Annotated in this window: 49 protein-coding genes and 3 pseudogenes (1 of these 52 running past the window's edge); 30 read left to right on the top strand and 22 right to left on the bottom strand. The window is 64.9% G+C overall.

What is annotated here, in order from left to right; genetic code table 11:
* From fumC to feoB, 5 genes are all read left to right on the top strand, one after another.
* On the top strand, window position 1 holds a 1-nt sliver of the coding sequence (gene fumC / locus AB4Z51_RS15965) for a class II fumarate hydratase (protein ID WP_441497641.1). The gene continues 1448 nt to the left of window position 1, outside the view; a 1-nt sliver of its 1449-nt coding sequence is all that appears in the window; the start codon falls outside the window, past its left edge; its stop codon straddles the left edge of the window (only 1 of its three bases is visible, at window position 1).
* A gap of 278 nt (window positions 2-279) precedes the next feature.
* Window positions 280-468, top strand: coding sequence for a DUF4169 family protein (locus AB4Z51_RS15960; protein ID WP_063981611.1), 189 nt, complete (start codon window positions 280-282; stop codon window positions 466-468).
* Window positions 465-719 carry a ribbon-helix-helix domain-containing protein gene (locus tag AB4Z51_RS15955; RefSeq protein WP_014493044.1) on the top strand — a complete coding sequence of 85 codons (255 nt, stop codon included), beginning with the start codon at window positions 465-467 and terminating at the stop codon, window positions 717-719. Before AB4Z51_RS15960 ends, AB4Z51_RS15955 begins: the two co-directional genes overlap by 4 nt.
* Before the next feature lie 115 nt (window positions 720-834).
* Window positions 835-1110, top strand: a complete 276-nt coding sequence (locus tag AB4Z51_RS15950; RefSeq protein WP_014493043.1) for a FeoA family protein — start codon at window positions 835-837, stop codon at window positions 1108-1110.
* A 23-nt stretch (window positions 1111-1133) separates the two neighbouring features.
* Complete coding sequence (feoB, locus tag AB4Z51_RS15945; RefSeq protein ID WP_085399734.1) at window positions 1134-3005, top strand: ferrous iron transporter B; 1872 nt, start codon at window positions 1134-1136, stop codon at window positions 3003-3005.
* 197 nt (window positions 3006-3202) lie between these two features.
* Here the strand turns inward: feoB and AB4Z51_RS15940 are convergent, their stop codons facing one another.
* A complete protein-coding gene (locus tag AB4Z51_RS15940) occupies window positions 3203-3490 on the bottom strand; it encodes a DUF3551 domain-containing protein (RefSeq protein ID WP_080586562.1) in 288 nt (95 codons plus the stop codon).
* A gap of 505 nt (window positions 3491-3995) precedes the next feature.
* On the opposite strand from AB4Z51_RS15940, the gene AB4Z51_RS15935 reads away from it, so the two are divergent.
* Entirely contained in the window at window positions 3996-4619 is a 624-nt protein-coding gene (locus AB4Z51_RS15935; protein ID WP_244623079.1) for a helix-turn-helix domain-containing protein, read from the top strand.
* A 94-nt stretch (window positions 4620-4713) separates the two neighbouring features.
* Here the strand turns inward: AB4Z51_RS15935 and AB4Z51_RS15930 are convergent, their stop codons facing one another.
* Together AB4Z51_RS15930 and AB4Z51_RS15925 are read right to left on the bottom strand one after the other, a co-directional pair.
* Entirely contained in the window at window positions 4714-5469 is a 756-nt protein-coding gene (locus tag AB4Z51_RS15930) for an outer membrane protein (RefSeq protein ID WP_441497640.1), read from the bottom strand.
* 162 nt (window positions 5470-5631) lie between these two features.
* Window positions 5632-5898 carry a hypothetical protein gene (locus tag AB4Z51_RS15925; protein ID WP_063981607.1) on the bottom strand — a complete coding sequence of 89 codons (267 nt, stop codon included), beginning with the start codon at window positions 5896-5898 and terminating at the stop codon, window positions 5632-5634.
* A gap of 397 nt (window positions 5899-6295) precedes the next feature.
* On the opposite strand from AB4Z51_RS15925, the gene AB4Z51_RS15920 reads away from it, so the two are divergent.
* The 3 genes from AB4Z51_RS15920 to AB4Z51_RS15910 all read left to right on the top strand — a co-directional run bounded on the left by AB4Z51_RS15920 (window position 6296) and on the right by AB4Z51_RS15910 (window position 10074).
* Window positions 6296-7810 (top strand): ATPase domain-containing protein, encoded by a 1515-nt coding sequence (locus tag AB4Z51_RS15920; RefSeq protein ID WP_063981606.1) that lies wholly within the window; start codon window positions 6296-6298, stop codon window positions 7808-7810.
* Entirely contained in the window at window positions 7807-9513 is a 1707-nt protein-coding gene (locus AB4Z51_RS15915; protein ID WP_085399737.1) for a response regulator, read from the top strand. Before AB4Z51_RS15920 ends, AB4Z51_RS15915 begins: the two co-directional genes overlap by 4 nt.
* A 63-nt stretch (window positions 9514-9576) precedes the next feature.
* Window positions 9577-10074, top strand: coding sequence for a GNAT family N-acetyltransferase (locus AB4Z51_RS15910; protein ID WP_085399738.1), 498 nt, complete (start codon window positions 9577-9579; stop codon window positions 10072-10074).
* Window positions 10075-10196: 122 nt separating this feature from the next.
* Here AB4Z51_RS15910 and AB4Z51_RS15905 read toward each other — a convergent pair whose 3' ends face one another.
* From AB4Z51_RS15905 to AB4Z51_RS15890, 4 genes and pseudogenes are all read right to left on the bottom strand, one after another.
* Window positions 10197-10682, bottom strand: coding sequence for a YkgB family protein (locus AB4Z51_RS15905; protein ID WP_085399739.1), 486 nt, complete (start codon window positions 10680-10682; stop codon window positions 10197-10199).
* Window positions 10683-11081: 399 nt separating this feature from the next.
* Window positions 11082-11309 carry a universal stress protein gene (locus tag AB4Z51_RS15900; RefSeq protein ID WP_441497625.1) on the bottom strand — a complete coding sequence of 76 codons (228 nt, stop codon included), beginning with the start codon at window positions 11307-11309 and terminating at the stop codon, window positions 11082-11084.
* A gap of 77 nt (window positions 11310-11386) precedes the next feature.
* Window positions 11387-11509 (bottom strand): annotated as a pseudogene (locus AB4Z51_RS15895) (universal stress protein); the annotation flags it as partial.
* Between the two features lie 193 nt (window positions 11510-11702).
* A complete protein-coding gene (locus AB4Z51_RS15890; RefSeq protein WP_244623078.1) occupies window positions 11703-12245 on the bottom strand; it encodes a TetR/AcrR family transcriptional regulator in 543 nt (180 codons plus the stop codon).
* A gap of 150 nt (window positions 12246-12395) precedes the next feature.
* Here AB4Z51_RS15890 and AB4Z51_RS15885 point away from each other — a divergent pair, with 150 nt between their 5' ends.
* Together AB4Z51_RS15885 and AB4Z51_RS15880 are read left to right on the top strand one after the other, a co-directional pair.
* Window positions 12396-13133 (top strand): 3-oxoacyl-ACP reductase family protein, encoded by a 738-nt coding sequence (locus AB4Z51_RS15885; protein ID WP_085399741.1) that lies wholly within the window; start codon window positions 12396-12398, stop codon window positions 13131-13133.
* A gap of 301 nt (window positions 13134-13434) precedes the next feature.
* Window positions 13435-14760 carry an MFS transporter gene (locus AB4Z51_RS15880; protein WP_441497624.1) on the top strand — a complete coding sequence of 442 codons (1326 nt, stop codon included), beginning with the start codon at window positions 13435-13437 and terminating at the stop codon, window positions 14758-14760.
* A 16-nt stretch (window positions 14761-14776) separates the two neighbouring features.
* Here the strand turns inward: AB4Z51_RS15880 and AB4Z51_RS15875 are convergent, their stop codons facing one another.
* The 4 genes from AB4Z51_RS15875 to AB4Z51_RS15860 all read right to left on the bottom strand — a co-directional run bounded on the left by AB4Z51_RS15875 (window position 14777) and on the right by AB4Z51_RS15860 (window position 21355).
* The gene (locus tag AB4Z51_RS15875; protein WP_063981598.1) at window positions 14777-15010 is read right to left on the bottom strand and encodes a hypothetical protein; all 234 of its coding nucleotides are present in this window, start codon (window positions 15008-15010) and stop codon (window positions 14777-14779) included.
* A gap of 20 nt (window positions 15011-15030) precedes the next feature.
* On the bottom strand, window positions 15031-16149 hold the full coding sequence (locus tag AB4Z51_RS15870; protein ID WP_085399743.1) for a DUF2336 domain-containing protein: 1119 nt from the start codon (window positions 16147-16149) through the stop codon (window positions 15031-15033).
* 199 nt (window positions 16150-16348) lie between these two features.
* Complete coding sequence (locus tag AB4Z51_RS15865; protein ID WP_441497623.1) at window positions 16349-19993, bottom strand: AsmA family protein; 3645 nt, start codon at window positions 19991-19993, stop codon at window positions 16349-16351.
* Between the two features lie 132 nt (window positions 19994-20125).
* Window positions 20126-21355: a cytochrome P450 gene (locus AB4Z51_RS15860; protein WP_085399745.1), complete on the bottom strand. Its 1230-nt coding sequence runs from the start codon at window positions 21353-21355 to the stop codon at window positions 20126-20128.
* Window positions 21356-21483: 128 nt separating this feature from the next.
* Between AB4Z51_RS15860 and AB4Z51_RS15855 the strand changes: the two genes are divergently transcribed.
* From AB4Z51_RS15855 to AB4Z51_RS15840, 4 genes and pseudogenes are all read left to right on the top strand, one after another.
* Window positions 21484-22095: a TetR/AcrR family transcriptional regulator gene (locus AB4Z51_RS15855; RefSeq protein ID WP_085399746.1), complete on the top strand. Its 612-nt coding sequence runs from the start codon at window positions 21484-21486 to the stop codon at window positions 22093-22095.
* 311 nt (window positions 22096-22406) lie between these two features.
* Window positions 22407-22697 carry a hypothetical protein gene (locus AB4Z51_RS15850; RefSeq protein ID WP_071910478.1) on the top strand — a complete coding sequence of 97 codons (291 nt, stop codon included), beginning with the start codon at window positions 22407-22409 and terminating at the stop codon, window positions 22695-22697.
* A gap of 129 nt (window positions 22698-22826) precedes the next feature.
* Window positions 22827-24032 (top strand): NAD(P)/FAD-dependent oxidoreductase, encoded by a 1206-nt coding sequence (locus AB4Z51_RS15845; RefSeq protein WP_135214118.1) that lies wholly within the window; start codon window positions 22827-22829, stop codon window positions 24030-24032.
* 92 nt (window positions 24033-24124) lie between these two features.
* Window positions 24125-24988: pseudogene (locus tag AB4Z51_RS15840) on the top strand (MBL fold metallo-hydrolase); the annotation flags it as partial.
* A gap of 714 nt (window positions 24989-25702) precedes the next feature.
* On the opposite strand, the gene AB4Z51_RS15835 reads toward AB4Z51_RS15840, so the two are convergent.
* The 3 genes from AB4Z51_RS15835 to AB4Z51_RS15825 all read right to left on the bottom strand — a co-directional run bounded on the left by AB4Z51_RS15835 (window position 25703) and on the right by AB4Z51_RS15825 (window position 32229).
* Complete coding sequence (locus AB4Z51_RS15835) at window positions 25703-28288, bottom strand: EAL domain-containing protein (protein WP_085399753.1); 2586 nt, start codon at window positions 28286-28288, stop codon at window positions 25703-25705.
* 155 nt (window positions 28289-28443) lie between these two features.
* Window positions 28444-29745, bottom strand: coding sequence for an MFS transporter (locus AB4Z51_RS15830; protein ID WP_085399749.1), 1302 nt, complete (start codon window positions 29743-29745; stop codon window positions 28444-28446).
* Between the two features lie 93 nt (window positions 29746-29838).
* Window positions 29839-32229, bottom strand: a complete 2391-nt coding sequence (locus AB4Z51_RS15825) for a bifunctional diguanylate cyclase/phosphodiesterase (RefSeq protein ID WP_085399750.1) — start codon at window positions 32227-32229, stop codon at window positions 29839-29841.
* Between the two features lie 323 nt (window positions 32230-32552).
* Between AB4Z51_RS15825 and AB4Z51_RS15820 the strand changes: the two genes are divergently transcribed.
* Window positions 32553-33527 carry an ABC transporter substrate-binding protein gene (locus tag AB4Z51_RS15820; RefSeq protein ID WP_441497622.1) on the top strand — a complete coding sequence of 325 codons (975 nt, stop codon included), beginning with the start codon at window positions 32553-32555 and terminating at the stop codon, window positions 33525-33527.
* A gap of 214 nt (window positions 33528-33741) precedes the next feature.
* On the opposite strand, the gene AB4Z51_RS15815 is transcribed toward AB4Z51_RS15820, so the two are convergent.
* From AB4Z51_RS15815 to AB4Z51_RS15805, 3 genes are read right to left on the bottom strand one after another with little or no spacing between them, the layout of a single operon-like run.
* A complete protein-coding gene (locus AB4Z51_RS15815; RefSeq protein ID WP_085399490.1) occupies window positions 33742-34719 on the bottom strand; it encodes a hydroxyacid dehydrogenase in 978 nt (325 codons plus the stop codon).
* 12 nt (window positions 34720-34731) lie between these two features.
* A complete protein-coding gene (locus AB4Z51_RS15810; protein WP_441497621.1) occupies window positions 34732-36606 on the bottom strand; it encodes a TRAP transporter large permease in 1875 nt (624 codons plus the stop codon).
* A 1-nt stretch (window position 36607) separates the two neighbouring features.
* Window positions 36608-37639: a TRAP transporter substrate-binding protein gene (locus tag AB4Z51_RS15805; protein ID WP_028147675.1), complete on the bottom strand. Its 1032-nt coding sequence runs from the start codon at window positions 37637-37639 to the stop codon at window positions 36608-36610.
* A gap of 427 nt (window positions 37640-38066) precedes the next feature.
* Between AB4Z51_RS15805 and AB4Z51_RS15800 the strand changes: the two genes are divergently transcribed.
* From AB4Z51_RS15800 to AB4Z51_RS15775, 6 genes are all read left to right on the top strand, one after another.
* Window positions 38067-39557, top strand: a complete 1491-nt coding sequence (locus AB4Z51_RS15800) for a caspase family protein (RefSeq protein ID WP_441497620.1) — start codon at window positions 38067-38069, stop codon at window positions 39555-39557.
* Window positions 39558-39880: 323 nt separating this feature from the next.
* Complete coding sequence (locus tag AB4Z51_RS15795; protein ID WP_085399492.1) at window positions 39881-41548, top strand: SulP family inorganic anion transporter; 1668 nt, start codon at window positions 39881-39883, stop codon at window positions 41546-41548.
* A 528-nt stretch (window positions 41549-42076) separates the two neighbouring features.
* A complete protein-coding gene (locus AB4Z51_RS15790; RefSeq protein ID WP_441497619.1) occupies window positions 42077-43390 on the top strand; it encodes an ABC transporter substrate-binding protein in 1314 nt (437 codons plus the stop codon).
* Window positions 43391-43539: 149 nt separating this feature from the next.
* Window positions 43540-44469, top strand: coding sequence for a carbohydrate ABC transporter permease (locus AB4Z51_RS15785; protein ID WP_063981581.1), 930 nt, complete (start codon window positions 43540-43542; stop codon window positions 44467-44469).
* Between the two features lie 3 nt (window positions 44470-44472).
* Window positions 44473-45324: a carbohydrate ABC transporter permease gene (locus AB4Z51_RS15780; protein WP_085399493.1), complete on the top strand. Its 852-nt coding sequence runs from the start codon at window positions 44473-44475 to the stop codon at window positions 45322-45324.
* 51 nt (window positions 45325-45375) lie between these two features.
* Window positions 45376-46467, top strand: coding sequence for an ABC transporter ATP-binding protein (locus tag AB4Z51_RS15775; protein WP_063981580.1), 1092 nt, complete (start codon window positions 45376-45378; stop codon window positions 46465-46467).
* Window positions 46468-46595: 128 nt separating this feature from the next.
* Here the strand turns inward: AB4Z51_RS15775 and AB4Z51_RS15770 are convergent, their stop codons facing one another.
* From AB4Z51_RS15770 to AB4Z51_RS15760, 3 genes are all read right to left on the bottom strand, one after another.
* Entirely contained in the window at window positions 46596-46955 is a 360-nt protein-coding gene (locus AB4Z51_RS15770; RefSeq protein WP_085399523.1) for a hypothetical protein, read from the bottom strand.
* Window positions 46956-47073: 118 nt separating this feature from the next.
* The gene (locus AB4Z51_RS15765; protein ID WP_085399494.1) at window positions 47074-48405 is read right to left on the bottom strand and encodes a Spy/CpxP family protein refolding chaperone; all 1332 of its coding nucleotides are present in this window, start codon (window positions 48403-48405) and stop codon (window positions 47074-47076) included.
* 104 nt (window positions 48406-48509) lie between these two features.
* Entirely contained in the window at window positions 48510-49934 is a 1425-nt protein-coding gene (locus AB4Z51_RS15760; protein ID WP_085399524.1) for an FAD-binding oxidoreductase, read from the bottom strand.
* Between the two features lie 84 nt (window positions 49935-50018).
* Here AB4Z51_RS15760 and AB4Z51_RS15755 point away from each other — a divergent pair, with 84 nt between their 5' ends.
* Window positions 50019-50513: a thioesterase family protein gene (locus tag AB4Z51_RS15755; RefSeq protein ID WP_028147665.1), complete on the top strand. Its 495-nt coding sequence runs from the start codon at window positions 50019-50021 to the stop codon at window positions 50511-50513.
* A 61-nt stretch (window positions 50514-50574) separates the two neighbouring features.
* On the opposite strand, the gene AB4Z51_RS15750 is transcribed toward AB4Z51_RS15755, so the two are convergent.
* Complete coding sequence (locus AB4Z51_RS15750; RefSeq protein ID WP_008556598.1) at window positions 50575-50748, bottom strand: DUF1328 domain-containing protein; 174 nt, start codon at window positions 50746-50748, stop codon at window positions 50575-50577.
* Window positions 50749-50985: 237 nt separating this feature from the next.
* On the opposite strand from AB4Z51_RS15750, the gene AB4Z51_RS15745 reads away from it, so the two are divergent.
* From AB4Z51_RS15745 to AB4Z51_RS15715, 7 genes are all read left to right on the top strand, one after another.
* Window positions 50986-53598 (top strand): ATP-dependent helicase, encoded by a 2613-nt coding sequence (locus AB4Z51_RS15745; protein ID WP_085399495.1) that lies wholly within the window; start codon window positions 50986-50988, stop codon window positions 53596-53598.
* 8 nt (window positions 53599-53606) lie between these two features.
* Complete coding sequence (locus AB4Z51_RS15740; RefSeq protein ID WP_085399496.1) at window positions 53607-53894, top strand: type II toxin-antitoxin system HicB family antitoxin; 288 nt, start codon at window positions 53607-53609, stop codon at window positions 53892-53894.
* 88 nt (window positions 53895-53982) lie between these two features.
* Window positions 53983-54399 (top strand): hypothetical protein, encoded by a 417-nt coding sequence (locus tag AB4Z51_RS15735; protein WP_085399497.1) that lies wholly within the window; start codon window positions 53983-53985, stop codon window positions 54397-54399.
* Window positions 54399-55067, top strand: coding sequence for an OmpA family protein (locus tag AB4Z51_RS15730; RefSeq protein WP_085399498.1), 669 nt, complete (start codon window positions 54399-54401; stop codon window positions 55065-55067). Before AB4Z51_RS15735 ends, AB4Z51_RS15730 begins: the two co-directional genes overlap by 1 nt.
* Window positions 55068-55218: 151 nt before the next feature.
* Window positions 55219-55755 carry an Mpo1 family 2-hydroxy fatty acid dioxygenase gene (locus AB4Z51_RS15725; RefSeq protein WP_441497618.1) on the top strand — a complete coding sequence of 179 codons (537 nt, stop codon included), beginning with the start codon at window positions 55219-55221 and terminating at the stop codon, window positions 55753-55755.
* A gap of 29 nt (window positions 55756-55784) precedes the next feature.
* On the top strand, window positions 55785-56816 hold the full coding sequence (locus AB4Z51_RS15720) for an NAD-dependent epimerase/dehydratase family protein (RefSeq protein WP_085399500.1): 1032 nt from the start codon (window positions 55785-55787) through the stop codon (window positions 56814-56816).
* Window positions 56817-56844: 28 nt separating this feature from the next.
* Window positions 56845-57471, top strand: coding sequence for a methyltransferase family protein (locus AB4Z51_RS15715; protein ID WP_063981571.1), 627 nt, complete (start codon window positions 56845-56847; stop codon window positions 57469-57471).
* Window positions 57472-57539: 68 nt separating this feature from the next.
* On the opposite strand, the pseudogene AB4Z51_RS15710 reads toward AB4Z51_RS15715, so the two are convergent.
* Window positions 57540-57671: pseudogene (locus AB4Z51_RS15710) on the bottom strand (IS630 family transposase); the annotation flags it as partial.

The following is a 57671-nucleotide window of genomic DNA, read 5'->3' as shown; positions in this document are numbered from 1 at the left end:
AATTCCGAATTCCGATAGTCATCCGTAATGATACGGTGCCCTGGGGCTCATAAATATAAGGCCTAAGGGCCGGGATTTGATTACCGTCAATGTTGTGGCGAGGCGGCGTGCTACGCAGGCCTCTCTGCCCTTTGACGGGGCTAATTCATCGTTTGATGGCCCGAGGGGCCAATTGACGAGGACGAGCGAATGGCGATCAAGTCTCATAGGGCGCAACACGGCACCCAGTTTCTGAATGTTTCATCCTGCCAGAAGAGGAGCGGATGATGGAGACGCGGCATGGGGAACGTCATCAACCTGAATCGTTTCAGGAAGCGCGCCGAGCGGGAAGCCACGGCGAAGCAGGCGGACGTCAACCGGGCGAAGTTCGGCCGCACGAAGGCGGAGCGGTCGGCGGAGGAGACGCGCGCGGACCAGGCGAAGGCGCATCTGGACCAGCATCAGATCGATCGCGAGGATCAGTCATGAAGTCGCCCGTGGTGAAACGGTCGATCGTGGTCGCCGGCCACAAGACCAGCGTCAGCCTGGAAGAGGCGTTCTGGAACGGCATGAAGGAGATCTCGGGCCTGCGCAACATGACGCTGTCCGAGCTGGTCGGCGAGATCGACGGCAACCGCCAGCAGGGCAATCTGTCCTCGGCGATCCGCCTGTTCGTCCTCGACTACTTCAAGAGCCGCGCCATGGCCGCCATCCAGCCGGAAAAGGTCCCGGCCCAGTAGCCGTTGGGCGTCCTCCAACGGCGCCTCACGGTTCTGCACTTTAAAATCACTCTAAGGTGCAGTTTCAGCCGACCCGCGCGCTTGACCTCACTGCCCTGCGTTGAAAATACAGGGCATGACCGACACCAATGACACGCGTTCGCGGATGCCGCTGGGCCTGGCCCAGCGCGGCTATATCGGCGTCATCCAACACCTTTCTGCCGGGGATGCCGGCTCGGCGCTCTCGGACATCGAGCTCGAGAGCCGGCTGATCGAGCTCGGCTTCGTCGAGGGCGCCCGGGTCGAGGTCCTGCACGAGGGCCTGGTCGGGCGCGACCCGATCGCCGTCCGTGTCGACAACATCACGATCGCGGTCCGCCGTCGTGAAGCCATGGCCATCATTGTCGCCTAGATAGCGACCGGAAATCTGATCCCATGGAAGCTCCTCTGCTGCATCTCGCCCTGGTGGGCACGCCGAACAGCGGCAAGACGTCGCTGTTCAACGCGCTGACCGGCAGCCGACAGAAGGTCGCGAACTATCCCGGCGTCACCGTCGAGCGCAAGGAAGGCTTCTTCGTTACGCCCCTGGGACGCCAGGTCTCGGTGGTCGACCTCCCCGGCACCTACTCGCTGCGCGGCCGCAGCCCGGACGAGGAGATCACCCGCGACTTCGTGCTCGGCAAGGCGTCCGGCGAGACCGTGCCCGACCTCGTGCTGTGCGTGGCCGACTCGACCAATCTGCGCCTGACCATCCGCCTGCTGCTGGAGCTGAAGCGCACCGGCCGGCCGATGATCCTCGTGCTCAACATGTTCGACATCGCGAGCCGGCGCGGCATCACCGTCGACGTGGAGCGGCTCGCCAAGGAGCTCGGCGTGCCCGTGGTCACCTCGATCGCGGTGCGCAAGAGCGGCACGGCCGACCTGTTGGCGCTGACGGACGAGATCTCGGCGAAACTCGCCGCGGAGCCGCGGGAGAACAGCTGGCGCGCGCTCAGCGTCGCCGAGCTGCGCGCCACCCAGCGCGAGGCCGACCGCATCATCGCCGACTGCGTCAGCCTGCCAAGCCGGCCCGACACCTGGACCGCGCGGATCGATGCCGTTGTGCTGCATCCGGTCGGCGGCCTGATCGTGCTCGCTCTCATCCTGTTCGTGATGTTCCAGGCGGTGTTCGCCTGGGCGCAGCCGCTGATGGACCTGCTCAACAACGGCTTCGACGCGCTCGGCGAATTCGTGCACGCCACCCTGCCCGCCGGCCTGCTGCAGAGCTTCCTTCAGAACGGCGTGATCTCAGGCGTCGGCAGCGTCATCGTGTTCCTGCCGCAGATCATCATCATCTTCCTGTTCATCCTGCTGCTGGAAGACTTCGGTTACATGGCGCGCGCCGCGTTCCTGATGGACCGCATCATGGGCGGCGCCGGCCTGCACGGCCGCGCCTTCATTCCGCTGCTGTCGAGCTTTGCCTGCGCCATTCCCGGCATCATGGCGACGCGCGTGATCGACAACAAGCGCGACCGGCTGACCACGATCCTGATCGCGCCGCTGATGACCTGCTCGGCGCGCATTCCCGTCTATACGCTGATCATCTCGGCCTTCATTCCGGCCAGGGACGTCTGGGGCTTCATTAACCTCCAGGGCCTCGTGATGTTCGGCCTCTACGCCGCCGGCATCACCAGCGCGCTGGTCGTCTCGTTCCTGATCAAATTCTTCATGCTGCGCGACTATGCGCCGGCGCCGTTCATGCTGGAGCTGCCGGACTACAAGATGCCGCGGCTGAAATCGATCGCGATCGGCGTCTACACGCGGGCGAAAATGTTCCTGCACCGCGCCGGCACCACGATCTTCTCGATGATGGTGCTGATCTGGTTTCTGGCCTCGTTCCCGCAGCCGCCCGCGGGCGCCACCGAGCCGGCGATCGACTTCAGCCTGGCCGCGATCATCGGCAAGGCGCTCGAGCCCCTGCTCGCCCCCGTCGGCTTCAACTGGCAGATCGCGGTCGCGCTGATCCCGGGCATGGCGGCGCGCGAGGTCGCGGTCGCAGCCCTCGGCACCGTCTATGCGATCGAAGGCGGCAAGGAAGCGGCCGAGCAGATCGGCCAGGTGTTGGCGACGAAATGGTCGCTCGCGACCGCGCTGTCGATGCTGGCCTGGTACATCTTCGCCCCGCAATGCGCATCCACGCTCGCCGTGATCCGGCGCGAGACCGGAAGCTGGACCTGGATGGCCGTGACCTTCTTCTACATGCTGGTGCTCGCCTATGCCGCGAGCCTCCTGACCTACAACGTCGCGGTCGCGTTAGGGGCGGGATAAGGCCCCCTCAAACCAAAACTGCGAAAACAACCCCATGCACAGTAGACGTGGGTTGTGAAATCAATGGCTTACGCATTTGCAAAAACCACCCGGGCCAAGGACTAATGCGCGCCGGTTGCACCGTCGGGCAAAACACTGGCACAATGGTATCGTCGAAGAATTGCCAAGACCGGGATCAGGATCGGGATAGAGATCCGCTAGCGCGGATACCACTGACCGCGAGGGTCATACTGATGCGCGAAGGCGTAGCTCGGATTGACGCCGCAATAGGCACTGATCCCTGAAGCGGTTGCCATGCACTGCTCATAGGTCGCGAATTGGCAATTGCCTGGGTATCCCCAGATCCGCCCCTGCAAGCAGTAGCTATTAGGAACACCCGGGGCGACGTTGCCATGGCGATACTGGCGTTCGGCCGCGGACGAGATCGAGGCTGCTGACACCAGAATTGAGCTAACCGATAGAATTGCGAAAAGCAGGCGGGTCATCTTCATCTCCTGATTTAAGTTCCGTCGGATGCTGCGCGCCAACCTGCCTTCTGGCTGCGAACATCAAACCCAATTGGGCGCGCGCGGTCCCAACGAAAATCAACGGATCTAAGGCAGGGGGCACGAGGCCGCACACACGAATGCGGCTGCTGCCGCAGTAAGTCGTCTTGCATCCATAGTTGTCTCCGTGAGCTGGTGAAGTCCAGCCATCGAAGCATGGAAACCTTACGAGGCCTCACGTTGCGCTAGATCAAGGCGGCGTATCGCGACATGCCAAACCTCGTCCTGTCCGTTGGTACAATGAACCTTAGGACGATAGTCACTCGTCCCGCTTTCGAACAAGCTCGATATCAGGAACAACAAGAGCCGCGCGACACTGTCCCCGTTTCAGCACATGCTCCGCGACTGACGAACCCGATCGCTATGAGATTGAGGAGTTGGTCCAATGCTGATGCACGCAACCCCGGTCTCCCTTCCCCGCCCGCATTCTCTTAGCGAACTCGGAATGACCGCCGCCTCGAATCCGGTGGTCAGCCTGCGCGAATTCACCTACAGGCGCGACAGCGAGATCTACGGCGAGAAGGAGCCCGCCGAATACATCTACCAGGTCAAGTCAGGCACAGTACGAAGCTACAAGCTGCTGTCCGACGGGCGCCGGCAGATCAATGCGTTTCATGTTCCCGGCGACACCTTCGGGCTGACGAATGGCGGTGTCCATCGCTTCACGACGGAAGCGGTGACGGACACGACCGTGCGGCTGATCAGGCGGGAGAGCCTCGACGCTGTTGCCGGGAGCGACGGCACCTTGGCCGGAAGCCTGCTCCATATGACCACGACGAATCTCCGGCATGCCGAGGACCACATGCTGCTGCTTGGACGCAAGACGTCGCTGGAGCGGGTTGCTGCCTTTCTGATCGAAATGGACAGGCGGCTCACGGCCGCAGGCGTCCTCGCGCTGCCGATGTCGAGGCGTGACATCGCGGATTATCTCGGTATGACGCTCGAGACCGTCTCGCGATCTCTCTCGCATTTGCGCGCGCTTGGGATCCTCGGTTTCATCGACAAGAACCAGCGTCACATCGTGCTCTTGGACAGACAACAACTCGCCGGGTTCGACCGTCGGAACTGACGCCGGAAGCGGCGGACATCCTCGCGTTTTCGCGCTTCCCATGAAAAAGGCCCCGGTCCATGCCGGGGCCTGAAGTCACTGGGAAGACACAGGCTCAGTAGCGAGCACCATAACCAGCACCATAACCGCCGAAGCGATAGTTCACGCGAACCGTGACCATGTCGATATCCTKGGTGACACCGCTGCCGGTGAGGGTGAACCCACCGGGTGTGACCACGCCTGCGAAGGAGGTGTTGTCACGCCCCATCCAGAGGTGGTCGTATTCGACACCGACCGTCCAGTTCGGGCTGAAGCCATACTCCCAGCCGACACCCAGGGCACCGCCCCAGCGCGTGTGACCTGCCGAGGCGAGGCCGACGCCGGTGACATTGTTGAAGATGTCAAAGCGATTGCGCGTCACGGCGGCGCCGCCCTTCACGTAGAGCAGTGAGGCGTTCCATGCCCAACCGAGCTGAGCCGTGAACAGCCCGATCGCATCGGTCTTGCCCGTGGTCGAGATAAACGGATCGATCACGCTGACGCGTGTGTTCTTGATCTCGGCCCAATCACCCTGAGCTTCCAGGCCGAGCACGAACTGATTGGTCTGCCAGCGATACCCGATCTGTCCACCGACGAGGCCTCCGGAGCGATCGGCGCAACCACTTGCGACGTTGCCTGCGGGCGTTATCAAATCGACGCAACCGTGGCTCTGCCCCCAGCCTCCGTTGGCGCCGATGTAAAATCCGGTCCAGTTGTAAACCGCCACCACCGGTGCCGGCGGCGGCGCCTTGACGGCCATATCGGCCGCCATGGCCGGAGCCGCCATGCTCAGCGCCGCGAAGCCGATCGCCGCGATCGAAAGCTTTTTCATCGTTTCGTCCCCTTTGCTCAAATTTCTTTCGTCAGAAGCGAGCCCTAATGCAGGCTGGCGTGCATAAAGCTTGCGAACATCCTGAAGTTTACGCGCGAGGGGATTTTGGGCCCGTACCAAAATGGCAACACTCAAACGCCATCGCTATGCACAGAAGAGTGCTTAGTCAGTCTTTGAAGTGCCGTGCGCTCCAGCACCGTCCTGTTCGTCAGCAAGCCACGCGCCGATGCCGGAGGATGGGATCACCCGCTTCGGCAGGTGCGGGTTGATCGTGCCTGCAAAGACGGAAAGTCCCTCATCGCGCTTGGCGCGCGCAAACAGCTTGGCTTCATGCTCAGTCGCGAAGGTCTTCGTCTCGCGCGGACTTCGTTGTCTCGGCAGAACGCCTCGCCGTTGCACTTCGAAGGTGACGTACCAGGTCGGACTCATTGCGCACACCAACATGTCACCAGTCCCTGGACTCGCGTTGTGGTGCGGCTGTCATCCGCCTGTTTGATTCAGATCAAGCAGCGACTTGACTGCGAACGCTTGACGCGCCGGGTCGCGAACTGAGGGTCGGTTGACCCGTCGGGCAACACAGGAGCACGATGGCATCATCGGCTTCAGTGACATCCGGCTCCCGACCGTCTCCGTCCCGCGAATGGCGATGCGATACCGTCTTCGGGCTGGATCGGCGCCGTGATCAGGGCCGACCGCCACCCCATCAGCAGGGAACCCGGCGCCGATCTGAGAGTTCGTTCCAAGGCCGTTCGGCTTAACCGGGCGCGAGCCCTGGGACTCGCGCAGGGGCGGTGGCGCCCTTCTCTCGAAGCGTCAAAGGGGATCAATGAGCAGTCCATCCAGCACTGTTACGGACAGTGCGCCCCGAGAGCTGTCCAGAATATCGACCGGCAGCGCCGGGCTGGACGACATCCTGGGTGGCGGCTTCGACGCCAACCGGATGTATCTCTACGAGGGGCAGCCCGGCACGGGCAAGACCACCATCGCGCTTCAGTTCCTGCTGAGGGGGGTGCGGGACGGAGAGCGCGTGCTCTATATTTCGCTGTCCGAAACCAAGCGCGAGCTGGACGTCGTGGCGCAGCGGCACGGCTGGACGCTGGACGGCATCGACATCTTCGAACTGGTTCCGCCGGAGACGACGCTCGATCCGGAGCGCGAGCTCACGGTGTTTCATCCCGCCGAAATGGAGCTGAGCGAGACGACCGGCCTGATCTTCAGGGAAGTCGAGCGGGTCAATCCCAACCGCGTCGTGCTCGACAGCCTGTCCGAACTGCGCCTGCTTGCCCAGAACCCGCTTCGTTACAGGCGCCAGGTGCTGGCCCTGAAACATTTTTTCACCAACCGCAATTGCACAGTGGTCCTGCTCGACGATCTTTCGTCATCTCAGGACGATTTGCAGCTCCATTCCATTGCGCACGGCGTGGTGATGCTCGAACAGGTCGCGATCGATTACGGCGCCGAGCGGCGCCGGCTCCGCGTGATCAAGATGCGCGGCATCCGGTTTCGCGGCGGGTTTCACGATTTCACGATCGAGCGAGGCGGCCTGCAGATATTCCCCCGCCTGGTGGCGGCCGAACATCACAAGACCTTCGTCGGCGACTTCACCCCGAGCGGCAACGCCGAGCTCGACCAGCTCCTGGGAGGCGGCCTCGAGCGCGGCACCAATGCGCTGCTCATCGGCGCCGCCGGCGTGGGCAAATCATCGGTTGCGCTCACCTACGCGATCGCGGCGGCCGAACGTGGCGAGCACGCGGTGTTCTTCGCGTTCGATGAAGGCCGCGGCACGGTCGAAGCGCGCGCCCGGACACTTGGCCTGCACCTGCAAGAACACGTCGATTCGGGGCTTGTCCGGTTTCAGCAGATCGATCCCGCCGAGCTGTCGCCGGGTGAGTTCGCCGCAAACGTGCGAAAGAGCGTCGAGGCCGACAATGCCCGCCTCGTCATCATCGACAGTCTGAACGGCTATCTGGCCGCGATGCCCGACGAGCGATTTCTCATCCTGCAGATGCACGAACTCTTGAGCTACCTGGGGCAGCAGGGTGTGCTGACCATCCTGGTCCTCGCCCAGCATGGCCTCGTCGGTCCGATGGATACGCCTCTCGACATCAGCTATCTCAGCGATTCCGTGGTCATGCTGCGCTATTTCGAGGTCGGCGGAACGGTGCGGCGCGCTCTGTCTGTCGTCAAGAAGCGCAGCGGCCGACACGAGCATACCATCCGGGAATTTCGGCTTAGCAGCGCCGGCATCACGCTCGGCCCGCCCCTGAGGGAGTTCAGCGGCATCTTTTCCGGCAATCCGCATTATACCGGGGCACCTAAGCCCGAAGGGTCGGTTGAATGAGCGTTGAGCGAGATCACCATGTTCTCGTCTTTGCTCCGATCGGGCGCGACGGACTTGCCTCCGCCGAGCTGTTCCGGAGTTCGCACCTGGAAGCGACCAGCTGCCGCAGTCTGCCCGAACTCGTCAGCGAGATGGCAGCCGGCGTCGGCGCCGTTTTCGTTGCCGAGGAAGCTCTGTTCGGGAAAGACACCTCGCCGCTGGCACAATGGATCGAGAGCCAACCGCCCTGGTCCGACCTGCCCTTCGTCGTCCTGACCAGCCATCGCGAGCAGCCGGCCGTCCTTGCCTGGCGCCGCAGCATTGTCGCGCTTCTCCGTAACGTCTCGCTGCTCGAGCGGCCGGTTCAGCCAATGACGCTGACTAGCGCCGTTCAATCGGCACTGCGCGCGCGGCGGCGCCAATACGAAATCCGGGCTCTGTTCGCGGCGCGCGAACAGGCGGCTCAGGAGCTCGAGACGCTGGTGGTCGAGCGCACGCGGGCCCTTGCGGAAGCCGTCGAGCAATTGCGCGTCGAGATGGACGAGCGTGCCCGGGTCGAGGAGACGCTTCGGCAAGCCCAGAAGATCGAAGCCATCGGACAGCTGACCGGCGGGGTGGCGCACGACTTCAACAATCTGCTGATGGTGATCTCCGGCGGCCTCGACATGCTCGACCGCCAGACCGATCCGGACCGTCGTCGCCGGCTCATGGACGGGATGGTCCAGGCCGCCCAGCGCGGGGCCAGCCTGACCAGGCAGCTTCTCGCGTTCTCCCGCCGGCAGACGCTCCGGCCGGAGCCTGTCGACGTAGCCTCACAGATGGGCGGCATGCGCGAATTGCTCGATCGAAGCCTGAGAGGCGACGTCCATGTCGAGTTCGATTTTCCGGACACGCTCTGGCCGGTGGAGGTCGATCCCGGCGAGCTCGAACTCGTGATCCTCAACCTCGCCGTCAACGCCCGCGACGCCATGCCCAATGGCGGCACGATTCTCGTGCGCGGGGAAAATCTGCCCAATCTGAATGACGAGCAGATCGCCGGAGACTATGTGCGCCTGTCCGTCGTCGATACCGGTGTCGGCATGAGTCCGGAGATCCTGTCACGCGTTTTCGAACCATTCTTCACGACCAAGGAGGTCGGAAAGGGCTCGGGGCTCGGGCTCGCCCAGGTCCATGGATTCGCGACGCAGTCACGGGGGACGGTCCGCATTCGATCGGAAGTCGGCCGAGGCTCCAGCATCGAACTCTATTTGCCGCGGTCGCTCAGCATTCCTTCCAGGGAGCGACACCTGATCGATCTCAACATGGTGCGGCCGAAGAAGAGCAATCATGGCCGCATCCTTCTGGTCGAGGACGATGACGAGGTTGCCGCACTGGTGAGCGAGATGCTGGGCCAGCTCGGTTACGAGGTCACGCACGCGGCGAGTGGCGCGGCCGCGCTCGGTGCCCTGGCGGACGGCCGCGCCGTCGACCTCGTCTTTTCCGATGTCATGATGCCCGGTGGCATGAATGGGGTCGAGCTGGCGCGGGAGATCAAGAGAAGGCGAAGCGACATACCCGTGCTTCTGACCAGCGGATACTCCGAAGCCGCAGTTCACGACGCCGAATTGGCCGGTCTGCAGATTCTGCCGAAACCCTACCATATCGACGAGCTGGCCGCGGCGCTCAGCGCGGCAAAGGCAGAACCCGGGCGCGACATGGAGTCCAAGCGGTCCAGCCGCTGCTGACGCGTGCGGTGTCGCATCGCGAAAGCGATCGACGACCGGCCTCCAAAGCGGCTATCAGTCTCCATGGACCGCTTCAGCACCGACAGATTGACCGCCGAGAGGCTTCGCGAAGACCACCTCGACGACCTCGTCACGCTGCATCTCGATGCCGAGGTGTCCCGCTATCTCGGCGGCGTGCGTGCACCCGAGGTCACCAAGACCTATCTCGCGACCAACATGGCGCATTGGGACCAGCACGGTTTTGGGCTGTGGGTGCTGCGAACGAAGGACGGCGCCTTCGCCGGGCGAGCGGGCATCCGGCACATCCTCGTGGACGACATCGACGAGATCGAGATTGCCTACGCATTTAAGCGCGAGTTCTGGGGCCGCGGATTTGCGAGCGAGGTCGCAATCGCGCTGACGGACATTGGGCTGTCGCACCACGAACTGCCGTCTCTCATCGGCCTTGTCTATGTCAGCAACGGCGCATCCCGCCGCGTGCTGGAGAAGGCCAATTACATCCTCGAGAAGAGCACGACGCGTCATGGCAATGATGTCGTGATTTACCGCGCTCGGCGGTGAGATGCGTCTCGCAGGATGGGTAGAGCGAAGCGAAACCCATCCTTGCTTCCGGGCGCGTTGAAGCGTGATGGGTTTCGCTGTGCTCTCCCCGTCCTACGGGCTATCGCAAAGCCGCTTTACGCTCAGCCGGTGCGGAGCCGGACAACCGACTGCGGCAACGAAGCGAGAAACAGCACAACGCACACACACAGCAGGACGATGTCCTTGAACAGGAACTCGCCGGCCAGATTCCACGCCATCGGATCGGTTGAAAGGCTCCATGTGACGACGCCCGGCGTCGTGAAGAAGAACGACCACGTGATCGCGAAGGTCATCATGCCCATGAACGAACCCAGCGCCGACAAGACCGGACTGAAGCTGCCTGCCACGAGCAGCGCCGCGATCACGAATTCGGCGACACCGAGAACATAGGCCTCGCCCCTCAGGCCGAATACCGACAGCCAGGAGATGAACGGGCTGTGGCTGATGAACTGGGCGATACCCTGTGCGGATTGCAGTGTGAATTTCTGCATTCCAAACGATACGAATATGACCACCATGACCCAGCGCAGAATGGCGAGCGGACGATAAGAGCCTCCACCATTCTCCGCGACGTTGAATCCCATCATGCGACGATTTCTCCCCGGATTGCGCATCCATCTATTGGCGAACGAAGCGTCCGCTACGGGCTATTCGGAGGGGAGCGTCTGTCGTTACATCCGCGGCGGGGTTCCACGATCACAGCTGCGTGCAACGCGCGTGTTCGCGCCGCGGTCGAGACTCGCGCATTTCGGATCGACAAGCTCTAGCCGTCGCCGCAATTGCGGTGACAGTGCATTCAATTGATGCGCACGGGGTCTCCTGCTTCGAGTTAAGTGCACTGTCACCGGCTACCCGGGTGCCGGGCCGACAAGGCCTGACCGGCAGGTAAGGCCCGCAGATGACGAAAGCAGACAAGGCGGTTTATGCGGCCGTTGAGTTTTCTAGTCCTCGCGGCGAGCGAGGACTCTGTCAGCAGATCCGCACATTCACGGACAAATCAGTACGGGAGTTTTCGCCTGTGCCAGCACCTTGTTTGTCACGCTACCGATGAGAAGCATGGAGAGTCCGCTGCGGCCATGGGATGACATCACGATGAGATCGCAACCTTTATTCTCGGCTGCTGCGATGATGGCTTGATGGGGTTGCCCGTTCTCCACTTGAATCGGTTCGCAGGAAACGCCGGCCTCCTTGGCCGCATTTGCCGCGCGATCCAACGCGCTCGTGGCCTGTCCTTGCGCAGCTCGGCATATGTTGCGACTGCTTCACGGAACCGCCCTGTCATTTCTGAAAACGGCTCCACAACGAAGATTAGAGATACCTTGGCTCCAAGGGATTTCGCCAGCGCCAACCCATGCGCCACTCCGTGCTCCGCTAGCTCCGACCCATCTGTCGGAATGAGAATATGCCGGTACATGCTTCACCTCCCGCCTGTCTGGACGTATCGCTGCCTTCCGAATGTAAGCTGGGCCCGCGTTTCGGATGCGGTCTTGAGATAGATCAATCTCTCGACCCAGCTCGTACGATGGATAGAGCGGAGCGAAACCCATCAACACGCCTGGATGGAACGATGGGTCTCGCTGCGCTCTACCCATCGTACAGGCCGCGAGCTACCGCTCGCCCGGCCACATCGCCATGGCCGCCTTCGCTACGCCTCTCAACTCCTCAGGCGTCGCGTCGTCCTTGGCCTGGATCGCCATGCCTTCGAAGACGCTGAGGTAGAACCGGCTCAGCGCATCGATGTCGGTTGCGGCAGGCAGTTCGCCGCTCGCGACCGCAGCCTCCAGCCGCCCGCGCAAATTGCCAAGCATGTCGAGCCGGACCTTCTTGATCTCGCGGGCAATGGTGGCCGGCCATTCGTCGCTGACGGCGCCCAGCACGGCCATGCAGCCGGCCGGCGCTCTCCGGGATTTCGGCAGGGTCTCGGCCGCCCCGATCAGCAGATTCTCGATGCCGGCGCGCGCGGTCGCGCCTTCCGCAAGCCGGTCCCAGACCGGCTGGCCCTGGGTCTCGACGTAATGCTCGATCGCGGCAAGGTAGAGTGCCTCCTTGCTTTCGAAGGCCGCATAGAGGCTGGGCGAGCTGACGCCCATGGCGTGGCAGAGGTCGTGCATCGAGGCTGCCGCAAAGCCCTTGCGCCAAAACAGCAGCATGGCGGCCTCCAACGCCGCGTCGCGATCAAATTCCCGTGGCCGACCTGCCATCGCCCGTCTTTCTGTAATGATCAACACATAATTCACTTGACCGCGGCAATCAAGACTCCACATATTCTGTGTCGATCATTACAGAATTGGAGAGATCACATGACACTGGCAGGAAAACGGGCCCTGGTGACGGGCGCAAGCAGGGGTATCGGTGCGGCCATCGCGAAGGCGCTCGCCGCGGAAGGCGCCGATGTCGCGATTACTTACGAGAAGTCGGCGGAGATCGCCGCCAAGGTCGTGGACGCGATCAAGGCGACGGGCCGGAAAGCCGTAGCGATCCAGGCCGACAGCGCCGATGTCGCTGCCGTTCAGGCTTCGGTCGACAAGACCGTCAAGGAGCTGGGCGGGCTCGACATCCTGGTCAACAATGCCGGCATTCTGCGATTGGGCGGCCTCAACGACATCTCGCTCGCCGACATCGACGCGATGCTGAACGTCAACGTGCGTTCGCCGATCGCCGCGAGCAAGGCGGCGCTGCCGCACCTTGGCAAGGGCGGCCGCATCATCACCATCGGCAGCTATTTCGCGGACCGCGTGCCCTCGCCGGCGCTCGGCGTGTACGCGGCGTCGAAGTCGGCGCTAACCGCATTCACGAAGGCGCTGGCGCGGGAGCTTGGCCCGAGGGACGTCACGGTCAACCTCGTGGCACCGGGCTCGATCGACACCGACATGAATCCGGCGCACGGCCCGACCGCCGAGACATTGAAGCAGTTCATGGCGCTCGGCCGGTACGGCGCGACGGATGACATCGCGAACGCGGTGGCGTTCCTGGCGAGCGCGAAGGCAAAATACATCACCGGCTCGACCTTGACCGTCGACGGCGGCGCGAACGCGTAGACATTCCGGCGCTTGGTGTTCGTCCAACAGGAGGTCGAGAAGCTGGCGATGACTGCGATGGCAAAATAAGATGATGTTCGCGATCATCATGGCGGGCGGCCGATGCCTCGGCCGCCCCGCGAGCGTTAGATGGAGCGTGTCGCGTGCTTCGTCCCTCGTCCAGCTTCGAGCATGACAGCACGACTGTCACTTTGGCTTGAACGTCAAAATGCCGTTTGCACTCATCGTTCGTACCCGTCATTGTTTCGCAACGCCGCCCGGATGTTGAGCGGGTTCCGGTGATCAAACGGGAGGCCTTGCCATGCAAGACGTCGAGAAGCGTGTCATTGGCAAGGTTATGTGGCGGCTTATACCGTTCCTGATCGTCTGCTATTTCGTGGCCTATCTTGACCGCGTCAATGTCGGCTTTGCCAAGCTGCACATGAACCAGGCGCTGGGTTTAAGTGAAGCAGCGTTCGGACTGGGCGCGGGCTTGTTCTTCGTCGGGTATTTCCTGTTTGAAGTCCCCTCCAACATCTTCCTGGAACGAGTCGGCGCGCGCGTCTGGATCGCCCGCATCATGATTACGTGGGGAATCGTCTCGGCGGCCTTCGCATTCATCCCATCGATATCGGCAGCAACGGGACTACCGACAACGGGCGTCTTCTACTCTCTTCGTTTGCTGCTCGGCGCCTGCGAGGCGGGATTCTTTCCAGGCATCATCTTCTATCTGACCCTGTGGTTCCCGGCGGTTTACCGGGCTCGGGTCATCAGCCTGTTCATGCTGGCGATCCCGATTTCGTCCATCATCGGATCGCCCATCTCCGGGCTTCTGCTCGGCGTGACCGGTTGGGGATTGGAAGGCTGGCAGTGGCTGTTCATTCTCGAGGCGCTGCCCTCGGTCGTGGTAGGCATCTGCGTCCTGCTCTATCTGACCGATTTTCCGCGCCAGGCCCGCTGGCTGCAACAAGACGAGATTGCCTGGCTGGAAGACGTGCAGGCCACCGAGAAGCGGAACAAGGAGAAGGTCGAACACCTGTCATTGGGGCAGGCGCTCACCGATTACCGCATTTTGTTGTGCGCTCTGGTGTACTTCTGCCTGAATGCTGCAAGTTATGGCGTGGCGTTCTTCCTGCCAACCATCATCAAGGGTTTTGGCGTCAGCGATACCCAGACCGGCCTGCTCGCAGCGCTGCCCTTTATTTTCGGGGCCGCGGGCATGGTGCTGCTTGGTCGTCATTCCGATCGGACCATGGAACGAAAGGGTCACGTCGCCGCGGCACTGTTGATGGCAGCGGTGGGGATCGGAGTGGCAGGTCTCGTTTCCAACTCCGTCCTTGTCATGGCATTGCTTTGCTTCGCACAGATCGGCGTCTCCGCGGTCCCCCCGATGTTTTRGCCGCTGCCGGCGAGCTTTCTAACGGGAGCATCGGCTGCCGCCGGCATCGCCGCGATCAACTCGCYTGGAAATCTTTCCGGTTTCGCCGGTCCTTACGCAATGGGCTACCTGAAGGATTTAACCGGCAGTTTTACCGCAGGTCTTCTGTTGCTGGCGGGTTGCGCGCTGGTGGGCGCAGTCGTAGTCGTGCTGCTACGCATCGATGCAAGGCGCGAGCAAGTGTCCGGCGAAATCGCGATGGCGCACTAGACGCGGGTGATCGTCGCTACCTGAAATAACCGAGCACGAGATCGATATCCGCGCTGCCCGCCACGGTGCCGTTGAGTTCGGCGTCGATGACGCGGCGGCAGGCCGCGATCGCGGCGTGATCGCCGAGATCGTTGGCGGCTTCGAGCACGAGCCAGGCGGCGTCGACGGAAGCCTTCTCGGGAGCCGAACCGCCGGCATCGACGGGCAGGCTCTTGTTCTTGCGAATTGCGGTGCCGAATTGAGGCAACATTGCAAATACTCCCCTCTCGCTCAGTGCACCTGGAGTTCGGGCTGACGGCCCGTATCGGCACCCGCGCCGGTCTTGCGCGACTGGTAGAACTTCAGAATGCTGCGCGACGTCTCGATCTTGAGCTTGCCGAACTCGCGCTCGCTGTCATGGAGCTCGCGCGCCGTGATCAGATGATCCTTGGCGCCGAGGAACAGCAGCGACATGGTCGTGTCCCACGAGAAGTCGAGCGCCTTGCACAGCACCAGAAGTATCTCGCGATTGCGGTCCATCATCGCGCGCTCGATCACGTCGACCGGAAGCGACGACAACAGCGACAGGCCGATCTGCACCTCGTCGAAACGGTGCTGGCGCGCATAGTTCGAGATCGAGTCCTGGTTGAGGTTGCCCTGGCGGTACTGCGTCGTCACCACGCGCTTGGCGACGAAATAGCTGCGCGAGGACGGACCGAACTTGGACTGGAGATCGCCGGTGACGTCGGTCACCGAGCTCTGGATCTGCGACATCATTTCGGGCCGCTCGCTCGCGAGGCGGCGGCGGACGTCTTCCGACGCCTTGGAAATGAGCTGCTGGAAGATGTGGCGCGGGACGTCCTTGCGCAGGCCGAGCTGCTCGGCGAGGATCGAGTCACCCTCGGCGCGCCGGACCATGTGCAGCAGGCCCGAGCCGGAGAAGCGCGCGCCCTCGTTTTTGGCGACGGAGGTCACGACCTCCTGGTCGCCGCGCTTGACCAGCACGTCGGTGACGGCTTCGCCGATCGACCTGCGCTGGGCGATCGCAAGCAGATGCGCCTGGCCCTTGGTCATGGCGCTCTCGACCAGCATCTTCTCGTCGATACGGCTGGAGTCGCGCAGCACCGGACCGGCCACGTCGATCTCGTCGTCGAGGGCGAGCTTTTCGATGACATTGAGCGGAGCGTGGTCGCAGGCCGACATCAGCTCGGAGAGCTGCGCCCGCGCGGCGACCTCGATCTCGTCGGCGAGCCGCCCGATGACCTCGCCGAACATGCTGATCTCGTCGTCGCTGTAGCGGCCGGTGATCAGGATGTCGGTCGCATGCCACAACGCCTTCGCCCGGCTCTCGTCGGTGCCGCGCGCGATCGCGTCGTCCAGATCCTGCAGAAGCGATTTCGCCCCGTTCATCTCGTTACCCCAGTTCTTGGTTAGCCATCCTGCTTGTGCTGGCAGGACGCCGAATTCCTCTGGGAACCGACACTAGAGATCAAACGCGAGAATCCAGTAAAGTCGGCAGATCAGTTTTGCCGAGCAAAATTCGTTAAAATGCGCGGGAATGGGTTTACCGGCGGGCAAGGGCCAGCGCTTGCCGAACAGGCTGCCGCGTTCACGGATTCGACGGCGTCAGCACCAGCGGTGGCTTCGGCTTGGGTTTTGCGGGCGGCGGGCCCGGCGCCGGCCTCACCTCGATCGGCGGTGGCAGCGGGGCGATCTGCTGGCTCGCGAGCGGCGGGCTTGTGAGTGGAGGACTTGGCGCTGCAGGGGCGGCCAGCGGCGCCTTCGGCGTCGGCGCGGCCTTTGGCTTCGGCGGCGCGCGGCGCGGATCGCGGCCGGGCAACGGCACGTCGGTCAGCGACGGCTCGGGCACCGGATCGGGCGAGACCAGCGTCGGCAGCGCCGCAGTCGCCGGCGGCGGCTCGCCACGCTCGATCGCGTCCAGCCGGCGCGTCTCGCGATCGATCGTGCGCACCGCGAGCCAGGACGACAGCGGCGCGAGATCGACGGTGCGGTTGAGCCTGTCGGGGGGACCCGCCGCGAACAACTGGATCTCCGGCGGCGCGCCCGAAAGTCCGGTCATGATCGGCGTCAGGCTGGCGCGGATGTCGGCCTGGTCGGCGGGAATATCGTAGCCGCCGGAGACGATGGCCCGCGCGTTCTTGGCTTCCAGCGGTGTCGCGCCGACGCGCAGGCGCCCGTCGCGGATCGTGAACGGGATCTGCGCCGAGGCGACCGCGATCGGACCTGCCAACAGCGCGGGTTCGACGAGCTGCCGCAGCCTGTTGTCGTCGGCAACCTGGCCGCCGTCGCTGGCGCGGATGGCGATCTCGAAGGCGCGCGGATTGAGGCCGCTGATTTCCGCGGCCTCGAGCGTCACCGTGCCATTGCCGGCGAGCGCACCGGTCAACGCCGCAACGCTGCGGCCCTGGCTGGTCAGGGCCATCTGCACCGAGGCGCGTCCCTTGGGCAATGCGAGATCGCGGTAGCGCAGCGCCGCCGCATCGACATTGCGCAGCTCGATACGTGCATTCAGCGCAACGCCATTGGCGCCATTGCGCGCGTCGAAACTCGCCGACATCTCACCGCCGCCGACACCGCCCTTGAGCGCGTCGAGCGCGAGCGACTGGCCATCGCTCCGGATCGTGCCGCCGACCGGGCGCAGCTCGATGCCGTCAGGCAACGTGCCGCGCAAGGCCTGGAAGGCGATGCGGCCGCGCCAGCCGCCGAGCAGCCCCGCACTCAGGGGATCACCGGCATCATGTCCGGCGGCGCCGATGGCCATTGCGAACGCGGGCGYAAGATCGAGCGCGTCGAGGCCGATTTCACCATCGACGCTCTTCTCCTGATCGAGCGTCACCGCGAGATGCCCGCGCAGATGCGAGCCGGCCGCACTGCTGTCGAGATCGTCGAAGGTCAGGCGGTTGCCGGAGAGGCCGACGCGCGAGGACAGGTTGACGCTCTGCACTGACTTGTCCGCCGGGCTGGTCCCGAACAGCGGCGCCAGATTGGCATTGCGCACGCGCAAATTCACGCTGGCCTTCGGCTGGAACGAATTGGGGTCCGACAATTCGATGCTGCCTTGCGCATCCGCATCCAGCCCGCCGCCACTGAGCTTTGCGTTCAATTGCAACGGCCGGCGCCAGGCGCCGCTCAACCGGCCCTCGAACTGCGAAGGGCCCTCGCCCACGGCGGCGACGCGATCGAGGCCCAGCAGCGCCAGCAATGCGCCGGCCTTCGGCGTCGAAATTTTCGAGTCCAGCGTGAAGTCGCTGTTGCGCAAGCGGTCGATGTCGATGCCGTTGACCGCCGCGACCGGCGTCTGCCCGGCCAGCGTCGCGGTAGCCTTGAGCTGCGGCGCATCGAGATCGAGCACGGCGCGCGCGTCGTTGCGATCGGCATGGTCGGCGTTCTTGTCGAGGCTGAGGTCGAGCTTCAGCCGCGTCGCGCCGGGCAATGACGGGATGGCGTCGAACCGTGCGCGCACCGAAGGCGCGATCGGCTCGAGCAGCGCGGTGAGCTCGCGCAGCGAATTGGCCGAGGATTTCAGCGCGAGCTTGCCGGTGGCATGAACGCGGTCGAAGCTGCCGCTCGCTTCGGTGGTCACGCCGCTCGCCTGACCAAACCGCAACTGCTCCAGCGACAGCGCCGCGGGGCCGTAGCCGAGTTTCGCCGTGAACGGTCGCAGCTCCTGTCCGGCCGACATCGCGCGGCCGACATCGAGCGCGAGCCTGGCTTCCTCCGGCCATTCGCCCTGCGGCCCCGCGAGCGCGCGCACGAAGCTTGCGGCGGCATCGAGGTCGAGACGGTCGGCCTTGAGCTCGGCGTCGATCCGCGAGCCCTTGCTCGCGCCGGTCTGGACGAAGGCGATGCGGCCCTCCACCGCGCCGCCCTCGATCTCGGCCTTCAGCCTGTCGACGGCGAGATGGTTGGCTGCGATGGTCACGTCGCCGGCAAGGCGCAGCGGCCGCGTGCTGCGACGGTTGATCTCGCTGCGGCCCTGGAGCCAGGCCACCAGCGTATCGGGGTCGGACGACTCGACGCTGAGCCGGCCGCTAAAGCTGTCGGCGCCAGGCGTTGCGCCGTTGAGCGAGAGCTGCGTCATGCCGGGCGCGCGCAGCTCGAGCCGCTGGAAAGTCCAGGACCTTCCGTCGGTCTGAAGCTCCGCCGTGATGTTCTGGAGCGGACGCCCGCCCAGCATGATCTGGTCGGAGTTGAACTCGATCTGCGCCGGTATCGGCGCCTGCGGGATCGCCGCAAGGCCCGCGCGCAGGGCCGGCAGGACGCGCTGCGGCTCGGCATCGTCCTTGCCCGCCAGCTTGTCGGCATCGACCTGGCGCGCCGACAGCACCGCGCGCAGCAGCGGCGAGGCGCCGAACCTGACATCGCCGACACCACCAAACTTGAGCGCATTGTCCTCGGCGCCGAAGCTCGCGTCGATCTGCTCGAATTTGGCGCCGGCCGGATCGGCCTTGAGCTTTGCCGTGAGCTTCCAGGGTGTCGGCCCCGCCGTGCCCGCCTTCTTGACAGGGGGCACAGCGAGCGTCAGTGCGCCGTCGAATTTCGGCAGGCGGTTGTCGAAGGCGAGCACGCCTTCGAGATCGGCCAAGATCGCGCGCTCGCCGGGATCGATGTTGAGGTGGAGACGGGTGGCGCTGCCGTCGGCGCTCGGGCCGGAGGAGACGCGGAACGGATAGCGCACCCCGGTGGCGGTGAAACTGCCGTCGCCGCGGACCGAGCCGGCCAGCGAGCGCACGTCGCCCGAAAAGGTGATGTCGTTCAATTCCAGCGTCGAGCGGCTGGCGGCATCGTGCAGGGCGATGCGGCCGGTGAGGTTCAGCCGTTCGATCGCAAGCGAGGCCAGATTGAAGGTGCCGCTCGCGGTGGACGGCAAATCGACCCGGCCCTTGGCATCCAGGCCGAGATCCACCGCCATGCCGTTGACGGTCAGCTCGGTGGCGCGCCATTCGCCGCGCATCAGCGAGCTCAGGCTGAACTCGACGTCGAGCTTGTCGGCGCGCAGGCGGCCGAGATCGTTGTTGCCGCCGAAGGTCACCGAGCGCAGCCGCAGCGTCGGCGCCGGCAGCAGCCGTGCATCCAGCTCGCCCGCCACCCGCACCGGCACGCCCATGATCGTGCCCGCCTCCGCCTCGAACTGGGGCCTGAACTGGTTCCAGTCGATGAAGTAAGGCCCGATCAGCGCGGTCAGCAGCGCAATGATGAAGGCAATCGCCAATCCGAGCAGCGTCGTCTGCACGGGTCTCCCCTCGGCCAAATCGGCCCGGGCCGAACCTGAGGGCCTCAGGCGCGCCGGAACAGCCCCTTATATAAGGGGAAGTGTGGCGAAGTCACAGCGACTGTTGCGCGCGGAGGTTAACGCTGGCGGCCGTCACCAGCTCGCCGGCAGGCGTTTCAGGCCGCGCAGCACGAACGTCGGGCGCCATTCCGGGTTCTCGACGTCGTCGATGCGCAGATCCGGCAGCCGCCGCAACAGCGTCGCGATGGCGATTTCGGCCTCGATGCGCGCCAATTGGGCGCCCAGGCAGAAATGGATGCCGCCGCCGAACGACAGCGGCTTGACGTTGGGCCTGGTGACGTCGAGCCTGTCGGGGCGATCAGGGTAGACCGCCGGATCGCGGTTGGCCGAGCCGAGCAGGCACAGCACGGTCTCGCCCTTTGGGATGCTCTTGCCGCCGAGATCCGCGATGTCCTCCAGCGCCACGCGTCCGGTCATCTGCACCGAGGAATCGTAGCGCAAGAATTCCTCGATCGCGTTGACCATCAACTCGGGCCGCGCCTTCAGGAGCGCGAGCTGATCCGGATTGCGGTGCAGCGCGAGCAGGCCGTTTCCGATCAGATTGACGGTGGTCTCGTGGCCGGCGCCGAACAGCAGGATGATGTTGGCGGTCAATTCCTCGTTGGTGAGCTTGTGGCCGTCTTCCTCGGCCTGCACCAGCTGGGTGGTGAGATCGTCGCCGGGATTGCGGCGGCGCAGCTCGAACAGCTGCTGGAAATACATCTGCGCCATCATGTTGCCGGCGTTGCCCTTCGCGATCTCTTCCGGCGTGAGGGGCACGGGGTCAAGCAGCCGCCCGCCATCGCGCGAGCTGTTGTAGAAGGTCTCGCGATGATCCTCGGGGATTCCGAGCATGTCGCAGATGATGGTGACCGGCAGGCGGAAGGCGAAATCCTCGATCAGGTCCATGTGGCCGCGCTCGATCACCGCATCGATGGCCTGGTCGACGATCGCCTGGATCCGCGGCCGCATGTCCTCGACGCGACGGGCGGTGAAGGCCTTCACGACGAGGCCGCGCAGGCGGGTGTGGTCGGGCGGATCGGATTGCAGCATCCAGTGGCTCATGCTGCGGAACACCGGCTCGTCCATGATGGCAGGGCTATAGCGGCGCTTGGAGCGCTCGACAAAATCCTTGCCGAAGCGCTTGTCGCGCATCACGAGGCTGACATCGGCGTGGCGGCTGGTGACGAACTGGCCGAACGGCGTCACATGGATCGGCTCGATCGTGCGCAGCCGGTCATAGTGCGGATAGGGATCGCGGATGAAGTCCGGCGACAGCGGGTTGAACAGCGGTCCGCCTGCGGGTTGCACTTGCTCGTTCATGGTGACCTCAATCGGTTGCCGCATGACACGAATACGCCGGCAGCCCCTTGCGCGCGCGGCGTAACCATCCCCAATTATAAACTCGATACATTGTTGTATCGAGTTGCATTCTGCCCTAACCTGCGCCGATGTCAAGGCTGAGAACCAGGCCGACCAGGGACCACACACGCGACAAACTGTTCGAGGCGGCCGCGCGCGTGTTCGAGGCGGACGGCATCGGCGGCGCCAGCATCGAGGCGATCGCGGCCGCCGCGGGCTTCACCCGCGGCGCGTTCTATTCCAACTTCAAGAGCAAGGACGAATTGATCATCGCCATGCTCGAGGATCACGTCGAGCAGTCGATCCGGCGCAACCTCGACATCCTCGCGCAGCACGACAATCTCGACGATTTCATCGCGGCGCTGAAGACGATGGATCGCAGCCGGCAAGACCCGCTCGGCCGCTCGCCCCTTCTGCACATGGAGATGATCCTGTTCGTCGCGCGCGCCGAGAAGCGCCGCCCGGAGCTTGCCAAGCGGCTGCGCGCGCGCCGCAAGCTGGTCGCCGACATCGTCGAGGCCACGTTGAAGAGCAACGGCAGGAACGACACGCTGAATCCGCCGTGGATGGCCTCCGTCGTGCTGGCGCTGGAAGACGGCTTTCGCCTGCACCGCCTGATCGATCCGGAGACAACGCCGGCCGACAGTTTTCTGCGCGCGATCACGGATTTGAGGCGCAGGACCGGATTGTCGTCGAACTAGCCTGGATCGCCGATATCAGGTCCACGACCGGACCGTCATCCGACCGGCGTTGAATTCTCCGACAACTCGCCGCCCGCCCCAATCGTGCGTTTTTGAAAACGTGCGCCTGATTGCAGCAGGATCGGACAAGGCATTGCCGCTTCGGGAAATACGCCGGGCCTCCGCGCCGCTAACCGGCTAGGCGCCGAGCGATTGGCGCAGGCGCGTGGGTTAGCAGCAATCTCTCGACAGGGACGGCAATCGCTCTGGCGCAGCCGACGATCCGATTGGCTAAACATCGCAACGTCACATCATGGGGACGGAGACAAACGATGGACAGGAAACGGCTTGCAATCGCGCCACGGCGGAAGGCCGTCTCGACGGCGCTCATGTACGGGCTTTCACTGACCGTGCGTTTCACCTCGCCGACGGCCGATGAGGCGCCGCCACAGATCGCACAAGACGCCAAGGTCTCGACGTCGATCCTGATCGATCGGGGCTGGACCAACAAACCTGCGCTGCCGGTCGCCCTGCGCGGCTGGCCATCGGGCCCGCGAAGCTGCCGCGCAGGATGTGAAGGCCCTGCGCTGCTGTCCTCGCTGCCGAACTGCACCGCGCCGTAAAGGCCCGGCGGTCTCCGTCTCACCTCTTCGCGTCATCATCGCTCGCAACAGGCTCTGCTCGCATCGAGCGGCGGCGATGGCGCGCGTTTCGAACCAACAACCCCAGAACCAAATCCAGGAGTGAACCACATGCGACTGCTCATCATTGGCGCCGGCTTCGCCGGCATGTACGCCGCCCTCTCCGCCGCCCGCCTGCGCGACATTCAGGGGGTCTCACCGGAAGAGCTCGAGATCGCGCTCATCGCACCGGAGCCGACGCTGGTGGTCCGCCCTCGGCTCTATGAGCCGAAGCCGGAAACCCTGACGGCGCCGCTGCTCGGTGTCCTCAAGGCGATCGACGTCGACTACATCCAGGGGAGCGCCGAGACCGTCAACACCGAGGCGCTGACGGTTCAGATCTCGACTCCCAAAGGCACCCGCAAGACCCTGTCCTACGACCGCCTGGTGATCGCCACCGGCAGCCGCCTCTTCCGACCCAACATTCCCGGCCTCGCCGAGCACGGCTTCAGCGTCGACTCGCTCGACGACGCGGTTGCTCTCGACAAGCATCTGCATGGCCTCGCCGACCGGCCGGCCGTCAATGGACGCGACACGGTCGTGGTCGCCGGCGGCGGCTTCACCGGCATCGAGGCGGCGACCGAGCTGCCCGCACGCCTGCGCGCCATCTTCGGACAAAACGCCAGGACGCGCGTGATCATCGTCGAGCGTAACGGCGCAATCGCTCCCGACATGGGCGAAGGCTCCCGCCCGGTCATCGAGCAGGCGCTGCGCAAGCTCGGCGTGGAGACAAGGCTCGGCACCGGCGTTGCCTCGCTCGACAAATCCGGCGTGACGCTGTCGACCGGCGAACACATCGAAACCGAGACGGTGGTCTGGGCAGCCGGCATTCGCGCCGCGCCCCTGACAGCGCAGATTCCCGCCGAGCGCGACAATTTCGGCCGGCTGCTGGTGGACCGCGATCTGCGCGTGCCCGGCATCGCCGGCGTCTTCGCCACCGGCGATGCCGCGCGGGCCGCATGCGACGACGAGGGCAATTACGCGCTGATGTCGTGCCAGCACGCCACGCGGATGGGCGCCTTTGCCGGCAACAACGCGGCCGCCGAACTCCTGCGCGTCCCGACCAGGCCGTATCACCAGAAGGCCTACGTCACATGCCTTGATCTCGGCGAAGCCGGCGCGCTGTTCACGCGCGGCTGGGAGCGCAAGGTCGAGATGGTCGGCGACGTCGCCAAGAAGACCAAGCAGGAGATCAACACGGTCTGGATCTACCCRCCCCGTGCCGAGCGTGCCGCAGCGCTCGCGTCGGCCGATCCGGAGCGTGTGACGAGCCTCTAGAAGCACGAAACGATCACGGCCGCACCTCCCTGGCTGCGCGGCCTGCTCRACCAAGACCAGCCGGGAGCCCTACCTTGAAACAGGAGACCAACATGAACCTGCACAACACCTCATACCCCGCGACATCGAAGYCGGAAGAGCTCGTTCCATCGCGCTACGCGCTGAAGGTCGGCGAAATCGACGTGCTGGTGGTCAGCGACGGCGTGCTGCCGCTGCCAACCACGATGCTGGCGCACAATGCCGACCCGGCCGTCCGGGCGACCTGGCTGCACGACATGTTCCTCCCGCAGGACGCTTTCGACTGGGCGCTGAATGCGGTCGTGGTCCGCAGCGGCGACAAGACCATCCTGATCGATGCTGGACTGGGGTCAGACCCGGATCTGCACTTGCCGCGCGCCGGCCAGTTGATCAAGCGACTGGAAGCCGCCGGCATCGATCTTTCGTCCGTGACCGATCTGGTGCTGACCCACTTGCACATGGATCACATTGGCGGACTGCTCGTCGACGGGGTGAAGGAGCGGCTGCGCAAAGACCTGCGGATCCACGTGGCGGCCGCCGAGGTCAAATTCTGGGAGGCGCCCGATTTCTCCCACACCGCCATGCCGCCGGGCTTCCCGGACGCGCTTCGGGCGACCGCTAAGCGGTTCGTCAAGGAGTACGGAAGTCAGCTGCGGCAGTTCGATGAGCAGCACGAGGTTGCGCCGGGCGTCGTCGTTCGTCGCACCGGCGGTCACACCCCCGGACACAGCGTGGTTCGCGTGGCATCCGGCGGGGACGGGCTGACATTCGCCGGCGACGCCGTGTTTGCCGTCGGGTTCGATCAACCCGACTGGCACAACGGTTTCGAACACGACCCCGAGGAGGCGGCGCGCGTTCGGGTCGGTCTGTTGCGAGAGATTGCCGCGAGCGGCGAGATGCTGGTGGCAACACACATGCCGTTCCCCTCCGTCGGCCACAGCTCCGCCGTCGAATTGCCGCTTGACGAGTCGTCCGTGCCGTTGACCGAGGGAGGCTCACCGGATGGCGGTGGCCCGTCCGGCGGCGGTCCACCCGCTCCGTGCGGTCCATGCGAGAGCGCCGCCTTGAAAATTCCTTGCAGCTCGGTGGCCTGCTCGTCCGTCAACTTGCCGGCCGACACTTGCTGCTGGATGAGGCCATTAATCTTCGACGCGAAGGCGTCGGGCGAAGATGTCCCGCCGCCGGATTGATCGCTTGCACCGGTTGACTGCAACGCGGAGCCGATGCTGCTGAGCGCGGCCGACAGCGCCGACTGATCCGACGCATCGATCGTGCCGGAACTGACTTCCGCTTGCAGCTCGTCTTGTAATTGTTGCAACGGTGATGAGCGGTGGTGATTGGAGGAGAGCGCAGAAATCGAGGTCATGGTGGCTTTCCGTGCTTTTGGCGGACCCGAGGTGACGTTGCCCCGAGTCCCATCCAGTCCTGAGTTCGCCCTGGCAGTTGGATTTGCCCGGTTGCGCGGTGGTAGGAACGGGAGCTGGCGCGGAGCATTTGGCAGGGCGCCGCGCCGGTTGCTCGATATTGCCGATCGGCAATTGGAAATATCCAGAAACAAAAATCCGACCAGCCGATCATCAGCTGGGGCTGGGGCTGGGGCTACCCGTTGAAAGGGATGACTGCCGGATTGTACGCGAACGCCCTGGAGCCGACTATGCCGACCGCTTCACCACGTCGCGACCGGCCGGCGTAACATCGAGCCGCCCCAGCATTGCCCTCGCCTGCTCGGCGCAGTGCTCGATCAACCAGCGTTCGAATGCGACCGGCGGCAGCGCGGGCGCGTAGAGGAAGCCCTGGACGACGTCGCAGCCGAGCTCGGCCAGCGTCTTGCGCTGGCCTTCGGTCTCGACGCCTTCGGCGACGACGGTCATGCCGAGGCCCTGTCCGACGCGCACCACGGCGGTGGCAACCGCGAGCGCGCCCGCGTCTCTCTCGATGTCGCGCATGAAACTGCGGTCGATCTTCAGCTCGCGGATCGGCAGATGCGCGAGCCGGCTGAGGCTGGAATAGCCGGTGCCGAAATCGTCCACGGAAAGCCCGACGCCGAGCGCGCGGATCGCGTTCATCGTCTCCAGCGCGGCGACGCTGTCCCGCATGAACGTGCCCTCGGTGATCTCGAGCATCAGCGCATCCGGCGGCAGATCGTATTCGGCGAGGGTGTCCTTGAGCCGCGCCGCCAGCGTGACGTTGCGGAAATTGATCGGCGACAGGTTCACCGACACGCTGGGAATGTTGAGCCCGGCGCGGCGCCAGTCCGCCATCTGCCGGCAGGCCTCACGCACCGACCACAGGCCGATCTGCTCGATCAGGCCGCACTCCTCGGCGAGCGGGATGAACTTCGCCGGCGAGACGTCGCCGAGCACGGCATCATGCCAGCGCGCCAATGCCTCGACGCCATGGACGGCACCGTCGCAACTGCGGATCTGCGGCTGGTAGCTGAGGGTCAGCGCGCCCTCGGCGATGGCGCGGCGCAGCGCGGCGATCAGCGCCAGGCGCTGCTCGGTGAGCCCGTTCATTTCGGCGCTGAAGATGCGATGGGTGGAGCGGCCGGCCTGCTTGGCCATGTACATGGCCGCATCCGCCTGCTGCATCAAGGTGTCGATGTCGGTCGCATGGTCGGGATAGAGGCTGATGCCGATGCTCGCCGACATCTGCAGCTGCCTGGAGCCAAGCCGCAGCGGCGCGGCGAGCGCCTCCGCGACCCCGGCCGCGACGCGCTCGGCGCTCTCGGCATTGCGCTGCGGCAGCAGGATGACGAACTCGTCGCCGCCGAGCCGTCCCAGCATGTCCTCAGGGCCGATCTGCTCGCGCAGGCGCTGCGCGAGCTGGATCAGCAGCTCATCGCCGGCAGCGTGGCCGAACGTGTCGTTGACGTCCTTGAAATGATCGACGTCGAGGAAGGCCAGCGCGACGTGGCTGCCGGTCGGGCAGGCATCGATGGCCGTGGTGATCAGGTGCCGCAGTTGCGCGCGGTTCGGCAGCCCGGTGAGAATGTCGTGATAGGCGAGCCGCGCGATCTCGGCGCGAGCTTCCTTGCGCTCGATCGCGAAGGCGCCGAGGTCGACGCAGGCGTTGACGATGCGGCGGTGCCAGTTGCTCGGCGCGCGCGTTTCACGGAAATAGAAGGCGAAGGTGGCGATGACCCGGCCGTCCTTGGCCTTGATCGGTGTCGACCAGCAGGCGCGCAGGCCCACTTCGAGCGGACGCGTCTTGTAGGGCTGCCAGCGCGGATCGGTGTCGAGATCTTCGGCCAGCACCGGTTCACCGTAGAAGGCCGCGGTGCCGCAGGATCCGACATTCGGACCGATCGCGATGCCGTCCAGCGCACGCGAATAGTCCTCGGGCAGGCTGGGCCCGCCGAGCGGATGGACGAGGCCTGCGGCATCGACGTGAAGCAACGAGCAAACCACGTCAGGCGCGATCTCCTCGACCCTTCGGCACAGCCTGTCGGCGATATCGGTGATCGGAACCTCGTCGGCCAGCGCACTCATGATGAGCTGCTGGAGCGAGCGCAGCTGCCTGGTCTCGGTGATGTCCTCGAGCAGCGCGAAGATGTGCCTGGCACGGCCCTTCTTGTCGCGGAAGACGTCGATACGGGCGCAGACCCAGATCTCCTCGCCGCCCTTGTTGTAGACCAGCGTCTCGATTTCGCCGCGGCGGCCGCCGGTCATCAGGCGCTTGACGAGCTTCGCGACGGCCTTCCGATCGGTGTGGCGGCCGGCGATCAGCGCGCCGGCGCGGCGGCCCTCGGCCTCCTCGCTGGTGTAGCCAAACAGCGTCCCGAAGGTGGAATTGACGTAGACGATGTTCTGGTCCGTGTCGGTGATGAGCACCGCGCGGTTGGTCTGGTCGGAGACGGCGTGGAGAAGCCCGATTCTGACGCGGCGCTCGGCCTCCGCGGTGACGTCACGCGCGAACACGACGTGATGGGTGGCGCCGCCACGCGTGACGGATGAAAGCGAGATGGCCGCCCGGATCCGGGTGCCGTCGCGCCGCACGAGGCTGATCTCGTCGCGGAACTCCGCGACCGGATCGGCCCGAAGGCATTTGAGCGTGAGAAGTTCGGCGTCGCAGCCGAGCACCTCGGCGCGCGCGAGTTTCCAGATCCGCTCTGCACCGGCATTGAAATGCGTGATGCGACGCGCGCTGTCGACGATGACGATACCGCCGTCGGCACATTCGAGCGCAGCCAGCAGCACGTCCGGAATTTCTGTCATGGGACAATCGGCGGCAGACATCGTTGGACCCGGATGCATCGGGAAGATGGCAAGGGGGGCCGAGGCTAGCGCCGCGATGGTGTCCAAGACGTTTTTGCAACCGGGTCGCGTCCGGCCAAGACGCGACATGCTTAACGGCTCGCGAAAGCTGCGAAGGCAATCCGATGCATCGGAACCTATTCGGCCGCGCTTGTGGGCTTGAGCTTGTGCAACCGGCCGGCCACCGCCCGCACCTTGCGTGGAGCGGCCTGCCAGACCGAGAGCGCAGACAGTCCGCTCACGACCATGGCGATGGCGAAGGCGAGCGTGTAGTCGCCGGTGCGATCATAGAGGAAACCCGTGAGCCAGGGACCCGCCGCGCCGCCGGCCAGGGCCGCCAGCATGATCGTTCCAAAAATGCTGCCCTGGTGCCTGCCCTGGAAGATCTCGAACACCACCGCGCCCATGATCGAGGTGAGGCCGTAGCCGAGCGCGCCTTGCGCGAACACCATGACATAGACCAGCCACAGCGACGGCTGGAATTTCAGCGCCATCAGCGCCGCGAAGCAGATCGCAAAGCCTGCGCAGCTGATCGCCCACACCCATTCCCGCCCGATCCGGTCGGAGACGTGGCCGAGCAGGATCTGGCCGGGAATGCCGAGCAGGCTGACGATGCCGAGCGCCCACACCGCGACACCGGGGCTGAAGCCGATGTCGAGCAGGAATTTGGTCTGGTGCACCTGCACCGCGTACCAGATGTACAGGCCGCTGAAATAGCCGAGCGCGATCCACCAGAAGCGCGCGGTCGCAACCGCGCGCTTGAGCGTCCAGTCGGTGCCGACCCAGACGGGATCGACGATGTTGGACACCGGTGTCGCCGCGCCCGCCGCCGGCGTGGCATCGCCGTCCGGCTGGAGGCCGATGTCTTCGGGCCGCTTGTGCAGGAACAGATTGATCGGCGCCAGCACGACGAGGATGAGCAGCCCCATCGCGGTACAGGCGGTGCGCCAGCCGGTCTCTTCGATCATGTGCTGCACCCAGGGCAGCAGCGTCACCGAGCCGATGCCGACGCCGGCAAAGGCAATGCCGATGGCGAAGCCGCGCTTGCGGATGAACCAGTTCGGCAGGAACAGCGACTGGCCGGAATAGCCGAGACACACCGAGCCGGCGCCGACCATGACGCCGATGGTCACGTAGAGATGCCAGGGCGTGCTGGTGAGTGGCGCGAGCAGCAGGCCGCCGCCCATCAGCACGACACCGAGTTCCATCACCGCGCGCGGGCCGGCGCGATCCATCAGGCGGCCGATCAGCGGGCTGACGATGCCCGACACGACGAAGCCGAAGGAGAACGCGCCGGCAGTGACGCCGCGTTCCCAGCCGAATTCGGAGATGATGGGAGGAAAGAACAGCGAAAACGCGGTGCGTGCGTTGACGCCGATCGCCATGGTCACGAAGGTCACCGCGACCACGACCCAGCCGTAGAAGAACGGAAGCCGCATGTTGTGCTTATTTCATCCCTAGATGGTGCTACCGACCATCCAGGGCCGTCTGGGTCAAGCGATTTTCACGAGATGCCCCTTTGGGCCGCGCGCTCAGGCCGCGTTGCGCTGCGAAGGCTGAGCGGTCTCGTCGAATGCGATCTGGTCGACCGGCTGCGGGCGTCCGAACAGATAGCCTTGCGCAAAATTGACGCCGAGCGCCGTCAGCCGCTCGAACTCCTCAGCTGTCTCGACGCCTTCGGCGGTGACCGACATGTCGAGGCCGCGTGCGAGCGTCACGATCGAGGCGATGATCGCGGAGCTGCGCGGCTGATGCGTGAGGTTGCGGATGAAGGACTTGTCGATCTTGATCTTGTCGAACGGGAACGTGGTCAGATAGCTCAGCGACGAATAGCCGGTGCCGAAATCGTCGAGCGCGAGCTCGATGCCGATGTGCTTTAGCCGCTCCATGAAGGCAAGGTTCTCGACGCCGCGTTCCAGCAGCACGGATTCGGTGATCTCGATCTCCAGCCGCTGCGGCGCCAGGCCGGAATCTGCCAGCGCCGCGCAGATCGTCTCGAACAGCTCGGCTTCCTTGAACTGGATCGGCGACAGATTCACGGCAACCATGAGATCGCACGGCCAGGCGGCGGCGTCCGCACAGGCGCGCCGAAGCACGAATTCGCCGAGCGGCACGATCAGCCCGGTTTCCTCGGCAAGCCCGATGAACTGGTCCGGCGGGATCAGGCCGCGGCTCGGATGCCGCCAGCGCACCAGCGCCTCAAAGCCGCGACGGCAACCGCTGGCGACGTCCATAAAGGGCTGATAGTGCACTTCGAGCTGGCACTGCGCGATGGCATCGCGCAAATCGCCTTCCAGCGTATTGCGAGCCTCGAGCTCGGCCGACATCGCCTCGTCGTAGATGGTGAAGCAGTTGCGGCCGGCCGATTTCGAGCGGTAGAGCGCGAGGTCCGCCTTCTTCAGCAGCTGCTCCTGGTCGCTGCCGTGGTCCGGTGCGATCGCGATGCCGATGCTGGTGCCGATCTCGACGCGATGGCCGGGCAGCAGGAACGGTTCGGCGACCAGCTTCGCGATCCGCGCGGCGAGCTCGGTCGCGCAAGTCCGCTGATCGTCGCAAGCCTCCTGGATGATGGCGAACTCGTCGCCGCCGAGCCGCGCCAGCACGTCGGTGGCGCGCAGCGCAGATCTCAGCCGCAGCGCCACCTGGCGCAGCAGCACATCGCCCGCACCGTGGCCGAGCGAGTCGTTGACGTTCTTGAAGCGGTCGAGATCGAGCATCAGGATCGCGAACGGCAGGCCCCGCACGCTCAACTGGCTGTTCATCATGTCGAGCCGGGTCAGGAAGAAGGCGCGGTTCGGCAGCCCGGTCAGGATGTCGGTCTGGGCGAGTTCCAGCACCCGCCGGTTCGCCAGCGAGAGCCGCCGCGAGTTGCGGCTTGCGAGCATCAGATAGGTCGCGAGCGACAGCGTCAGCAGCATRCCGACGACGATGACCGCAACCGCGCGGTCGTAGGCCGTCTCCAGCGAACCGCCGGCCGTCGGCATGGCGCGCACCTGCCAGTCGGTATCCCCGATCTTGAGGCTGCCCGACCAGTGCAGCGCCCGGGCGACGTCCCGCATCGACTGCGGCGACGTGGCGGCCGACGAATAGTCCGGCAGGGTCTGTTCCAGGCTGACGATCTGTCCCGTGAAGGGCGGATAGACGTTCACGCTGACCGCGGGGCTTGCTCCCGTGGTCACGCGAATGGACTGGATCAGCAGCGGCAGGTCGAAGACGCCGACGACGAAGCCCGCCAGATTGCGGCGCCGGTCCGCCACCGCCTCGCGCGAGGTTCCCTTGGCGTAGACGGGAATGGCAACGAGCACGTCGGGCTGCCGGCCGCCCTCCTTCGGTTCGTAGAGGCGCGTGCGAATGGCGGCGACGCGGTCGTTGTCGCGCGCGCGCTCGAGGGCTGCGCGGCGCTCTGGAACGGTCGCGTAATCCATGCCGTAGACCGACGACGTCTTCGGCTGGGTCGAGTAGAACACCGGGAAATATTCATCGGCTTGCGGCGCGGTCGCGAAGGTCTCGCCCTGGAGCGACTTGATGCGATAGCCGGACACGCCGTCCGTGGCCGCGGCGGCCTCGTATTCGGCGCGCTCTTTGCGGTTGACGCGCGGCAGCCAGGAGATGCGTAGCATGCCGGGATGACGTTCGAACAGCCGGGAGCTGAAGGTCTCGAATTCGCTGCGGGTGATTTCCTCGTTGGTCGATTCGAACAGCGTACGCAGCGCGACGAGCCTGGAGATGTACTCGCTCATGCCGTTCTGCATGACGATGGCTTCGGTTTCAGCGGCGTTCTCGAACTCGATCTTGTTGACGCGATTTTCCCATCGCGCCACGGCGGCGGCGCCGACGAGCGAAAACAGAAGACCGACGCCGATTGCGACGAGCGCAGGGCGATAGAGTCCGAGCAGCGGCGCGGCGCGCCACCATCCGGTCATACGTTCTCTATCCTGATCGTTCCGCCCCCGACCGCCCATCTTGATCCGCAAGTCCCTCGTCGCGGCAACCCACTTCTGGTTGAGCTGCCGGAACTGCTATCGGACCAGGATCGCGGTTAAGAACCGCACAATTTCGAAACCGGGTCGTCGCGCATTGCGTGGCTTAGTTAACGATTGGCCTGCAAGCAGGGCCCATTGTGCGAGCAATTTGCCGCTTTTCCCCGGAGTCCTACGGAGCACCGTTACATCAGGGGTTAGCGAGCTGTTCAGGACGACGGGACTATCGTTTCCGGCAGGTATTCCCTTATCCGGCAAGCATCCTCATGACACGATCGCGATCAGCGGCCTGCGTCGCTTTGGCCGTCGCGCTACTCGCCGCGGCCAATCCTGCAGCGAAAGGCGACGAGGTCGGCGTCAGCGACGATACAATCCTGTTCGGCCAGGCCGCCGCGCTCGAAGGCCCCTCCTCCGCGCTCGGACAGCGGATGCGGCAAGGCATCGTCGCGGCATTCACGGAGATCAACGAAAAGGGCGGCGTCCACGGCCGCAGGCTCCAGCTCATCAGCCGCGACGACGGCTACGATCCCGACCGCTCGGTGGCGCAGACGCTGCGGCTGATCGAGGACGACAAGGTGTTCGCGCTGATCGGCGCGGTGGGCACGCCGACCGCGATGGCGACGATACCGATCACCAGCACCAGGAACATCCCCTTCATCGGCCCCTTCACCGGCGCTGAATTCCTGCGCGACCTCGAGCTTGCGAACGTCGTCAACATTCGCGCAAGCTATGGCGCTGAAGCGGAGGCCTGGGTCAAGCACCTCACCGAGGATCGCCACTTCACCCGCATCGGCATCTTCTATCAGGACGATTCCTTCGGACGCGACGGTCTCGCCGGCGTGAAGCGCGCACTCGCCAGGCGCGGCCTCGAGCTCGCCGCCGAAGGCACCTTCGAGCGCAACACCCGCGCGGTCGGCGCGGCCTGGCGCATGATCAAGCGCGCCGAGCCCGAAGCCGTCGTCATGGTCGGGACCTACGGCCCTTGCGCGGAGTTCACGCTGACACCGGACTTCGTCTCGCTCGAAGGCTATCTCTCCGGCCGCCTCGCGGCCGCGGCGCTGGAGAAGGCCGGGCCGCAGCCGACCCGCGCGAGCCTCCTGCGCGCCATCAACGACGTCGGCCGCTTCGACATCAGCGGCAGCATCGTCACCGTCGGCGCGCGCATGACCGACGCGCCGCTGAAGGTGTTCTTGACCGTGATCCAGAAGGACGGGACGTTCAGGGCGGTGGACCGGCTGTAGGCTAGCCCCGACTAGCGCCACGAAAAAGGTGCGCTCCCTCCCCCCTTGCGGGGGAGGGTTGGGGAGAGGGGCAGCCCAGGAAAAGGTGCTTGTTGCCGACGATGCACCGCTCGGTGCGCGACGGAAAGAATCCCCGTGCGGCACCCCTCTCCCTGCCCCTCCCCCGCAAGGGGGAGAGGGAACGGAGAGAGCTGTGCTGTCGGCTAGTAAGTCTTCAAGGCCGCCGCGTCCAGCGGTCGGCGTTGACGGCGCCTTGCGGGACCTCGCCTTTGACGATCGCTTCGACCTGCCGCACCGTTTCCAGCGACTGGTATTCGATCGCCTGTGGCGTCAGCCCGCCGACATGTGGCGTCGCGATAACGTTGGGAAGCCTCGCCAGCTCCGGGCTCGGCATCTGGTCGGGCGCGCGGCCGACATCCATCGCCGCGCCGGCGATGCGGTTTTCGCGCAGCGCGCGTGCCAGCGCAGCCTCGTCGACGAGATTGCCGCGCGAGAGATTGATGAACACGGCATACTTCTGCATGCGCGCCAGCGCCGCCTCGCCGATCAAATTCTCGGTCTTCTCGTTGGCGATGGCGAGGCAGACGACATAGTCGGAGGCCCCAAGAAGCTCGTCGAGACTGACCTGTCGGATCGCGCTGTCGCTGACATCAGCGAAGGGATCGGAGACCAGCACCTCCATGCGCATCACCTTGGCGATTTCGGCGAGATAGCGCCCGATGCTGCCATAGCCGATGATGCCGATCCGGCTGCCGGCGAGCTGGCGGCCCATCCGCGCCTCGACCTCGCGGCCGGCCTGGTAATCCGCCGTCGCCCGCGAGACGCCGCGGGAGAGATCGACCATGTAGCCGATCGCAAGCTCGGCCACCGCCTGCACGAAGCCGGGACCGGCCCGCGTCACGAGCACGCCGGCTTGCGAGGCCGCATCGACATTGACGTTGCGGATGTCGACGGCACAGCGGACGAAGGCACGCAGGCGCGGCAGTTGCGCAAAGATCTCGCCGCGCCCTTCCGTCATGCGGTCGGCGACGATAATGTCGGCATCTTTCGCCGCACGCACGAGGGTAACCGCGTCCAGCGTATCGTCGCTCTCGTGCAGGATCACCTCGGCGGCTGCCCGCAGGCCGTTCAGGCTGCGGTCGCCGTAGTAATTGCGACGCATCTCCGGCGTATGGGCGAGCAACACTTTCAAGACGAGACTCCCTTAATAGCCGAATGCCCGCGGCAGCGCGGTCGAGAGCCATGGCACGAAGGCTATGACGAGCAGGCAGAGGAACAACAGGCCGAGATAGCCCATGATCGGCTTCACCGTCTGCTCGATCGGCACGTTGCCGATCAGGCAGGCGCCGTAGAGTCCGAGCCCGAGCGGCGGCGCGAACAGGCCGATGCCCATCGCGATGACCAGCACGACGCCGAAATGCAGGGGATCGACACCGAGCTGCACGGCCACCGGCAGCAGCAGCGGCCCGAAGATGATCAACGCGGCCGCGCCTTCCAACACCGAGCCCATCACGATCAGCACCGCGATCGCGAGCAGGATGAACAGCCAGACGCCTGAGGTCTTGGACAGTCCCAGCATGAAATCGCCGAYCGCATGCGGCACCTGCTGCAAGGTCAGCGTGAACGCCAGCGACTGCGCCGCGGCGACGATGAACAGCACGAGCCCCGCGCGCGTCGCGCCCTGCACGAAGCTGTGTGCGGCCGACCTAAAGGTGAGCTCGCGGAACACGACGCTGCCGACGACGAGCGCATAGGCCACGGCAAACGCGGAGATCTCCGTCGCCGTCGCAAATCCGCTCTTGAAGCCGAAGAAGATCATGAAGATCAGGCCGAACGAGGCGATGGCGCCGCTCCACAGGCCCGACACCGGCATCTGCGGCGCAACGTCCTCGGTATCCGCCGGCCGCTTGCCGAAGATGATGGACACCGCGATCAGGACCAGCGCCATCAGCGCCGCCGGCAACAGCCCCGCGACGAACAGGCCGCCGATCGACAGGTTCGCGACGAAACCCAGGATGATCAGGTTGATGCAGGGCGGAATGGTCTCCGCCATCACCGCGGATGCGGCAAGCAGCGCCACCGCGCCGCCCGGGTTCTGCTTCGAGCGTCGCGCCGCCGGGATCAGCACCGAGCCGACCGCGGCGACATCCGCCATCTTCGAGCCCGAGATGCCGGAGAACAGCACCATCGAGGCCACCATCACGACATTCAGGCCGCCGCGCATACGGCCGACGCCGCGCTGTAGCAACTCGATCAGCCGCACCGACATGCCGTTGGCTTCCATGAGGTAGCCGACGAGGATGAAGAAGGGAATCGCGAGCAGCACGAAATTGTCGATGCCGCGCGCCATCTGCTGGGCGAAGATCACGCCGGGCAGCGCGCCTTCGACCCAGATGAAGATCAGCGCGGCCAGCGCCAGCGCAAAGCCGATCGGCAATCCGCCGAACAGGGTTGCGAAGAAGCCGATAAACATCAGCGTGCCCGCCGACGGCACCGTGGACGGCGACAGATAATCCCAGGCGAGATAGAGGCCGCTGACGATGACGACGGCAACGAGGCCCCTGACGATGTCGGGCAGCGGCCGCGCGCAGAGCTGGTCGATCGCGAACACCGTCATGAACAGCGCGCCGATGCCCATCGGGTAGAAGGTCAGCTCCAGCGGCAGGCCGGACCCGGTGGTCTGGCCTGAAGTCAACGATCCCAGCTTGATGGCGTTGTAGGCGACATAGCCGGAGATCAGCACGACCAGAAGCGCACTCGCGGCATCGACCAGCGTGCGCAGCCGCACCGGCAGCAGATCGCGGAAGAAGGACACGCCGACATTCTCGCCACGCGCGAGCGCGCTCGCTGCGCCGAAGAAGGCCGAGCCGACCATCAGGCCGCGCGCGACGTCGTCAGACCATTCGACCGGCGCATTGAAGCAGAAGCGCAGCAGCACCGACGCGCAGACGACCACGAGATCGGCGGCCAGGAGGATGGCCGCAATCGCGTCGCTGAGGCGAAGCAGCAGCGTAATRCTCCCGTGGCGGCCGCCCGAGAGGGGCACGGCGGCTGTCAACGCCATCTCAGACTTGGTCATCTCAAGCTTGCGTCGCGCGGATGATGTCGATGACCGGCTTGGACTCCGGCCGCGCCTTGATGAAGTTCTCGTGCTGCGGCGCGACGCGCTTCTTGAAGGCTTCGCGGTCGCATTCGGCCACCGTCACGCCCTTCTCGGTCAAAGCCGTCAGCGCCTCCTTCTCGACCGCAAGCCCATGGGCACGCGTGTCGGCCGCGGCCTTCTTGGCGGCATCGAGGAAACCCTCGCGCAGCTTCGGATCCATGCGGTTGTAGGTCACGTCGCTGAAGTAGATCGCGAGCGGCGAGAAATTGTGCTGCGTCAGCGAGTAGAATTTTGCCGTTTCGAAGAACTTGCTGGCCAGGATCGTCGGCGGATCGTGCTCCAGCCCGTCGAGCACGCCGGCCTGGAGCGCCGTGTAGATCTCGCCGAAGGCCAGGGGCGTCGCGGCGGCGCCCATCAGGCGCAGGCATTCCGTGATCACCGGATTCGGCAGCGTCCTGATCTTGAGGCCGGCGAGATCCTCCGGCGTCTTCACCGGCTTCCTCGCGAGCACGCTGCGTGAGCCGAAATTRTAGGCCCAGGCGATGATGCGGATGTTGCCACTCTTGAGCAGCGCGTCCTCGATCGGCTTGGCGGCGCCGGAATCGAACGCCTTGGTCTGCTGCGGGAAGCTCGAGAACAGAAAGCCGAGATCGAAGGTGCCGACCAGCGGCACCAGGTTGGCGGAGATCGACGAACCCGATACCATGAGGTCGATGACGCCGAGCTTCACCGAATTGATGACGTCGATCTCCTGCCCGAGCTGGTTGTCGGGAAAGAAGGCGACCTCGACCTGCTCGCCGAGCCCGTTGCCCTTCAGGTTCTTGACGAGGTTGTCGTAGTAGACGCGGCCGTTGGCGTATTTCGGATCGTTCGGCAGCGAGGAGGAGCATTTCAGCTTCAGCGTCGCCGCTTCGGCGCGACCGATGATGGCGGGAGAGAGAACGAGGCCGGCGGTAACCGCCGTCGACGACTTGATGAACGTGCGACGGCTCACGGGCACGATGGTCATGGCGCGGTCTCTCCCCGAATATTCTTGTTTACGGCCGRGATCGCTGCCGCGGCCTGTTGCGCGGACTGTATGGCCAAAGCGACGGGGCAGGCAAGGGTTGCAGCCGGCCGTCGCAAAGCGGCGTGTCGCGAGCATCGACGGCATCGGCGCCGTCAAAACAACCATGTTTGTCCGGGATTCTCGATCGGATCGGCCTGGTGGCCGATGTGCGACAGGACGCTTCGCGCAACAGCGGGGATCAATCCAATTGGTGCATGGATCAATGCGCAATTCACATGGATGCCGCCGGAGCGATACCCGGCGGCTCCGGCAGACGCCCTGCCCCATTTTGCCGCAGCTTGCTGCGTGATCCAGTGCACAGACAGACGCGTGGCCGCGACCTAGAAAAGGTGACATCATCGCGCGCATTGCCGATGGAGGTGACACTATGCGCCGTCCAGTCCTTCGCAATTTGTTTCTTGCCTCCAGCCTTGTCGCGCTCGCGCAATTGATGACACCGACGGACGCCGACGCCGAGGCGCGGCTCGCACTCGTGATCGGTCAATCGGCCTATCGCACCGTGCCGGAGCTGCCCAACGCAGCCAACGACGCCAGGGGCATGACGGAGCTGCTCGGCAATGCCGGCTTCACCGTCACCACGGCGGCCAATTTGGCGCAGAACGAGATGCGCGCTGCGATCTCCGATTTCGCCGGCAAGGTCAGCGCCAGCGGCGCCGACACCGTCGCACTGGTGTTCTATGCCGGCCACGGCCTCCAGATCGACGGCGAGAACTATCTGGTGCCGGTCGATCTCGATCCCAAGCGCGAGGCCGATATTCCGCTCCAGGGCGTACGGCTGAACGATCTGCTCAACACGCTCGGCGCGCTGCCGACGCGGGCACGCATCTTCATGCTCGACGCCTGCCGCAACAATCCGTTCCCGGCGCTCAGCGGCGCCGGCCACGGGCTCGCGATCGTCGACACCAAGGCCGGTGCACCCGGCTCCTTCATCTCCTATTCGACCTCGCCCGGCGCGGAAGCAGAGGACGGCTCCGGCGTCGACAGCCCCTACACCACGGCCGCGCTGACCGTCGCCAAGCAGCCCAACCTGCCGATCGAGGAAGTGTTCAAGCGCATCCGCATCGCCGTGGCGCAATCGACCGACGGGCGGCAGATCCCCTGGGAAAGCTCGTCGCTGACGACCGACTTCAAGTTCTTCGGCGGCGAGAGCAGCGGCGGACAGCCTGCTCTCCCGGGCGCATCCGCCATGRCACTCGCCAGCGGCACGCGCAGCGTCGCGGACTGGCGCAAGGATTTGCAGGGCAAGGAGCCGAAGGCTGCCTATGAGCTGGTGATCGCCGACGACACCGTCGAGGCGTATCAGGCCTATGTCGAGCTCTACGCACAGGCCTCCTACACGCCGCGCCTGCGCACGATCCTGGAGCGCCGGCGCCAGATGCTGGCCTGGGAGCGCGCCACCGCCATCAACACGCGCGCTTCGTTCGAGGCCTATCTGGCGAATTGGGACAACAGCGACCTCGCCGCAACCGCGCGCCGGCTGCTGCTCCGCGTGCAGAACCGCAACTATGCCTTGCCGGTCGCGGCCGCAGCGGCCCCTGCTCCGGTCGCGGTCGCAATGGCCCCAACCTGCCCGTGCTCGGCGCCGTCGACACCGGCAACGCCGGTCAATCCGGCGGTGGCGCCCGTCATCAAGAAGCGCGTCGACGACACGCCGCCGAAGCGAAAGGTGGTCGAGACGCCGCCGAAGCCGCGCCGGCCGCCGCCCGACGAAGTGATCTACGAGCGCGCGCCGCCACCTGGCCCGCCACCTGAAGCCGTGGGCGTCGGAATTGGCGTCGGGATTGGTCTCGGCATGGGTATGGGCGGCCGTGGCGGAGGCGGCTACGGACGCGGCGACTACAACCGCGGCAGGTATTGAGCCCCAGTTCACCAAGCGAATGGATGTCCGCAGGCCCTGCCTGCGGACATTTCTGTTGATGGTGAGCGGCCAGCAACTCTCGTGCCCCGGACGGAGCGCAGCGCTCCCGGCGATGCGACGCATCGTCCGGTGCGGTGCGCTGCAGAGCCGGGGCCCATGTACCAGCGAACTGTGCGGCGCGATGGGTCCCGGCTCTGCGCAGCAACGCTGGGCGTTGCAGCGCGTCCGGGACACGAGAGTTGCGGATATTTCGCCTTCTGTGGCCTTCCGGAAGTACTGTAGGCTGATCTGCTGACGCCAGCCTTTCCGGGGATTCCATATCGATGCCGCACGACGCGCCCGCCAAGAGCTCATGGCCGCTGTTCCGGTCACTCGCGTCCTATGCCCTGCCCGGCGACCTCATGGCGGGCCTGACGCTGGCGGCGATTGCGATCCCCGAGCAGATGGCCACGGCGCGGCTCGGCGGTTTTGCGCCGCAGATCGGCTTCTTCGCGTTCATGGCGGGCTCGCTCGGTTTCGCGCTGCTCGGCGGCAACCGCTTCCTGTCCTGCGGCGCGGATTCCACGATCACGCCGATCTTCGCCGGCGGACTTGCCGCGCTCGCTGCCACCGGCTCGCCTGAGTATCAGGGGCTTGCGATCGCGCTGGCGCTGATGGTCGGCGCGATGATGCTGGCCAGCGGCGCTTTCCGCCTCGGCGGCATCGCCAATCTTCTGTCCGTGCCGGTGATGGTCGGCTTCCTCGCCGGCATCTCCGTCCACATCATCGTCTCGCAACTGCCGGGCGTGCTCGGGCTTCCATCACCAAGCGGGCCGACACTCGAACGCATCGGCGTGCTCGCGACCGAACTCGGCCGCACGAACCCCTTCACGCTCTGCATCGGGCTTGGTGTGCTCGCCGTGGTCTTCATCGCCGAGAGGGTCAGCGCGAAAATTCCGGGCGCGCTGATCGGGCTCGTCGCCGCGACGCTGGCCACAATCGCGCTCGGCCTCGAAAGCAAGGGCGTCAGCGTCGTCGGCGCGGTGCCGGGCACGCTGCCGCGGCCGACCTTGCCTGACCTGGCACCGGAGCTATGGGTGCGCCTGGTGCCGCTCGCCTTCGTCATCACGGTCGTGGTGATGGTGCAGACCGCGGCGACGACGCGGTCGTTCCCGTCCGATCCCGACAAGCCTGCCGATGTCGACCGCGACTTCCTCGGTGCGGGCGCCGGCAGCGTGCTGTCCGGCCTGTTCGGCGCGTTTCCGGTCAATGCCAGCCCGCCGCGAACCGGGATCGTTGTCGAGACCGGCGGACAATCGCAGCTCGCGGGCCTTGCGGCCGGGGCAATCGTGCTGGCGCTGCTCGCGTTCGGGACGGGGCTGCTGCAGCACGTTCCGGACGCCGCGCTCGGCGGCATCCTGCTGTTCGTGGCGCTGCGGATCATCCGGGTGAAGCAGATCGCCATGATCTACCGGCAATCGTTCAGCGAGTTCCTGCTGATCGTCGCCACTGCCGCGCTGATCATCGTGCTGCCGATCCAGCAGGGCGCCTTCCTCGGCATCGTGCTGTCGCTGCTGCACGGCATCTGGAGCACGACGCGCGCGCGGCTCGTCGAGTTCGAGCGCGTGCCGGGCACCACGATCTGGTGGCCGGCGCATCCGCACATCACCGGCGAGCGCGTCGCCGGCGTCGCCGTGATTGGGCTCCAGGCGCCGCTGTCCTTCCTCAACGCGCCGGGTTTTCGCAGCGACGTGGCCAAGGTGCTCGGCACCTCGACGCCGCAACTGCTGGTGCTGGAGGCGAGCGGCATGGTCGAGATCGACTTCACCGCCGCGCAGATCCTGCTCGACGTCTTCAAGGCGTGCAGCGAACAGGGCGTCACCGTCGCGCTGGCGCGGCTGGAATCGGTGCGCGCGCAGAACGCGTTCGAACGTTTCAGACTGTTCGACGCCCTGCCCCGCGAACACGTCTTCCACAGCGTCGATGAGGCCGTGCGCAAGCTGGCAAAATAACCACCGCCTTCACTCGGTCCGCCGCCCCAAAGGGAGCGATACTTTTGGTCGCCGGCCAGTTCGCGGAGTGAGCCCATGGCCGCCGCGTCAAAGCTAGCACTTGATTTCCTGCCGCGACGGGCGACAATGATGTCGCGCCAGCTTCCGGTACCGAACTTCATATAAGACGGGGAAAACCCGCTTGGCCGCGGCTATACCGTCGCTGCGCGGGAGGGATCGTTATGACGGTAGGGTTCAAGCGCTGGCTGCAGCGCCGACATGATCCAGGCCGCCGATCGTATCGCCGTTACGATTGGGTGCGATGCAATCGCGCCGCTGCTCCGCGAAGAACGCCCCCTGGTTCGCGGCGAACTCGCCACCCCGGCGCTGCAAGTGGAAGGCCACCAAAGGATCATCGAGCCAATGCAATGCGCACGTTGTCGCGGGCGCATGCGTTGAGCCACGGAGGCGCGATAGACTGAAAGGCACTCCAGGCCGGCGTTAGACTGGCCAAAGGATATTAGCTCAGACACACCGAGGGAGGAATGCATGACGACGGTAACCCGACGTAACATCCTCAAGGGCGGCACGGCGCTTGTGGGCGGCATGGCCGGCATCCTGGCCACTGGCAGGGCTCCCGTTTTTGCACAGGGCACCACGGTACACTGGCTGCGTTGGAATGACTTCGTGCCAGCTTCCGATCAGCTATTGCGCAAGGAGCTGCTGCCTGCTGCCGAGAAGGCGCTGGGAATCAAGATCAATCTTGAGACTGTGAATGGCAATGACCTGCAGCCGCGCATCACCTCGGCGATCCAGTCGGGCTCAGGTCCCGACATCATCATGCTCTTCAATAACCACCCGCAGATCTATTCGGAGAGCGTCATCGACCTGTCCGACATCGCAGGTCGTGTGAGCGAGGCCGAAGATGGCTATTATGATCTGTGCAAGTCCAACTCCGCCGACGGCCAAAAATGGATCTCTTTGCCGTGGACCATCGTCGGCGCCATGATCGCCTACCGAAAATCCTGGTTCGATGAGATCGGCTCATCGACCTTCCCGGACACTTGGGAGAAGTATCGCGAGGTTGGCAAGAAGCTCAAGGCCCAGGGCCGGCCGATCGGTCAGACGCTCGGCCACACGTTCGGTGACGCGCCGACGTTCAGTTACCCGTACATGTGGTCGTGGGGCGGCACTGAGGTCGAGAAGGACGGCAAGACTGTCAACATCAACAAGAAAGAGGTCATCGAGTCCGTCAAGTTCATGACGGCTTTCTGGAAGGAAGCCCACGACGAGGGCGGGCTTGCCTGGGATGACACCAACAACAACCGTGCGTTCCTGTCGCAAACCATCTGCGCCACCCTCAACGGCGCTTCGATCTACATCGAATCGCTGCGCAACCCCGACAAATATATTACTGAAAAAGGCGCACAGCTGAAGACCGACATCCAGCACTCGCCGTTGCCCAAAGGCCCGGCCGGCCAATTCGCCATGCACACCTATTTCTCTCACGTCATTCCGAACTATTCGAAGAATCAGGACGGTGCGAAGGCGTTGTTGAAGTGGGTCCATACCAAGGCGAACTACGAGCCGTGGTTCGTCTCCCAGAAAGGTTTCGCGACACCGCCGACCCACGAATGGGAGAAACACAAGTTGTGGGAAGAGGACAGGGTCATGGCGCCCTTCAAGATCGCCGGCCTCCTGGGTCAGACGCCCGGGTACCCTCTGCCCTCATCAGGCAAGAAGGCTGCCGAAGTGCTCACCAAATACATCATCACAGATATGTACGCCAAAGCGATCCAGGGCGCTCCGGCGGAGGATTCCGTGAAATGGGCGGAAGTCGAACTCAAGAAGGTCTATTCTTGAAAGTACGTGCGCAGCACGTCGCACGGCTGCGAAGTGGCTGCCGCGCGCCCCGCGTCTCGGACTTGTACGGTGCGCCGTCTCTCTGTGAGGCGGCGCGATCAAAGTTTCGCATGACGCGTCTGTTGGCGTGCGCTTAGAGGTGAAGCGAGATGGCGATCGCCGAGACCCAAGTCTACATGCCGCAGGCGCCGCGGCCCAGAATCCGGCTGCTTGAGGACGAGCGTTGGCTCGCATTCGTGCTGCTGGTGCCGACCCTGGCGCTGCTCGGTACGTTCATCGCCTATCCGTTCTTGCGCGGCATCTTGTTGTCGGTGACCAACTCGCGCGTCGGCGTTCCAGGCGAGTTCGTCGGCCTCGCCAACTTCTACAAGATCTTCAATGACGGGATCTTTCGCACCTCCGTCTACAACACGTTTCTTTATACGGGCGTAACCACCGTCTTCAAGCTGGCGCTCGGGCTGTGGCTGGCCATGCTGCTCAACCGGAATTTCCGCGGCAAGGCTTTCACCCGTGCTTTCATCCTGCTGCCCTTCATCATCCCGACCGTGCTCTCGACTTTCGCCTGGAAGTGGATGTTCGACCCGACATTTAGCGTCCTCAATTGGCTCCTCTACCATCTCGGTTTGATCAGCGGTCGGATCAATTGGCTTGGCGATCCAGACCTCGCCATGATCTCGATCATCATCGTCAACATCTGGCGCGGAGTGCCATTCTTCGCCATCAGCCTGCTCGCCGGCCTGCAGACCATCAGTCCCGAACTTAGCGAGGCCGCCGCCATAGACGGTGCCAGGCCGTGGCAGCGGTTCTGGCACATCACCTGGCCCCTGCTGCTGCCCGTGACCATGGTCGTGGTGCTGTTCTCGGTGATTCAGACGTTCGCCGACTTCCAGATCGTCTATGTGATGACAGGCGGCGGACCAGCCAATGCAACGCACCTGTTCGCCACCTACGCCTATCAGATCGGCATCGGCACCGGCCTCCTAAGCGAGGGCGCTGCCATCTCGCTCGCCATGTTTCCGGTCCTGTTTCTGGTCGTTATCATCCAACTTCTCTACATCCGCCGCGTGGAGGTCCGCTGAGCCATGATCGAGGGCGCAAGGTGGCGAAAGTGGGCGTTCTTCTACGTCCCCATGGCGATGTTCCTGCTTTTCCTGCTGTTCCCGTTCTACTGGATGGTGATCACTTCGGTGCGGCCGGACGGCGAGCTTTACCGACCCTGGAATTCGATCAACTACAATCCGTTCTGGACCTGGAACCCGACCTGGGACCATGTCAGGTACCTGTTCGAGGAGACGCTGTTTGCATCGTGGCTGTGGAACACGACGTTCATCGCGCTCGCGTCAACCGCCATCTCGCTCGTGTGCGGCGTGTTCGCCGGCTATGCTCTCTCGCGGCTGAACTTTCCATTTGCAGGCAGCCTGGGCACCGGCATCTTCATCACCTATCTGGTGCCTCAAACGCTGCTCTTCATTCCGCTGGCAGAGATCATCCGCAACTATCGGCTGGGTGACACGCCCTGGTCATTGATCCTGACCTATCCGACCTTTCTCATTCCGTTCTGCACCTGGCTCATGATGGGCTACTTCAAGGCGGTGCCCAAGGAGCTCGAGGAATGCGCGCGCATTGACGGCGCCTCGCGCTGGCAGGCCATGCTCTACATCGTCATCCCGGTGGCGATCCCGGGCATCCTCTCGGCCGGCATCTTCGCTTTCACCCTGTCGTGGAACGAGTTCATCTACGCACTTGTCTTCCTGTCCTCGCCTGGACAGAAGACCGTGCCGGTCGGCGTCACATCGGAACTGATCCGCGGCGATGTATTCTTCTGGGGACCGCTGATGGCTGGCGCCCTGCTCGGATCGATCCCGGTTGCTATCGCCTATTCGTTTTTCGTCGAGCACTACGTCGCAGGACTGACTGGATCGGTGAAGGGCTGACAGCACCCCGGATCATCAGGAAAGTGGGCATGCGGAAGGCGGGTGGAGCGAATGGGCCAGGTCGTCCTCAAGGGGATCAACAAGTTCTACGACAGCGTGCACGCTGTCAAAGACGTCAATCTGCAGATCCGCGACAAGGAGTTCGTGGTGTTCGTCGGACCGTCCGGCTGCGGCAAGACCACGACGCTGAGAATGATCGCCGGGCTTGAAGCGATCAGTTCCGGCGACATTTCCATCGACGGAAACGTGGTCAATGAATTGGCGCCGATGGACCGCGACATCGCCATGGTGTTCCAGAACTACGCCCTGTACCCGCACATGAGCGTGCACGACAACATGGCGTTTGGCCTGAAGATGCGCAAATTCGAAAAGCCCGAGATTGACAAGCGCGTGCGGGAGGCGGCCGACATCCTCGGCATCGGTGAATTGCTAACGCGCAAGCCGCGCCAGCTGTCCGGCGGCCAGCGCCAGCGCGTGGCGTTGGGTCGTGCCATTGTGCGTCACCCCCGCGTGTTCCTGTTCGACGAGCCGCTGTCGAACCTCGATGCCAAGCTGCGGGTACAGATGCGCGTTGAGCTCAAGAAACTGCATCTCCGTCTCGGCACCACCGCCATTTACGTTACCCACGATCAGGTCGAGGCCATGACGCTGGGTGACCGGGTCGTCGTCATGAAAGACGGCGTGGTCCAGCAAGTGGGGGAGCCGCTCGAACTGTACAATCAGCCCGCCAACAAGTTCGTCGCCGGCTTCATCGGCTCCCCGGCCATGAATTTCGCCGCCGTTACGGTGACCGAGGCGAACGGATCGCTGATTGCCGAGAACTCCGGCCTGCGCATCAAGCTGCCGGACGAGACCGCGCAGCGGCTGCGCGGCCATATCGGACGCGAGGTCATGCTCGGCGTGCGGCCGGAGGACCTTACCGTGGCGGGTAGCGCTGATCTCGGCCACTCATGCTTCGATGCTGTGATTGAGGTGGTCGAGCAACTCGGCTCGGAAATCCTGCTCGATATGAAGGTCGGCGAGAGTATCATGGTGGCGAGCGTCGAGCCGACCGCGAGGGTGAGGGTGGGCGACAGGCTGCGCGTTGCCATGCGGCCTTCCAGGCTTCATGTTTTCGACGCGCAGACCGAGGCGGCCATCTAACCCCGGCAGAGGATCAATTCCACCGGTGAGCGGGAATTCGCCTTCTTGTCACCAGCTTCGATGACGCCCGGAGAGCGCGATGGCACTTGGCTCGTTGCCGGGCACACCGGATTTACGAGTACACGCCTCTAGGCCAGGGTCGGATGATCCCGCTGCACCGTCTCCCGGATCCAGCTGGCATGGATCGCGCGAAACAGGATTTGCGCGGTCTTGAGGTCGTTCGCTGTCATGCAGAGATCGACGATGCGATGGACTGCGTCATCGCGCATCAGCCCGTCGGAGATCTTCATCGCGATTTCCATCGCGACCTGGGCCGCGCGTTCATAGCGCTCACCTTCGCGCGTGTCGTTGCGCGCCGAACCGGCCGCGCTCGCGGCCGCGGCGTCACAGATCGCGCGGATGCGCTCGGCGGCCTCGATGTCGCCGAGCGGTCCTTCGATCGTCTCGTCCCAGATGTCCGCCGGCTTCTGCTTTGCGAACCACTTCATCGCCCCGTCACCAATGGTCTTCCAGCCGCCGTAGTTCCGCGCTCCCGCCTCGCCCAGCATAGAGAGGCCGATCGAGATCGGCGAGGCGATTTTTCCGCCACGTATTATCGATATGCAGTCAGGGCGTCCGACGTGGTCCGATGGCCTCGAACTGCGCCTTCTGCTCGTCGTTCAGCGTGGCGTAGAAATCCTCCAGCGCCGCGCGAACCGACTTGACGCCGTCGAGCATCGTGTCGAGCCGCTTGCGAACCGCCGCCATTCGCGCCGGCGGCGTCATCACGTCGCTGGGCTCGCAGGCCGCCTTGAGCGATGCGCTGACTTTGGCGCTGGTATCCTGGAGCACCTGTAGCGCAGCGCGCTGGGTGTCGTTGGGATGAAGCCTCGCCTCGATGTCAGTGCTGGGCCAATCGAGCGCAGCAGGCGTCGCGCAATTCTGGACCAGCGATCCGCCGGTGTTGTTGGAAGCCGTCGCACGACGCTGATCCTCGGCCAGCGCATTGAAGCGCGCCTTCTGCTCGTCGGTGAGCGAGCCGTAGAATCGATCGAGGGCGGGCTGAACGAGATCGACGGCTTTCTCCATCGCCTCGATGCGCTGCTGCATCGCCGTCAGCCGACCTGGCGCTGTCGCCGCGACCTGCGACGGGCAGGACGCGCGGATCATCTCGGACGCCTGGATCGATGCGTTGCCGAGTTCGTCGAGGCTTGCGCCTTGCGCCTCGGTCGGCTGCACCGCGGCGGCGATCTGGTCGATCGGCAGACCGACGATTTCGCGGCGGTCGCTGCCGCAGAGCCGATCCAGCGGGACGCCGCGCGCCTGGCGCCGTCCCTGCGGCCGCTGCGGCAGATAGGCCGAGAGACCGTTATAGCCATAGGGCCCGAAGATGCCGGCATAGATGTCCGGATAGCCGTAGCCCCAGAAGCCGAGACCGTCGCCCCAGATCGTGTAGTCGTAGAGATCGTTGTAGGCGAACGGCCAGAACAGCGGTCCGACCCAGCCATAACCGCCGCCCGCATGTTGCCACCACCCGCTGCTGGCGCCGTGCCAGCCGGCGAGTGCGGCCGCCGCCGCGATCTGGGCTCGCGCGGCCGGATTGCTGATCAGACGGCCGTTGCGGAAGGCGCTGGAATGCACGTTGAGGGCGTTGCGAAAATTCGCAGGACGGACGGCCGCATTGCGGATCTGGCCGAAGTTCGGGCCGCGATGTCGCGCGCCCGTTGCGAAGCGGGGCCCGCCATGATGCCCGCCGCCATGCACGTGTCCGAAGCCATGACCGCCAAAATGGCCGCCACCATGATGACCACCACCATGACCGCCGCCGTGATGGCCGCCGCCATGCCCGCCTCCGTGCCCACCACCATGGCCGCCACCGTGCCCGCCCTTGCCCAGAGCCGTGCCCGCCAGCATGCAGGCAAGCGCCATCACGGCAATTCCAATGACAGGTCGCAACATCGCATCCTCCCGCAGAGCCGCGCCATCGAGGCATCGGAAATTGACGGGATTGGAACCGGCCTGACTGCCGAAAGTTCCGCGACCGCGACGCAGCCGCCCGCGCGCTATGCCTCCGGCACGATCTTGCCGGGATTGAAGATATTCAGCGGATCGAGCGCCTTTTTCAGCGCCCGCATCGCGTCGAGCGCTTCGGGGCCGAGTTCCGCCTTGAGATATTTCTGCTTGCCCTGGCCGATGCCGTGCTCACCGGTGCAGGTGCCGTCCATCGCCTGCGCGCGCTCGACCAGGCGATGCATGAACTCCTCGCCGCGCGCCATCTCGTCGGCATCGTTGGTGTCACAGACCAGCGAGCAGTGGAAATTGCCGTCGCCGACATGGCCGACGATCGGCGACAGCAGGTTGAGGCGCTTGAGGTCTTCCTCGGTCTCGCCGACGCAATCGGCAAGCCGCGAGATCGGCACGCAGACGTCGGTCGCAACCACGCCGATGCTGTCGCCGGGCCGCAGCGCCTTCACCGACCAATAGGCGTCGTGCCGCGCCTGCCACAGCTTGGTGCGATCCTCCGGCTTGGTGGTCCAGGAGAAATCGCCGCCTCCGCAATCCTTTGCGATCTCGCCGAAGGCCTTGGACTGCTCGCCGACCTCGACCTCGCTGCCGTGGAATTCCATCAGAAGCAGCGGCGTTTCCGGCAGCGTCAGCTTCGAATAGGCGTTGCAGGCCTTCACCTGCGCGGCGTTGAGCAGCTCGATGCGCGCCACGGGAATGCCGGTCTGGATCGCCAGGATCACCGCCTGACATGCCCCGTGCACGGTCTCGAACGACACCGCACCGGCCGCGATCGTGTCAGGGATTCCGCGCAGGCGAATGGTCAGCTCGGAGATGATGCCGAGCGTGCCTTCGGCGCCGACGAACAGATGCGTCAGGTCGTAGCCGGCGGATGATTTCTTGGCGCGCGTGCCTGTGGTGATGATCTCGCCGTCGCCGCGCACGACCTTCAAAGCGAGCACGCTGTCGCGCATGGTGCCGTAGCGCACCGCGTTGGTGCCGGAGGCGCGGGTCGAGGCCATGCCGCCGAGCGAAGCATCCGCGCCGGGGTCGATGGGGAAGAACAGGCCCTGGTCGCGCAGATGCTCGTTCAGCGCCTTGCGGGTGACGCCGGGCTGGATCACGCAGTCGAGATCCTCGGCATGCACCGCGAGCACCTTGTTCATGTCGCGCAGGTCGATCGAGATGCCGCCGGCGGGCGCGTTGACCTGGCCCTCGAGCGAGGTGCCGGTGCCGAAGGCGATGACGGGCACGCGGTTCCTGGCGCAGATCCGCACCACGTCCTGGATGTCGGCGGTCTCCTGCGCCATCACCACGCCGTCCGGCGGCTGGTTGACGATCCACGTGGTGGTATGGCCGTGCTGCTCGCGAACGGCCTGCGAGGTGATGAGGCGGTTGCCGAACCGTGCGGCAAGCTGCTCCAGCGCGCTTGCGAGGGCTTTCGGCTCGACCCGCGGCGGATTATTGGTGATGGTCGTACCCACGGACATTCCTCCCGACAGAAGAACCGTGGCAAAGGACATCTGACCGGTCAAGTCAAGCGACCGCGCGCATAGCAGGAAAGACACATGCCGGAGACCGCCGCTGCCGAGCCGTTCCGCTCGTCGATCATGCAGATCGAGCCGCAATGGATCGACTATAACGGCCATCTCAACATGGCCTATTACAACGTGATGTTCGACCGCGCGATCGACCAGATGTGGTTACAGCTCGGGATCGGGCCGGGCTACATGAAGGAGCGAGGCGGCTCGACCTTCACTGCCGAATGCCATGTGCGGTATCTGCGCGAAATCCACCTCGGCGATCCCGTGCAGGTGTCGGTCTGGCTGCTCGAAGCCGACGACAAGCGGCTGCATACGTTCCAGGAGTTGCGGCACGCGACCGAAGGCTGGCTGTCGGCGACCTCCGAAAACATGTCGCTCCACATCGACATGGGCTCGCGAAAGGTGGCGGCCTTTCCGCCCGATATCCGGCAGCGCATCGCAGCCGTCGTGGGCGCCCACGGCGCCGTGCCGCGGCCCGAGGGCATCGGCCGGAACGTGGCGATGCCCTCGAAGCGGTAGTGCATGATCCGGAAAAGTGTGAAGCGGTTTTCCGGTAAGATCATGCACCCATCAGACCGCGCTATATCCTGTTGCGGCCGCGGGCAAGGCCCACCACGGCCGAGACCAGGAACAGCACGACCGCGATGAAGAAGATGATCTTGGCGATCTCGATCGAGGCGCCGGCGATGCCGCCGAAGCCCAGGATGCCGGCGATCAGTGCGATAACCAGAAACGTCACAACCCAGCCTAGCATGGTCAAACCCTCGTCTTGATGTCTGTCTGCGTCGGCGCGGCTGGCCGCGCCACCTGTCCAGACAATCTCGACGCGGGAACGATGGTTCCGGCCCACGCAAGCTGGAAATTCGCCCTCGCCGATGGAACAAATCAGCCCRCCGCGCACGTGGAAAACCTCGCCCCGGCGCCCCATATAGGCAGCAATCCCTGTTAAGAAGGCTCCCTTCCACCACCCCGCGGTGCCATCGTGGGGCCAATGATTCGCATGACCGAGCCGAGCAAGATCACCAGCGTACCCGACCACCAGCCCGCAGCCGGCGGCATCGCCGCGCGTGCGCGCGCCTCCGTGGGCCCGAAATATCTGTCCGGGCTCAATCCCGAGCAGCGCGACGCCGTGGAGACGCTGGACGGCCCGGTTCTGGTGCTGGCCGGCGCCGGCACCGGCAAGACGCGCGTGCTGACCACGCGCATCGCCCACATCCTCAGCCAGGGCCGCGCCCGCCCCGCCGAGATCCTGTCGGTGACCTTCACCAACAAGGCCGCGCGCGAGATGAAGCATCGGCTCGGCCAGATGCTCGGCCATGCGGTCGAGGGCATGCCGTGGCTCGGCACCTTCCACTCCATCGGCGGCCGCATCCTGCGCACCCATGCCGAGCTGGCGCAGCTCAAGTCGAACTTCACCGTGCTCGACACCGATGACCAGGTGCGGCTGCTCAAGCAGCTGCTCCAGGCCGACAATATCGACGACAAGCGCTGGCCGGCACGCATGCTGGCCGGCCTGATCGACGGCTGGAAGAACCGCGGCCTGACGCCGTCGCAGGTGCCGTCAGGCGAAGCCGCCGTGTTCGCCAACGGCAAGGGCGGCAAGCTCTATGCGAGCTACCAGGAGCGGCTGAAGATCCTGAACGCCGCCGATTTCGGCGATCTGCTGCTCGAGGACATCCGGATCTTCCGCGAGCATCCGGACATCCTGCGGCAATACCAGCAGCGCTTCAAATTCATCCTGGTCGACGAATATCAGGACACCAACGTCGCGCAATATCTGTGGCTGCGGCTGCTGTCGCAGGCGCCGACGTCTCCCTCCTTCACCTCTCCCCGCGTGCGGGGAGAGGTCGCATCGCAAAGCGATGCGGGTGAGGGGGACTCTCCGCAGACTGAACTCGTGGAGACAGCCCCTCACCCCGACGCTCTCAGCGCGAGCGAAGCTCGTCGCGACCCCGCAAGCGGGGCGAGGGAGCAGACGCCCCACGTCAAAAACATCTGCTGCGTCGGCGACGACGACCAGTCGATCTATGGCTGGCGCGGCGCCGAGGTCGACAACATCCTGCGCTTCGACCACGATTTCCCCGGCGCCAAGGTCATTCGCCTCGAGCGCAATTACCGCTCGACCGGCCACATCCTCGCCGCCGCCTCGCATCTGATCGCGCACAACGAAGGCCGGCTCGGCAAGACGTTGCGCACCGAGGACCATGACGGCGAGAAGGTCACCGTCACCGGCTCGTGGGATTCGGAAGAGGAAGCCCGCGGCATCGGCGAGGAGATCGAGCAGATCCAGCGCCAGGGCGACAAGCTCAACGAGATCGCGATCCTGGTGCGTGCCTCCTACCAGATGCGCGAGTTCGAAGATCGTTTCGTCACGCTTGGCCTGCCCTACCGCGTGATCGGCGGCCCGCGCTTCTACGAGCGCGCCGAAATCCGCGACGCGCTGGCTTATCTGCGGGTCATCAACTCACCGGCCGACGACCTCGCCTTCGAGCGCATCGTCAATGTGCCCAAGCGCGGCCTCGGCGACGCCACCGTGCAGATGCTCCACGACCACGCCCGCAAGCGCCGCATCCCGCTGTTCGAGGCGGCGCGCGCGGTGGTCGAGACCGACGAGCTGAAGCCGAAGGCGCGCGGAAGCTTGCGCGACGTCGTCGCCCAGTTCGACCGCTGGCGCGCCCAGCGCGAGGTCACCGCGCACACCGATCTCGCCCAGATCGTGCTCGACGAGAGCGGCTACACCGAGATGTGGCAGAAGGACCGTTCGGCAGACGCCGCGGGCCGGCTGGAGAACCTGAAAGAGCTGGTGCGCTCGATGGAGGAGTTCGAGAACCTGCAAGGGTTCCTCGAGCACATCTCGCTGGTGATGGACCGCGACAGCGGCGCCGACGAGGACGCGGTGTCGCTGATGACGCTGCATTCGGCCAAGGGCCTCGAATTCGACAACGTGTTCCTGCCCGGCTGGGAGGAAGGCCTGTTCCCGAGCCAGCGCACGCTGGACGAGCAGGGCCGCGCCGGCCTCGAGGAAGAGCGCCGGCTCGGCCATGTCGGCCTGACCCGCGCGAGGCGCCGCGCAAAGATCTACTTTGCGACCAACCGACGGATCCATGGCACCTGGTCGACCACGATCCCGTCGCGCTTCCTCGACGAATTGCCGTCCGCCAATGTCGAGATCACGGAATCCAAGGGCGGCTCGGCCTGGGGCGGCACCGGCGGCTACGGCGCCTCGCGTTTCGACGACATGGAGGCGTTCGGTTCCACCTATTCGACCCCGGGCTGGCAGCGCGCCCAGGCCAACCGCAACCGGGGCGGCGGCCGCAGTGGCGGCGGCCAAGGCGGCTTCGAGGAACAGGCCTCGTCGTTCTCCTCCTCATCCGGCCCGGATTTCGGCAGCTTCTCCTCACGCCGCCGCGGGCCGATGACGATCGAGGGCGAGCTGGTCGCCAAATCCACCGGCACCACCTCGGAATTTTCCCTCTCCGACCGCGTCTTCCACCAGAAATTCGGCTACGGCCGCGTCACCAAGATCGACGGCAACAAGCTCACCATCGCCTTCGACAAGGCCGGCGAGAAGAAGGTCGTGGACAGTTTTGTGCAGCGGGCGTGAGGCCTGATATGCCTCAGTACGTCGCCATCATCGAGGACGCAGGCCCGGACGACGCCGTCGGCTTGTGGTTTCCCGACCTGCCGGGCTGCATTTCCGGCGGCGACGACGTCGACGAGGCCCTGGAGAGTGCGCCCGAGGCGCTCGCATTTTATGCGCAGGAGCTGAGCGCGGACGGCCGCCAGCTTCCCCCGCCGCGGACATTGGACGAGCTCAAGGCCGACCCTGCTGTGGCCGACGACCTCAGGAAACACACGGTCGCCCTGATCGAATGGCCGCCCCTCCCTGAGGCCGAGTGAGGACTGTTCGCCGCACTGGCCGGACGTTCGACAGTTCTCACCCGAACGCCCCTTGACCACCGCGAACTTCCCCGTATCAGATGCGCCCATGGTCCGGGGCTCCATCACACTGATCTTGCTGGCATTGGTTATGCCGTCGCTTGCGGCGGCGGAGACCATGAGCTTTGGCGATTCGATCGGGCTCCTGGCCAAGAGCTGCGGCGCGGAAATCGTCGCCAATTGCCGCGGCGTCAACCCGGACTCGACCCGGCTGAAAGAGTGCCTGTCCCGCAACCGCGACGTGCTCTCCCAGCAATGCCAGAGCGACTATCTCGGCGCCTTCGATGCCATCCAGAAGCGCGTCGCCGCGCGCGTCACGGTGGCGAACGCCTGCCAGCGCGAGATCGTCAAGGTCTGCGGCGGCTCGACCAAGGAGACCAGCAAGTCGATCCCCTGCCTGGTCACGACGCCCAAGGGCATCAGCAACAACTGCCTGAAGGCCGTCGACGACGCGGGGTATCGGTGATGCGCGCGAACGGAATCGCCATCACGCTGGTCGTGGTCCAGGTCCTGGCCCTGCTCGCGGGCGCAGCAAGCGCGCAGACGGCGGCGCCGACGCGTGACGACATCGTCGGCAAGCTGAACCATTTCGAACAGGCCGCCGAGGTCGACCTTCCCGCGCTGAAGCAGCAGGTGATGGAGCGCGCCAAGGCCAGGATCAAGAACGATCCGGGTCCGGTGAACCGGCCGCTGATCGCGCCTGATCTCGCCAACCTGCCCGCCTTCAACGCGCAGATCCAGTTCGACGCCGACACGCCGATCATCCAGCCGACCTCCTACCAGACCGTCGGCCGCATCGCGGACGCGCTGGTTAACTCCTCGCTGCTGCCGTACACGTTCCTGATCGTCGGCCATGTCGAATCCAATGCGAAGACGCGCGAGGCCAATGCGATCCTGAGCCAGCGACGCGCCGATGCGATCCGTGACGTCCTGGTGAACACCTTCAAGATCTCGACCAAGCGGCTGCATCCGATCGGCCTCGGCGAGGAGCAGTTTCTCGACCGGGCCAAGCCGACCTCGGCCGCCAACGGTCAGTTGCAAATCCTGACCTATGCCAAGGTGCCGGAGGAGGCGCCTGCGCATCCAGCTGCGGCGCCTGGGCCTGCGGCGAAAAAGCCCGCCAAGAAGCGCTGAACGAGATCACCTCCCCTGACGGAACTCTTTGAAGTTCCGACCGTTTTGCGGCCTGTCGAAAGCGCAACAGCCATGCTTTGCGCGACACGCGAGCCGGTTTGTGCACTGCCCTATCAGGTGCTATAGCCTGTTCTCGCCCTTCCCAGACCCCATGCTGCACGAGACCGAGATGGCTGGTTATTTTCAACGCCAACTGGCCGATTACGTCGAATATCATCGCGATCCCTGGAACTGCGCGATGCACGTGGTCGGAATCCTCCTGCTCTTCACCGGCGCCGTGCTGCCGCTCACTCTCGTGCGTTTTCCCATCTTCGGGATCGAGGTGAGCTTGGCCGTGGTTGCGGCCCTGCCGGTGCTGGTTTACTGGCTGATGCTGGACGCCGGGATTGGGCTCGGCATCCTCGCCGCGATGATCGTGCTGCTTTCGGTCGCAACCGCAATCGGCAATCAGGCCTCGATCGTCATGATGTGGTCGATTTTTGCGCTGCTGATCGGATCTGGCGTCGCAGCGCAGATCGTGGGCCACAGGGTTTTCGAGGAACGGCAGCCGTCGATGGTCGACCACCCCGCGCATTTCCTGCTTGGACCGATGTTTGTCATGGCGAAATTATTCATTGCACTGGGCTTCCGTCGCGACCTTGYCGCGATTTTGGCGCCTGTTCCGACCAATTCCCTTTCAACCCGATAGCTCTAGAAGCGAAACAGTAAACCTTCTGCATGGCTCTCGTACTGGTTACCGGTGGCAGCGGCTTCATCGGACATCATCTCGTAGAAGCGCTCCGCGCCCGTGGGCAGCGGGTACGCGTTCTCGATGTCCGTGCGCCGGCCGCGGCGAACGCGGACGTTGAACACATCCACGGCTCGGTGCTGGACGGTACCGCGGTGGACGCGGCGATCGCCGGTGTCGATCAGGTCTATCACCTCGCCGGCCTGCCCGGCATGTGGGTCGCCAACAAGCAGGACTTCCACGACGTCAATTGCCGCGGCACCGAAATCGTGCTTGCCGCGGCGATGAAGCGCGGCGTGTCGCGCTTCCTGCACTGTTCGACGGAATCGATCCTGTTCCCCTATTCCGACCTCAACGGCGTTGCCGCCGAAGAGGCGCTGCAGCCGGCCGATGCGATGCCCGGCGCCTATACGCGGTCGAAGTCGCTCGCCGAGCACCACGCCGCGAAGGCGGCGGCCGCGGGCTTTCCGCTCGTGATCGGCACGCCGACCATGCCGATCGGCGCCGCCGACCACAACCTGACGCCGCCGACCGCAATGCTGTGGTACTTCCTCCAGAAGAAGGTGCAGCCGCATCTCAACTTCCTGGTCAATCTCGTCGATGTCCGCGACGTCGCGATGGGCCTTGTGCTGACCATGGAGCGCGGCCGCATCGGCCAGCGCTACATCCTCGGCGGCGACTGCGTCCCGCTCGGCAACATCCTGCGGATGATGTCGGCGATGAGCGGCCGCCGGCAGTTCCCGGTCGTCGTGCCCGGCAAGATCGCCGAGCTCTCCGCGATCATGCTCGAATCCATCTCCGATCGCATCACGCGCCGGCCGCCCAACGGCACCGCCGAGGGCGTGCGCATCGCGCTTGCCGCGAGCGACCTCTCGATCGGCAAGGCGCGCACCGAGCTCGGCTACGCGCCGCGCCCGATCGAACCGGTCTTGCGCGAAACCATCACCCATCTGCTCGCCCGCAACGGCCAGCGGCCCTCCGGCGCCATCGAGCATCACGCGCTTTCCTCGCGCGCGAGCTAAGGCCTCCGCCCAAACGCAAAGAACCTTCATGTCCTTCGATTTCAGCAAGCTTCTCTCCGTGGCCTGGGGTGGCTGGACCACGACCTGGCCGACCGAACTCCTGGCCTTGATCTGGCTCGCCTTTCTCGCCAGCTGGGTCGGCGCCTCGTTCTGGCAGGGCCGCACCCAGAAGCAGGTCATGACGCTGGAGTCGCAGCGCTATCGCCTGCCGATCCTGGTCGGCGGAATCCTGTACACGCCGTGGGTTGCACAGGTCCTGGGCTGGAAGCCGCTCTGGGTGCTCGGCAACACCGGCATCTACATCGCCGCGGTCCTCTCGGCCGCCGGCATCGCCTTCGCCTGGTGGGGCCGGCTGCATCTCGGAAAATTCTGGTCCAACACCATCACCCACAAGGAGGACCACCGCGTTATCGACACTGGCCCCTACGGCATCGTGCGTCACCCGATCTACACGGGACTGATTGCAGGCATGCTCGTCACCGGCATCGCGATCGGCCTCGTAACGACGATCCTCGGCGCCATCCTGATCTCGCTCGGCATGTGGCAGAAGGGCCGGATGGAAGAGGTGTTTCTGTCCAAGGAACTCGGCGAAGACGCCTACGGCGCTTATTGCCGCCGCGTGCCGATGATCATTCCGTTCCTATCGCCGCGGTGAGCGTCCTGAAGGCGCGGTCGCTGCGTTCCGCTTTCTCTGCACGAAGTTACTGCTAAAGCGTGATGGCATTAAGTTCGATAGCCTGAATTTTTCAGGTAATTGGCGCATTCCTCGGGGGTGAAGGCATCGAGTGCGTGGCCGATTGCGGCGCAGACCGCGTCGACGGTTCGCGCGGCAGCTTTGCGGAGCAGATGCTTGAG

It is taken from the genome of Bradyrhizobium sp. 2TAF36 (assembly GCF_052114925.1).
In the GTDB taxonomy this organism is placed as follows: domain Bacteria; phylum Pseudomonadota; class Alphaproteobacteria; order Rhizobiales; family Xanthobacteraceae; genus Bradyrhizobium; species Bradyrhizobium barranii.
This window is presented reverse-complemented; position numbering and strand designations above follow the sequence as displayed.

What these genes read in the sequence shown, in the direction of transcription:
- AB4Z51_RS15960 (WP_063981611.1), top strand. Translation starts at nt 280, where the DNA reads ATGGGGAACGTCATCAACCTGAATCGTTTCAGGAAGCGCGCCGAGCGG.
- AB4Z51_RS15790 (WP_441497619.1), top strand. Translation starts at nt 42,077, where the DNA reads ATGACGACGGTAACCCGACGTAACATCCTCAAGGGCGGCACGGCGCTT.
- AB4Z51_RS15735 (WP_085399497.1), top strand. Translation starts at nt 53,983, where the DNA reads ATGGTCCGGGGCTCCATCACACTGATCTTGCTGGCATTGGTTATGCCG.
- AB4Z51_RS15910 (WP_085399738.1), top strand. Translation starts at nt 9,577, where the DNA reads ATGGACCGCTTCAGCACCGACAGATTGACCGCCGAGAGGCTTCGCGAA.
- AB4Z51_RS15780 (WP_085399493.1), top strand. Translation starts at nt 44,473, where the DNA reads ATGATCGAGGGCGCAAGGTGGCGAAAGTGGGCGTTCTTCTACGTCCCC.
- AB4Z51_RS15925 (WP_063981607.1), bottom strand. Translation starts at nt 5,898, where the DNA reads ATGAGTCCGACCTGGTACGTCACCTTCGAAGTGCAACGGCGAGGCGTT.
- AB4Z51_RS15855 (WP_085399746.1), top strand. Translation starts at nt 21,484, where the DNA reads ATGTCAAGGCTGAGAACCAGGCCGACCAGGGACCACACACGCGACAAA.
- AB4Z51_RS15920 (WP_063981606.1), top strand. Translation starts at nt 6,296, where the DNA reads ATGAGCAGTCCATCCAGCACTGTTACGGACAGTGCGCCCCGAGAGCTG.
- AB4Z51_RS15785 (WP_063981581.1), top strand. Translation starts at nt 43,540, where the DNA reads ATGGCGATCGCCGAGACCCAAGTCTACATGCCGCAGGCGCCGCGGCCC.
- AB4Z51_RS15830 (WP_085399749.1), bottom strand. Translation starts at nt 29,745, where the DNA reads ATGCGGCTTCCGTTCTTCTACGGCTGGGTCGTGGTCGCGGTGACCTTC.
- AB4Z51_RS15740 (WP_085399496.1), top strand. Translation starts at nt 53,607, where the DNA reads ATGCCTCAGTACGTCGCCATCATCGAGGACGCAGGCCCGGACGACGCC.
- AB4Z51_RS15750 (WP_008556598.1), bottom strand. Translation starts at nt 50,748, where the DNA reads ATGCTAGGCTGGGTTGTGACGTTTCTGGTTATCGCACTGATCGCCGGC.
- AB4Z51_RS15835 (WP_085399753.1), bottom strand. Translation starts at nt 28,288, where the DNA reads ATGTCTGCCGCCGATTGTCCCATGACAGAAATTCCGGACGTGCTGCTG.
- AB4Z51_RS15915 (WP_085399737.1), top strand. Translation starts at nt 7,807, where the DNA reads ATGAGCGTTGAGCGAGATCACCATGTTCTCGTCTTTGCTCCGATCGGG.
- AB4Z51_RS15795 (WP_085399492.1), top strand. Translation starts at nt 39,881, where the DNA reads ATGCCGCACGACGCGCCCGCCAAGAGCTCATGGCCGCTGTTCCGGTCA.
- AB4Z51_RS15905 (WP_085399739.1), bottom strand. Translation starts at nt 10,682, where the DNA reads ATGATGGGATTCAACGTCGCGGAGAATGGTGGAGGCTCTTATCGTCCG.
- AB4Z51_RS15935 (WP_244623079.1), top strand. Translation starts at nt 3,996, where the DNA reads ATGACCGCCGCCTCGAATCCGGTGGTCAGCCTGCGCGAATTCACCTAC.
- AB4Z51_RS15755 (WP_028147665.1), top strand. Translation starts at nt 50,019, where the DNA reads ATGCCGGAGACCGCCGCTGCCGAGCCGTTCCGCTCGTCGATCATGCAG.
- AB4Z51_RS15890 (WP_244623078.1), bottom strand. Translation starts at nt 12,245, where the DNA reads ATGCTGCTGTTTTGGCGCAAGGGCTTTGCGGCAGCCTCGATGCACGAC.
- AB4Z51_RS15955 (WP_014493044.1), top strand. Translation starts at nt 465, where the DNA reads ATGAAGTCGCCCGTGGTGAAACGGTCGATCGTGGTCGCCGGCCACAAG.
- AB4Z51_RS15775 (WP_063981580.1), top strand. Translation starts at nt 45,376, where the DNA reads ATGGGCCAGGTCGTCCTCAAGGGGATCAACAAGTTCTACGACAGCGTG.
- AB4Z51_RS15745 (WP_085399495.1), top strand. Translation starts at nt 50,986, where the DNA reads ATGATTCGCATGACCGAGCCGAGCAAGATCACCAGCGTACCCGACCAC.
- AB4Z51_RS15940 (WP_080586562.1), bottom strand. Translation starts at nt 3,490, where the DNA reads ATGACCCGCCTGCTTTTCGCAATTCTATCGGTTAGCTCAATTCTGGTG.
- AB4Z51_RS15870 (WP_085399743.1), bottom strand. Translation starts at nt 16,149, where the DNA reads ATGAACGGGGCGAAATCGCTTCTGCAGGATCTGGACGACGCGATCGCG.
- AB4Z51_RS15820 (WP_441497622.1), top strand. Translation starts at nt 32,553, where the DNA reads ATGACACGATCGCGATCAGCGGCCTGCGTCGCTTTGGCCGTCGCGCTA.
- AB4Z51_RS15950 (WP_014493043.1), top strand. Translation starts at nt 835, where the DNA reads ATGACCGACACCAATGACACGCGTTCGCGGATGCCGCTGGGCCTGGCC.
- AB4Z51_RS15770 (WP_085399523.1), bottom strand. Translation starts at nt 46,955, where the DNA reads ATGAAGTGGTTCGCAAAGCAGAAGCCGGCGGACATCTGGGACGAGACG.
- AB4Z51_RS15850 (WP_071910478.1), top strand. Translation starts at nt 22,407, where the DNA reads ATGGACAGGAAACGGCTTGCAATCGCGCCACGGCGGAAGGCCGTCTCG.
- AB4Z51_RS15730 (WP_085399498.1), top strand. Translation starts at nt 54,399, where the DNA reads ATGCGCGCGAACGGAATCGCCATCACGCTGGTCGTGGTCCAGGTCCTG.
- AB4Z51_RS15885 (WP_085399741.1), top strand. Translation starts at nt 12,396, where the DNA reads ATGACACTGGCAGGAAAACGGGCCCTGGTGACGGGCGCAAGCAGGGGT.
- AB4Z51_RS15715 (WP_063981571.1), top strand. Translation starts at nt 56,845, where the DNA reads ATGTCCTTCGATTTCAGCAAGCTTCTCTCCGTGGCCTGGGGTGGCTGG.
- AB4Z51_RS15860 (WP_085399745.1), bottom strand. Translation starts at nt 21,355, where the DNA reads ATGAACGAGCAAGTGCAACCCGCAGGCGGACCGCTGTTCAACCCGCTG.
- feoB (WP_085399734.1), top strand. Translation starts at nt 1,134, where the DNA reads ATGGAAGCTCCTCTGCTGCATCTCGCCCTGGTGGGCACGCCGAACAGC.
- AB4Z51_RS15720 (WP_085399500.1), top strand. Translation starts at nt 55,785, where the DNA reads ATGGCTCTCGTACTGGTTACCGGTGGCAGCGGCTTCATCGGACATCAT.
- AB4Z51_RS15765 (WP_085399494.1), bottom strand. Translation starts at nt 48,405, where the DNA reads ATGTTGCGACCTGTCATTGGAATTGCCGTGATGGCGCTTGCCTGCATG.
- AB4Z51_RS15875 (WP_063981598.1), bottom strand. Translation starts at nt 15,010, where the DNA reads ATGTTGCCTCAATTCGGCACCGCAATTCGCAAGAACAAGAGCCTGCCC.